General features: G+C 58.3%; 60 protein-coding genes (2 of these 60 running past the window's edge). 33 read left to right on the forward strand and 27 right to left on the reverse strand.

Annotated elements, in window-relative coordinates:
* On the forward strand, positions 1-547 hold the 3' portion of the coding sequence (locus tag DT594_RS00245; RefSeq protein ID WP_178091354.1) for a TetR/AcrR family transcriptional regulator. 50 nt of this gene lie to the left of the window's left edge; the window shows 547 of its 597 coding nt (coding positions 51-597); the start codon falls outside the window, past its left edge; its stop codon occupies positions 545-547.
* Positions 548-684: 137 nt separating this feature from the next.
* On the opposite strand, the gene DT594_RS00250 is transcribed toward DT594_RS00245, so the two are convergent.
* Both DT594_RS00250 and DT594_RS00255 read right to left on the reverse strand, forming a co-directional pair.
* The gene (locus DT594_RS00250) at positions 685-1,734 is read right to left on the reverse strand and encodes a DNA topoisomerase IB (protein WP_149330854.1); all 1,050 of its coding nucleotides are present in this window, start codon (positions 1,732-1,734) and stop codon (positions 685-687) included.
* Between the two features lie 149 nt (positions 1,735-1,883).
* Positions 1,884-2,771 (reverse strand): NAD(P)/FAD-dependent oxidoreductase, encoded by an 888-nt coding sequence (locus tag DT594_RS00255; RefSeq protein ID WP_149330855.1) that lies wholly within the window; start codon positions 2,769-2,771, stop codon positions 1,884-1,886.
* 142 nt (positions 2,772-2,913) lie between these two features.
* Between DT594_RS00255 and DT594_RS00260 the strand changes: the two genes are divergently transcribed.
* From DT594_RS00260 to DT594_RS00325, 14 genes are all read left to right on the forward strand, one after another.
* Complete coding sequence (locus DT594_RS00260; RefSeq protein ID WP_149330856.1) at positions 2,914-3,342, forward strand: Rrf2 family transcriptional regulator; 429 nt, start codon at positions 2,914-2,916, stop codon at positions 3,340-3,342.
* A 121-nt stretch (positions 3,343-3,463) separates the two neighbouring features.
* On the forward strand, positions 3,464-3,766 hold the full coding sequence (locus DT594_RS00265; RefSeq protein WP_149330857.1) for an ArsR/SmtB family transcription factor: 303 nt from the start codon (positions 3,464-3,466) through the stop codon (positions 3,764-3,766).
* A gap of 151 nt (positions 3,767-3,917) precedes the next feature.
* Positions 3,918-4,907: a zinc-dependent alcohol dehydrogenase family protein gene (locus DT594_RS00270; RefSeq protein WP_149330858.1), complete on the forward strand. Its 990-nt coding sequence runs from the start codon at positions 3,918-3,920 to the stop codon at positions 4,905-4,907.
* 30 nt (positions 4,908-4,937) lie between these two features.
* Positions 4,938-5,285, forward strand: coding sequence for an antibiotic biosynthesis monooxygenase family protein (locus DT594_RS00275; protein WP_149330859.1), 348 nt, complete (start codon positions 4,938-4,940; stop codon positions 5,283-5,285).
* Positions 5,286-5,297: 12 nt separating this feature from the next.
* Entirely contained in the window at positions 5,298-5,573 is a 276-nt protein-coding gene (locus DT594_RS00280) for a hypothetical protein (protein ID WP_149330860.1), read from the forward strand.
* Positions 5,574-5,927: 354 nt separating this feature from the next.
* Complete coding sequence (locus DT594_RS00285; RefSeq protein WP_149330861.1) at positions 5,928-7,889, forward strand: chemotaxis protein CheB; 1,962 nt, start codon at positions 5,928-5,930, stop codon at positions 7,887-7,889.
* A 6-nt stretch (positions 7,890-7,895) separates the two neighbouring features.
* Positions 7,896-9,446 (forward strand): sensor histidine kinase, encoded by a 1,551-nt coding sequence (locus tag DT594_RS00290; RefSeq protein WP_149330862.1) that lies wholly within the window; start codon positions 7,896-7,898, stop codon positions 9,444-9,446.
* Positions 9,446-9,826 (forward strand): response regulator, encoded by a 381-nt coding sequence (locus tag DT594_RS00295; RefSeq protein ID WP_149330863.1) that lies wholly within the window; start codon positions 9,446-9,448, stop codon positions 9,824-9,826. Before DT594_RS00290 ends, DT594_RS00295 begins: the two co-directional genes overlap by 1 nt.
* Positions 9,827-9,898: 72 nt before the next feature.
* Complete coding sequence (locus DT594_RS00300; protein WP_149330864.1) at positions 9,899-10,873, forward strand: chemotaxis protein CheB; 975 nt, start codon at positions 9,899-9,901, stop codon at positions 10,871-10,873.
* A 238-nt stretch (positions 10,874-11,111) separates the two neighbouring features.
* Complete coding sequence (locus DT594_RS00305; RefSeq protein WP_178091356.1) at positions 11,112-12,287, forward strand: S53 family peptidase; 1,176 nt, start codon at positions 11,112-11,114, stop codon at positions 12,285-12,287.
* Positions 12,288-12,416: 129 nt separating this feature from the next.
* Complete coding sequence (locus tag DT594_RS00310; protein ID WP_149330866.1) at positions 12,417-13,334, forward strand: LysR family transcriptional regulator; 918 nt, start codon at positions 12,417-12,419, stop codon at positions 13,332-13,334.
* Positions 13,335-13,410: 76 nt separating this feature from the next.
* Positions 13,411-13,767, forward strand: a complete 357-nt coding sequence (locus DT594_RS00315; protein ID WP_178091358.1) for a DUF7352 domain-containing protein — start codon at positions 13,411-13,413, stop codon at positions 13,765-13,767.
* An 87-nt stretch (positions 13,768-13,854) separates the two neighbouring features.
* A complete protein-coding gene (locus tag DT594_RS00320) occupies positions 13,855-14,805 on the forward strand; it encodes a sodium-dependent bicarbonate transport family permease (protein WP_149330867.1) in 951 nt (316 codons plus the stop codon).
* A 316-nt stretch (positions 14,806-15,121) separates the two neighbouring features.
* On the forward strand, positions 15,122-15,415 hold the full coding sequence (locus DT594_RS00325; protein ID WP_149330868.1) for a hypothetical protein: 294 nt from the start codon (positions 15,122-15,124) through the stop codon (positions 15,413-15,415).
* Between the two features lie 73 nt (positions 15,416-15,488).
* Here the strand turns inward: DT594_RS00325 and DT594_RS00330 are convergent, their stop codons facing one another.
* The 4 genes from DT594_RS00330 to DT594_RS00345 form a co-directional block, all read right to left on the reverse strand.
* On the reverse strand, positions 15,489-16,943 hold the full coding sequence (locus tag DT594_RS00330; RefSeq protein ID WP_149330869.1) for a spinster family MFS transporter: 1,455 nt from the start codon (positions 16,941-16,943) through the stop codon (positions 15,489-15,491).
* Between the two features lie 279 nt (positions 16,944-17,222).
* Positions 17,223-18,008, reverse strand: coding sequence for a MetQ/NlpA family ABC transporter substrate-binding protein (locus tag DT594_RS00335; protein ID WP_149330870.1), 786 nt, complete (start codon positions 18,006-18,008; stop codon positions 17,223-17,225).
* A 78-nt stretch (positions 18,009-18,086) separates the two neighbouring features.
* Positions 18,087-18,752 (reverse strand): methionine ABC transporter permease, encoded by a 666-nt coding sequence (locus DT594_RS00340; protein ID WP_096346279.1) that lies wholly within the window; start codon positions 18,750-18,752, stop codon positions 18,087-18,089.
* A complete protein-coding gene (locus DT594_RS00345; protein ID WP_149330871.1) occupies positions 18,752-19,759 on the reverse strand; it encodes a methionine ABC transporter ATP-binding protein in 1,008 nt (335 codons plus the stop codon). Before DT594_RS00345 ends, DT594_RS00340 begins: the two co-directional genes overlap by 1 nt.
* A gap of 284 nt (positions 19,760-20,043) precedes the next feature.
* Here DT594_RS00345 and DT594_RS00350 point away from each other — a divergent pair, with 284 nt between their 5' ends.
* Complete coding sequence (locus DT594_RS00350) at positions 20,044-20,817, forward strand: GntR family transcriptional regulator (RefSeq protein WP_149330872.1); 774 nt, start codon at positions 20,044-20,046, stop codon at positions 20,815-20,817.
* Positions 20,818-20,897: 80 nt separating this feature from the next.
* Here the strand turns inward: DT594_RS00350 and DT594_RS00355 are convergent, their stop codons facing one another.
* Complete coding sequence (locus DT594_RS00355) at positions 20,898-22,253, reverse strand: NCS1 family transporter (protein WP_149330873.1); 1,356 nt, start codon at positions 22,251-22,253, stop codon at positions 20,898-20,900.
* A 69-nt stretch (positions 22,254-22,322) separates the two neighbouring features.
* Positions 22,323-23,066, reverse strand: a complete 744-nt coding sequence (locus tag DT594_RS00360; RefSeq protein ID WP_149330874.1) for an aspartate/glutamate racemase family protein — start codon at positions 23,064-23,066, stop codon at positions 22,323-22,325.
* 123 nt (positions 23,067-23,189) lie between these two features.
* Here DT594_RS00360 and puuE point away from each other — a divergent pair, with 123 nt between their 5' ends.
* The 4 genes from puuE (at position 23,190) to DT594_RS00380 (ending at position 26,490) form a co-directional block, all read left to right on the forward strand.
* Positions 23,190-24,107, forward strand: coding sequence for an allantoinase PuuE (gene puuE / locus DT594_RS00365; RefSeq protein WP_246164557.1), 918 nt, complete (start codon positions 23,190-23,192; stop codon positions 24,105-24,107).
* Between the two features lie 39 nt (positions 24,108-24,146).
* On the forward strand, positions 24,147-24,995 hold the full coding sequence (locus DT594_RS00370; RefSeq protein WP_149330876.1) for a bifunctional allantoicase/(S)-ureidoglycine aminohydrolase: 849 nt from the start codon (positions 24,147-24,149) through the stop codon (positions 24,993-24,995).
* Positions 24,996-25,022: 27 nt separating this feature from the next.
* Complete coding sequence (locus tag DT594_RS00375; protein WP_149331893.1) at positions 25,023-25,511, forward strand: ureidoglycolate lyase; 489 nt, start codon at positions 25,023-25,025, stop codon at positions 25,509-25,511.
* Between the two features lie 121 nt (positions 25,512-25,632).
* Positions 25,633-26,490: an SDR family NAD(P)-dependent oxidoreductase gene (locus DT594_RS00380; protein WP_149330877.1), complete on the forward strand. Its 858-nt coding sequence runs from the start codon at positions 25,633-25,635 to the stop codon at positions 26,488-26,490.
* Positions 26,491-26,502: 12 nt separating this feature from the next.
* Here DT594_RS00380 and DT594_RS00385 read toward each other — a convergent pair whose 3' ends face one another.
* The 6 genes from DT594_RS00385 to dsbD form a co-directional block, all read right to left on the reverse strand.
* Complete coding sequence (locus DT594_RS00385; RefSeq protein WP_149330878.1) at positions 26,503-27,252, reverse strand: MBL fold metallo-hydrolase; 750 nt, start codon at positions 27,250-27,252, stop codon at positions 26,503-26,505.
* Between the two features lie 118 nt (positions 27,253-27,370).
* Positions 27,371-28,243: a c-type cytochrome gene (locus tag DT594_RS00390; RefSeq protein WP_425460512.1), complete on the reverse strand. Its 873-nt coding sequence runs from the start codon at positions 28,241-28,243 to the stop codon at positions 27,371-27,373.
* Positions 28,244-28,281: 38 nt separating this feature from the next.
* The gene (locus tag DT594_RS00395) at positions 28,282-28,929 is read right to left on the reverse strand and encodes a c-type cytochrome (protein WP_149330880.1); all 648 of its coding nucleotides are present in this window, start codon (positions 28,927-28,929) and stop codon (positions 28,282-28,284) included.
* A 95-nt stretch (positions 28,930-29,024) separates the two neighbouring features.
* On the reverse strand, positions 29,025-29,780 hold the full coding sequence (dsbG, locus tag DT594_RS00400; protein WP_149330881.1) for a thiol:disulfide interchange protein DsbG: 756 nt from the start codon (positions 29,778-29,780) through the stop codon (positions 29,025-29,027).
* Positions 29,777-30,592 (reverse strand): TlpA family protein disulfide reductase, encoded by an 816-nt coding sequence (locus DT594_RS00405; RefSeq protein WP_149330882.1) that lies wholly within the window; start codon positions 30,590-30,592, stop codon positions 29,777-29,779. The genes dsbG and DT594_RS00405 overlap by 4 nt, the downstream gene beginning before the upstream one ends.
* Entirely contained in the window at positions 30,592-32,358 is a 1,767-nt protein-coding gene (gene dsbD, locus DT594_RS00410; protein WP_149330883.1) for a protein-disulfide reductase DsbD, read from the reverse strand. The genes DT594_RS00405 and dsbD overlap by 1 nt, the downstream gene beginning before the upstream one ends.
* 151 nt (positions 32,359-32,509) lie before the next feature.
* Between dsbD and DT594_RS00415 the strand changes: the two genes are divergently transcribed.
* Positions 32,510-33,205 (forward strand): response regulator, encoded by a 696-nt coding sequence (locus tag DT594_RS00415; RefSeq protein WP_149330884.1) that lies wholly within the window; start codon positions 32,510-32,512, stop codon positions 33,203-33,205.
* Positions 33,202-34,518, forward strand: a complete 1,317-nt coding sequence (locus tag DT594_RS00420; RefSeq protein WP_149330885.1) for a sensor histidine kinase — start codon at positions 33,202-33,204, stop codon at positions 34,516-34,518. The genes DT594_RS00415 and DT594_RS00420 overlap by 4 nt, the downstream gene beginning before the upstream one ends.
* 33 nt (positions 34,519-34,551) lie before the next feature.
* Here DT594_RS00420 and DT594_RS00425 read toward each other — a convergent pair whose 3' ends face one another.
* Positions 34,552-34,935 carry a winged helix-turn-helix transcriptional regulator gene (locus DT594_RS00425; protein ID WP_149330886.1) on the reverse strand — a complete coding sequence of 128 codons (384 nt, stop codon included), beginning with the start codon at positions 34,933-34,935 and terminating at the stop codon, positions 34,552-34,554.
* 86 nt (positions 34,936-35,021) lie between these two features.
* Here DT594_RS00425 and DT594_RS00430 point away from each other — a divergent pair, with 86 nt between their 5' ends.
* On the forward strand, positions 35,022-36,083 hold the full coding sequence (locus tag DT594_RS00430) for an SDR family oxidoreductase (protein WP_149330887.1): 1,062 nt from the start codon (positions 35,022-35,024) through the stop codon (positions 36,081-36,083).
* A gap of 81 nt (positions 36,084-36,164) precedes the next feature.
* The gene (locus DT594_RS00435; protein WP_149330888.1) at positions 36,165-36,479 is read left to right on the forward strand and encodes an antibiotic biosynthesis monooxygenase family protein; all 315 of its coding nucleotides are present in this window, start codon (positions 36,165-36,167) and stop codon (positions 36,477-36,479) included.
* Here the strand turns inward: DT594_RS00435 and DT594_RS00440 are convergent.
* Positions 36,476-37,414 (reverse strand): LysR family transcriptional regulator, encoded by a 939-nt coding sequence (locus DT594_RS00440; RefSeq protein ID WP_149330889.1) that lies wholly within the window; start codon positions 37,412-37,414, stop codon positions 36,476-36,478. The genes DT594_RS00435 and DT594_RS00440 overlap by 4 nt on opposite strands.
* A 168-nt stretch (positions 37,415-37,582) precedes the next feature.
* On the opposite strand from DT594_RS00440, the gene DT594_RS00445 reads away from it, so the two are divergent.
* Complete coding sequence (locus DT594_RS00445; RefSeq protein WP_149330890.1) at positions 37,583-38,473, forward strand: bile acid:sodium symporter family protein; 891 nt, start codon at positions 37,583-37,585, stop codon at positions 38,471-38,473.
* Positions 38,474-38,489: 16 nt separating this feature from the next.
* On the opposite strand, the gene DT594_RS00450 is transcribed toward DT594_RS00445, so the two are convergent.
* Positions 38,490-39,074, reverse strand: coding sequence for a uracil-DNA glycosylase family protein (locus tag DT594_RS00450; protein WP_149330891.1), 585 nt, complete (start codon positions 39,072-39,074; stop codon positions 38,490-38,492).
* A 146-nt stretch (positions 39,075-39,220) separates the two neighbouring features.
* On the opposite strand from DT594_RS00450, the gene DT594_RS00455 reads away from it, so the two are divergent.
* A complete protein-coding gene (locus DT594_RS00455) occupies positions 39,221-39,730 on the forward strand; it encodes a hypothetical protein (protein ID WP_149330892.1) in 510 nt (169 codons plus the stop codon).
* Positions 39,731-39,980: 250 nt separating this feature from the next.
* Positions 39,981-41,204, forward strand: coding sequence for a 3-hydroxyacyl-CoA dehydrogenase (locus tag DT594_RS00460; protein WP_149330893.1), 1,224 nt, complete (start codon positions 39,981-39,983; stop codon positions 41,202-41,204).
* Positions 41,205-41,281: 77 nt separating this feature from the next.
* Here DT594_RS00460 and DT594_RS00465 read toward each other — a convergent pair whose 3' ends face one another.
* The 3 genes from DT594_RS00465 to purM are packed head-to-tail and all read right to left on the reverse strand — an operon-like array spanning position 41,282 to position 43,797.
* A complete protein-coding gene (locus DT594_RS00465; RefSeq protein ID WP_149330894.1) occupies positions 41,282-42,040 on the reverse strand; it encodes a DUF3108 domain-containing protein in 759 nt (252 codons plus the stop codon).
* Positions 42,033-42,725, reverse strand: coding sequence for a phosphoribosylglycinamide formyltransferase (gene purN / locus DT594_RS00470; protein ID WP_149330895.1), 693 nt, complete (start codon positions 42,723-42,725; stop codon positions 42,033-42,035). Before purN ends, DT594_RS00465 begins: the two co-directional genes overlap by 8 nt.
* Before the next feature lie 4 nt (positions 42,726-42,729).
* Positions 42,730-43,797, reverse strand: a complete 1,068-nt coding sequence (purM, locus tag DT594_RS00475) for a phosphoribosylformylglycinamidine cyclo-ligase (protein WP_149330896.1) — start codon at positions 43,795-43,797, stop codon at positions 42,730-42,732.
* Between the two features lie 234 nt (positions 43,798-44,031).
* Between purM and DT594_RS00480 the strand changes: the two genes are divergently transcribed.
* Together DT594_RS00480 and hda are read left to right on the forward strand one after the other, a co-directional pair.
* Positions 44,032-45,213, forward strand: a complete 1,182-nt coding sequence (locus DT594_RS00480; RefSeq protein WP_149330897.1) for a DUF2066 domain-containing protein — start codon at positions 44,032-44,034, stop codon at positions 45,211-45,213.
* Positions 45,214-45,310: 97 nt separating this feature from the next.
* Positions 45,311-46,024, forward strand: a complete 714-nt coding sequence (hda, locus tag DT594_RS00485; protein ID WP_149330898.1) for a DnaA regulatory inactivator Hda — start codon at positions 45,311-45,313, stop codon at positions 46,022-46,024.
* A gap of 5 nt (positions 46,025-46,029) precedes the next feature.
* On the opposite strand, the gene DT594_RS00490 is transcribed toward hda, so the two are convergent.
* The 3 genes from DT594_RS00490 to arsC are packed head-to-tail and all read right to left on the reverse strand — an operon-like array spanning position 46,030 to position 47,400.
* On the reverse strand, positions 46,030-46,440 hold the full coding sequence (locus DT594_RS00490; protein WP_096346251.1) for a DUF2069 domain-containing protein: 411 nt from the start codon (positions 46,438-46,440) through the stop codon (positions 46,030-46,032).
* The gene (gene wrbA / locus DT594_RS00495; protein ID WP_149330899.1) at positions 46,427-47,050 is read right to left on the reverse strand and encodes an NAD(P)H:quinone oxidoreductase; all 624 of its coding nucleotides are present in this window, start codon (positions 47,048-47,050) and stop codon (positions 46,427-46,429) included. Before wrbA ends, DT594_RS00490 begins: the two co-directional genes overlap by 14 nt.
* Positions 47,047-47,400 carry an arsenate reductase (glutaredoxin) gene (gene arsC, locus DT594_RS00500; protein WP_096346249.1) on the reverse strand — a complete coding sequence of 118 codons (354 nt, stop codon included), beginning with the start codon at positions 47,398-47,400 and terminating at the stop codon, positions 47,047-47,049. The genes wrbA and arsC overlap by 4 nt, the downstream gene beginning before the upstream one ends.
* Before the next feature lie 94 nt (positions 47,401-47,494).
* On the opposite strand from arsC, the gene DT594_RS00505 reads away from it, so the two are divergent.
* The 3 genes from DT594_RS00505 to DT594_RS00515 are packed head-to-tail and all read left to right on the forward strand — an operon-like array spanning position 47,495 to position 49,593.
* Positions 47,495-48,838 (forward strand): YihY family inner membrane protein, encoded by a 1,344-nt coding sequence (locus DT594_RS00505; protein ID WP_149330900.1) that lies wholly within the window; start codon positions 47,495-47,497, stop codon positions 48,836-48,838.
* Positions 48,835-49,302, forward strand: coding sequence for a TlpA family protein disulfide reductase (locus DT594_RS00510; protein WP_149330901.1), 468 nt, complete (start codon positions 48,835-48,837; stop codon positions 49,300-49,302). The genes DT594_RS00505 and DT594_RS00510 overlap by 4 nt, the downstream gene beginning before the upstream one ends.
* 18 nt (positions 49,303-49,320) lie before the next feature.
* Positions 49,321-49,593 carry an acylphosphatase gene (locus DT594_RS00515; RefSeq protein ID WP_096346246.1) on the forward strand — a complete coding sequence of 91 codons (273 nt, stop codon included), beginning with the start codon at positions 49,321-49,323 and terminating at the stop codon, positions 49,591-49,593.
* A gap of 13 nt (positions 49,594-49,606) precedes the next feature.
* On the opposite strand, the gene DT594_RS00520 is transcribed toward DT594_RS00515, so the two are convergent.
* The 4 genes from DT594_RS00520 to DT594_RS00535 all read right to left on the reverse strand — a co-directional run bounded on the left by DT594_RS00520 (position 49,607) and on the right by DT594_RS00535 (position 54,035).
* Positions 49,607-50,191, reverse strand: coding sequence for a lytic transglycosylase domain-containing protein (locus DT594_RS00520; protein WP_149330902.1), 585 nt, complete (start codon positions 50,189-50,191; stop codon positions 49,607-49,609).
* 1 nt (position 50,192) lies between these two features.
* The gene (locus DT594_RS00525; protein WP_149330903.1) at positions 50,193-50,846 is read right to left on the reverse strand and encodes a hypothetical protein; all 654 of its coding nucleotides are present in this window, start codon (positions 50,844-50,846) and stop codon (positions 50,193-50,195) included.
* 46 nt (positions 50,847-50,892) lie between these two features.
* A complete protein-coding gene (locus DT594_RS00530; protein WP_149330904.1) occupies positions 50,893-52,626 on the reverse strand; it encodes a proline--tRNA ligase in 1,734 nt (577 codons plus the stop codon).
* Between the two features lie 155 nt (positions 52,627-52,781).
* Positions 52,782-54,035: an OprD family outer membrane porin gene (locus DT594_RS00535; RefSeq protein ID WP_149330905.1), complete on the reverse strand. Its 1,254-nt coding sequence runs from the start codon at positions 54,033-54,035 to the stop codon at positions 52,782-52,784.
* A gap of 308 nt (positions 54,036-54,343) precedes the next feature.
* On the opposite strand from DT594_RS00535, the gene DT594_RS00540 reads away from it, so the two are divergent.
* Positions 54,344-54,720, forward strand: partial view of an HIT family protein gene (locus DT594_RS00540; protein WP_149330906.1) — the 5' portion only. It continues 55 nt past the right edge of the window; the window shows 377 of its 432 coding nt (coding positions 1-377); it begins with the start codon at positions 54,344-54,346; its stop codon lies beyond the right edge, outside the window.

The raw sequence follows: 54,720 nt of genomic DNA on the forward strand, positions 1-54,720 counted from the left end.
GCAGGGCGGCACCGCTGCCCTCAGCGTGCGCGCCATTGCAGCGCGGGCGGGTGTGTCGACCATCGGCATCTATAGCCACTTTCAAGGCAAGCAGGGCATTCTCGATGCCCTCTATATCGAAGGCTTCAGCGCGGTGATCGACGCCTTGGCAGTGGACGACCTGACAGCCGATCCGCGTGAGCGGGTGCTGCTGGCATCGCGGCGCTACCTGGATACGGCAGAAACCTTTGAGCCTCATTACGGGCTGATCTTCGGCAAGCTGGATGACAGTTACCAGCCCTCAGCCGAGGCGCGTACTTTGGCAGCCGCCGGGTTTGAACGCTTGACTGAAGTGGTCGGTGGTTTACTGACAGCGGATGCCCCAGCCAGCGCCAGGCGCAATGTTGCCCTGCAGGTGTGGGCCTTGATTCACGGCTTTGTTGGCCTGAAGAATCATGCGGTCGGTGAGCTGGTGGATATGCGTTGCTGGAAAGAGCGCGCCATGGAGGCGGTGGAAATTCTGGTAGATGGGATTATCAAGCGGGTAGAGGGGCAGGGCGCAGTATAGGGCGCCCTGCGCACCACTCAAACTATCCCTGCAACGGCAGCGCTGCACCTATGGCGATAGAGGCCGCCACCGGTTAGGTCATCCAGGTTTCACTGGCCATAGGCGGTAACCGCTCCGCGAGTATGTAGCGGCCGGTATTAACTTGCCTTGGCCTTCTCCGGTAGCTCTTCTGCCAGCCGTTCGAGAAACATCGCCAGCGCCACTTCCTCGGCTTTCAGGCCCTTGCGCACCCGCGGCTTGGGCAGCTTGGATAACTCCCCCAGGCTGAAGTGATCGAGCACGGCGGGGTGGATGTAGCATTTGCGGCACACCGCAGGGGTGTTGCCCAATTGCTTGGCGACGTCCTTGACCATCGCTACCACATGGCGTTTGGCATCGGATTCCGGCTGCCATTCCAGTTCTCTGAGTACCGCCAACGCCATCGCGGTACCGGCCCAGGTGCGGTAATCCTTGGCGGTGAAGTCAGCCCCGGTCAGATCGTGCAGGTAGGCGTTGACGTCTGCGGAGCTGACCGTATGGCGGTTACCGTCCTCATCCAGATACTGGAACAGGTTCTGCCCGGGCAGGTCCTGGCAGCGCTTGACCACCTTGGCCAGGCGCTTGTCTTTCACGCTGACCTGATGTTCGACACCACTCTTGCCGCGAAACTGAAACTGGATCTCGCTGCCCTTGATGTCTACATGGCGGTCGCGCAGGGTGGTCAGCCCGTAGGACTTGTTGTCCCGCGCGTACTGAGTATTGCCCACGCGAATCAGCGTGGCATCCAGCAACATGACTACTGTGGCCAACACCTTTTCGCGGCTAAAGCCGGGTTCGGCGATCTGTGCTTCCAGCTGCTTGCGCAGCTTGGGCAGAGCGGCGCCGAACTCCTGCAGGCGCGAGTATTTGTCGGCGTCGCGCACTTCGCGCCAGCGCGGGTGATAGCGGTACTGCTTGCGCCCACGCGCATCGCGTCCGGTGGCCTGCAGATGCCCGCTCGGGTCGGCGCAAATCCACACGTCGGTATACGCGGGTGGCACGGCCAAAGAGTTGAGTCGCTTGATTTCATCGGCATCGCTAATGCGCTCACCCTTGGCATCAAAATACTGGAACTTGCCCCGCGATTTTTTACGGCGGATGCCGGGCTGGGTGTCATCAACGTAATGCAGGTCGCGAGGCAGGTCGGCAGGCAACGCGGAGTCAGGCATGGGGCAATTTCCTTGGCAGCAATCAGTCGGGTCTAACTGATTGACCGCAACCTGATGCGGTGGTGCCAACAGGTTTCTAAAATAGGTGCTTGTCAGGCGCGCCGGTCAGAATGTCCCATGGCATGCTCGTTACCGGCCCCCACAAAGGATCAGCGAAAGATCAGCGACTGATGCGCTGCCGCACCGGCGCGTGCGCCGTCACCTACTGCGCTGGCAACATTGCCCGCGGCCACCGATGCATCCCCGCAGGCAAACACGCCAGGCACGGTGGTCTCGCGCAGTGCATTGACCCTGATGAAGTCACCCATTGGCCCGGCCTCGAATTCGCAGCCCAGTTGTGCTGCCAGAGGGCTGGCCATTCGCGTATTTGGTTGAGTGAACAGTCCCGCGAGCTTGATGACGCGACCGCTGGCTAGCGTGACGTCGAGCGAGGCGCCGCCAAGGGCAATGACGGGTTCGCGTTCAACTATAACGCCACGTTTGTCCAGGCTGGCAAGCTGCTCTGCATCAGGCTCGAATACCTGATTGAGAAACAGGGTAGTGGGTCCCCAGTCAGGTAGCATCAGCGCATGGTGAAGGGCAATCGGTGTGGCCGCCAGTACGCCAATTGGCCCGCCGTTCAGTTCATATCCGTGACAGTAAGGGCATTGGAATACTCCCTGGCCCCAGCGCTGCGACAGGCCAGGAATATCTGGTAGCTCGTCTACTACGCCAGCGGCGAGTATCAAGCGTAACGCGCTGTATTGCTGCCCGTTTGCGGCTGTCACCACATAGCCACTGCCGTCCTGATTGGCTGCCACCGCAGCCTGCGAAAGCCACTCCACCGTCGGGTAAGCCAACAGCTGCTCACGCGCCTCCTCGGCAATCGCGCCGGGGTCGCGACCGTCCTGGGCTAGAAAGCCGTGGGCGCTTTGCGCGAACCGGTTACGTCGCTGCCCGGTATCCAGCACCAGTACCTTGCGCCGCGCTCGGGCCAGCTGCAGGCCTGCAGACATGCCTGCATAGCTGCCGCCTACAATGATCACTTCATAATTCATGGCAGATTCTCGGTGAGCACTTCGACCAACTCGAAGATCAATAGAAACAACATAAGTTACAAGATATAAAGGTGTCAACACTCTCGTAACTTATGTTGTATCGAGCGATACTCAGGCATCGCTATCGACTAGAATCCTGCCCATGAGAAACGACACTCGCTTGTCCCGCATGCTGCACGTGCTGATCCACATGGCTCGGCATGAAAACCCGACCACCTCCGATGCCATTGCACAAATGCTGACCACCAACCCGGTGGTCGTCCGGCGCACGATGGCGCTGCTCAAGAAAGAGGGTTACGTGCGTTCGGAAAAGGGCCACCGTGGCGGCTGGACGCTAGCCAAGCCTCTGGCTGAGATTACGCTGCTGGATATCCACCAGGCCCTGGGCTCCTCCTCGCTGTTCGCCATCGGGCTGTCTACCGATCATCCCGAATGCCTGGTAGAGCAGGCAGTGAATGCGGCGTTGACCGACGCCTTCGATGCGGCCCAGGCTTTGCTGATCGAGCGGTTGGGGAGCGTAACCCTGGAAGAGTTGGCCAAGGATTTCGAGCGGCGATATCAGAGCTTGTAAGCCAGTGCAGCCGGGCATTAGCCTGACGGTTTAGTAATTACGCGGAGTGGCACAGGCTGCCTTTGGAAAAAACTTTTGATTCGTGCATTGACATATCGGTAAATCTCGATATTATTACCCCATGGAACTGATCGACGTATTCAAAGCACTCTCAAACCGTACTCGCCTTGATATTCTCAAGGGGCTGAAGGATCCGGTGAATAACTTTCCTCCTCAGGATGAGGGGGACGTGCATACCGTTGGTGTTTGTGTGAGTAGCATTCAAGAGGGCGTTGGACTGTCGCAGTCAACAGTGTCTGATTACCTTGCTACTTTGCAACGAGCGGGCCTGATCAGCGTCAGACGTATCGGGCAGTGGACGTACTACAAGCGCAATGAAGAAACCATCAGAGCTCTTGCCGAGCTCATAGAGAAAGAGCTGTAACTATTTATCTGTATGTATCGATAAATTGCGATATCCCTCTTTATCGAAGCGAATAATTGCTCTGAGCTGAGACCGGAGAGGACCGTTTAAATTGTTACCAACAGATATCGATAATTCCCGATATCCCTTTTTACCGAAGCGAGGATTTACCATGAAAGCAATGATACTTAACGCATTTGGCGGCCCGGAATCGTTCGAGCTCTCCGAGGTGCCCAAGCCAGTGCCCCAAGCCGGGCAAGTTCTGGTGCGGGTGCACGCCACCTCCATCAATCCGTTGGATTACCAGGTACGCCGTGGCGATTATGCCGACCTTGTGCCACTGCCGGCCATTACCGGGCATGACGTATCCGGTGTTGTCGAAGCTGTTGGCCCAGGTGTGACGAGCTTCGTGCCAGGTGACGAAGTCTGGTACACCCCACAAATTTTTGATGGCCCCGGCAGCTATGCCGAGTACCACGTGGCAGCCGAAAGCATTATCGGTAAGAAGCCGCCGGAGCTTAGCCATCTGGAAGCTGCAAGTTTGACCCTGGTTGGTGGCACGGTTTGGGAAGCATTGGTTGTCCGCGTGGGACTCAGGGTGGGAGAGAGCATCCTCGTGCACGGCGGTGCGGGCGGTGTCGGCCATGTGGCGATTCAGGTGGCAAAAGCCATGGGCGCCAGGGTGTTCACCACCGTGCGCGAAGCCAATTTCGAGTTCGCACGGAGCTTGGGTGCTGACGTGGTCATCGACTACGGGAAAGAGGATTACGTCGACGCCATTCTGCGGGAAACCGATGGCCACGGCGTCGATGTGGTGTTCGACACCATCGGCGGCAATACATTGGCGCGCAGCGCCGACGCGCTGGCCCAACTGGGCCGAGTGGTCTCGATTGTGGACATTGCCCAGCCCCAAAACCTCATTGAAGCCTGGGGCAAAAACGCCAGTTATCACTTCGTTTTCACCAGGCAGAACCGTGGCAAGCTGGATGAACTGAGCACGTTGATAGCGCGCGGTCAGCTGCGACCACATGTGGGTGCGGTCTACTCGCTGGCGGATATTGGCGCCGCCCACGCTCTGTTGGAGAGCCCCAACAATGGCCTGCGCGGAAAGATCGCGATTGCAGTCGAGCCCCAGGCTCATCTCGTCAGCGCGAATGCTTGATCGTTGAAATCACACTAAAGGAGTACCCCCATGATTTATGAAATTGCTGTGCTGCCCGTGCACAAAGAACAGATTGAACAGTTCCAGCGTGCTTTTGCCAACGTAGAGCCTTTGCTCCGCCGCGCAGAGGGTTACGGCGGCCATATGCTCGCGCAAGGTATCGAAACCCCTGAGCAATTCAATCTGATAGTGCGGTGGCGATCGCTCGAAGATCACACGCCGGGCTTCGAAGCGAGTGAAGACCATCGGATCTTCATGCTGGGTCTAGAGGAATATTTTTCCGAAGAACCGACGGTTTATCACATCGAGGGTGCCGCTTTTACTGCCGGAGATCATGAAGATCCGGACAGCACTCTGCATTCAAATACTGATTCTTGAGGAAGGCAAAAAATGAAAGCATTCAAATATCTGAGTTCAGGTCTGGTCATCGGTAGTCTCGCTGCTGCGTTAATAGGCTTCCCTCTGGCGGCCAACGCCGAAGGTGGGGCCGAACGTCTTCAGGCACTGCATGGCGACAGAAGCGTCCATAGAAAGAACATGGTTTCGCGCCCGGCCATTTCTGTAGATAAGGCGGTAAACCACAGCATAACCAAGGACGGCTCAGAACATTTCAGGAAGTTCCGGAAGGCCCGCAAGGCACCGTACCCTAAACCACGCGGGCGTTAAGGCTGAATGCTCGCGCTGGTATTAGTGTCACTTCGCGAAGTCACAGGGGGTCAGATAAGCATTGATTATTCTGACCCTTTTTTGACCGAGCGGCTTCGAGCCGTAACCCTGGAGGAGTTGGCCTGAAATTCTTAACGGCGATATCAGAACCTGTAATTCCGCCAAACTGAGCATTAGCCTGACGACTTGTTATCCCCGCCTATTGAATTCCCCACGATTGGTGCAAGCGCTTTGTGCCGGCTTAAGGTGCTCAATCGAAATGGTTTGGAACTTTTCACCGAGGGTTCCCAACTTATGTGAGAAGATCAAGGCGAAAAGAGGCTGAAAAAAGCCTATACAAGCGGGAGTGGTTACATGTTGGTCGGCGCAAAACAGGAAAGCTCGACAAGTGTCGGACTTATTGTCGGTATCGGGGCTTCCGCAGGCGGTCTCGAAGCTTTCACAAAGTTTTTCGCGCATTTACCGGCTGATAGTGGAATGGCGTTCGTACTGGTGCAGCATCTGTCTCCTGACCATGACAGCGCGCTAACGGAGATTATCGGACGGATCGCCCCCATCCCGGTGGTTGTGGCTCAGCATGGCATGCGCGTCGAACCCAACAAGGTGTACGTCATCCCGCCCGACGCTACCCTGACGATCAAGGACAGCTGCCTCTTCGTCGTCAAACCTGCGCCCGCGCGGGCGCACCGTCGACCAATCGATTCGTTCTTCACCTCATTGGCAGAGGACCAGGGCGACAACGCCGTCTCGATTGTTCTGTCAGGGGTGGGAAGCGACGGGTCGAGTGGCCTTGCCGCCGTTAAAGAAAGTGGAGGGCTAACGATCGCCCAGGCTGAGTTCGACCATCACGCCATGCTGGGCATGCCGGAAAGCGCGGCGGCCACGGGTTTGGTCGACTATGTCATGGAGGTCGAAGAGATGCCGGCCAAGCTGATCGAATACCGCGATCACCTGGCGCTGGTGGCCGACCGAAAAGATAGCGAGGGCACGCGGACCGATACCGCAGAACACCTGGCTAACGTCCTTGCTGTGTTGCGCGCGAAGACCGGGCACGATTTCACCCAATACAAGATCAAGACTGTCACCCGGCGTATCCAGCGCCGCATGCAGGTCTTGCAAGCCGACAGCGTCCCTGACTATATGAAGCATCTACGGGAGAATCCCGTTGAGCCGGAGTTGCTCTTCCGGGACATGCTCATTGGCGTCACCGAATTCTTCCGTGACCCGGAGGCCTTTCAAGGCTTGTCCGCGGCCATCGGCGCCATCCTTGACCGCAGCCCAGACACGCAAATCCTGCGAGTCTGGGCGCCGGCTTGTTCCACCGGCGAGGAGGTCTACAGCCTCGCTATCACCATTCAAGAACTGATCGAAGCGCGCAGCATAAGCCTCGATGTGCAAATTTTCGGTACGGACATCGACGATCAAGCCGTGGAGTTCGCCAGAGCAGGGCGCTACCAGCGTGTCAGCGGTATCTCACCGGAGCGCCTTCAGCGCTGGTTTTATGAAGAGAGCGGCGCGTTCTGCCCAATACGGCAGATTCGCACGATGTGTGTCTTCTCCGTCCATAACGTGACGAAAGACCCGCCGTTCTCCAGGCTGGATCTGATCTCTTGCCGCAATCTCATGATCTATATGGATAGCGAGCTGCAAGATCGCGTGTTGCGCACATTCCACTATGCCTTGAAGCCCGACGGCCTGCTTTTTCTTGGACAATCGGAGAGCGTGAGCAGGCACGCCACGCTCTTTGCGCTCCAGGACAAGGCCGCTCACCTGTTCGTACGTCGAGATGCTGATGCGCAGTTTCCAGCCATGCCGATGCCCGCTCAGACGCCTGCCCCAAACCGCCTTGCAGGTGACGCTGGTCGCGGACCGGGTGACCGGATCGATCGCGCCGTGCGCGCGGCCTTGGTCAAGCACTCCCCCGTGTTCCTCGTGGTTGATCGCCAGAGCAACATCATGCGCTATTCGGGCGGGGAGGTAGCCCGATATTTGGAACCGTCAGCTGGCGTGGCGAGCTTGAGTCTGCTTTCCAATCTGCGCAAAAGCCTACGCATCGCCGTCCGCACGGCATTGCAAGCGGTAGAAAAAAATGGAGAAGGCGTGGTCGTCGATAACGTCTCCGCTATCATCGAGGGTCAGCAACGGTTGTTGAGCGTTATCGTTGAGCCGGTGGAAGACACAGGCGGCGGCGAGGCTCTTTATGTTGTTGCGTTTCAGGAAGTTCGCGCGGCGGTGGCAAAGCCCTCGCAAGCCGTTGATGGAGTCGCCCAGAGCCCGGATGCCATGGCTACCGAGGAGGAGCTTCGCAGGATCTGAGCACAGTTGCAGGCGACGATCGATGATCTCGAAACCGCAAACGAGGAAATGACCTCATCGGCGGAAGAGTATCAGTCGGTCAACGAGGAGCTGCAGTCGACTAACGAGGAACTGCAAACCTCCAAGGAAGAAATGCAGTCGATCAATGAGGAGCTGCAGACGATAAATGCCGAGATGATGGCGAAGAACGATCTTCTCTCCAACCTGAATAGTGATTTACAGAACCTGCTGGACAGCACACAAATCGCAACGATCTTCCTCGATGAGGATCTTCGTATCAAAAACTTCACGCCAGGCATGGCGGACATCTTCAGCCTGCGAGACAGCGATCGGGGCCGGCCTTTGACGGAAATCGTCAGCCTGCTTGACTATGACGACCTCCAGCGTGACGTAGCCAAGGTATTGCGCGAACTCACCGTCATGGAGCACGAGCTTCAACTGCAGGACCGCGGTTCGACCTTCGTCATGCGGATCCGGCCGTACCGTAGCATCGATCGGGTAATCGGAGGCGTGGTCATTACCTTTGTGGATGTGACAGAGCGTAAAAACGCCGAGCGCGCCCGAAGCGTCAGCGAGCGCCGCTTCACCGCGATTGTCAGCCAAGCAGCCGTCGGTGTTACCGAAACAACCGCCACCGGGCGCTTCCTGCGGACTAACGCCGCGTTCGAAACGATGTCCGGCCGGTCCGCGCAGGAATTGCAGCGGCTAAGCCGGCGAGAGCTTATCCATCCCGACGACGCCGACGCTATCAACCAGTGCTTCGAACAAGCCAGCCGCGACAGGCAGCCGTTCGAGGCTGAATACCGTCTGGTGCGAGCAGATGGCAAAACGGTGTGGGTGCACGATAGCGTTTCCGTACTCGATGATAGCGACGGGCGCGCCCATAGCTTCATCTCGGTCACCTTGCCGATCGATGAACGCAAGCGTGCCGAAGAACAGACGGCATTGCTGTTAGGTGAGCTTGATCATCGCGTGAAGAACGTACTGGCGATCGTGTCCTCGATCGTCGCGCAGACCCTCAAGGCGGATCTTTCACCAGAAGCCTTTACCGAGGCGATTGCGGGGCGCATCACTGCGATCACCCGCGCCCACAATCTTCTGACCCATCACGGCGAAGCCGGGGCCGGAACCCTTCGCGATCTTATCGATACCGAGCTGGAGCCTTATCAAGGGCAGGATCTTCGTATCGACGGCCCCGCCATCGCGCTGACGCCAAAGGCTGGACTTTCTTTGGCGATGGCGATCCACGAACTGGCCAGCAACGCGGCAAAGTACGGCTCGTTGTCCGTCCCCAGAGGCCAACTGACGGTCTCCTGGGCAGTGACAGAAGGCCCCGATCGCCAGTTGTTGGTGAACTGGATGGAATTTGGCGGACCCCTCGTTCCCGGTCCGCCCTCGCGAAGGGGCTTTGGCACGACACTTATCGAGCGTTCCCTCAGCTTCGAGTTTGACGCCAAAGTGGACCGTAGCTTTGCTTCGAGCGGCGTGGTCTGCACCATCGCGCTTCCTTTCACCGCGGAGCTCGGTGAACTCCGGGCAATACAAGGGGGAGAATAATGGCTGTTCAGCGCATCGCAGAAGGCCGGCGGGTGCTCGTTGTTGAAGACGAGATGACCATCGCGCTGATGATTGAAGAGATGCTGCTTGACCTCGGCGCCCAGGTCATTGGTCCTGAGTCTCGTCTGGACGCGGCCTTGCGGCTGGCCGCCGAAGCGACTCTGGATGCCGCGATCCTGGACGTGAACATCCGGGGCGGGAACTCCTACCCAGTAGCGGATATCCTGGCCGAGCGTGGCATTCCGTTTGTCTTCTGCAGCGGCTATAACGACTGGGCGCTCGAAGAGAGGCATCGCGACCGCCCGCGGTTGAATAAGCCTTACAGCTTGATGGAGCTTGAAAACAAGGTGATCCAATTGTTGAGTGCGCTGTCTAACTGATAGGTCAGGCACCCGCGAAAGCGGGGGGCTGGCCTGCACAACGTTGCGGGAACGCGCTCACCTGGAGATCATATGGCCCATCGCGAGATCATAGCAATCGGTGGGTCGGCGGGTTCGATCACGGTGATCCGGCAAATCTGCCGGGCGTTGCCTGCGGACCTGCAAGCTTCTGTCCTCATTGCAGTCCATGTTGGCGCGGGCAACCAAAATCTGCTCGCCGGCATTCTGGATAGCGGCGGACCGCTTCCAGCAAGCACGGCAGTCGATGGCGAACCGCTCCAAAAATCACGCATCTATGTGGCTCCCGCAGACCATCATCTTCTGGTCGATGCACAGGTTGTGCGATTGGGTCGCGGGCCACGCGAGAACATGGCGCGGCCTGCGATTGATCCTTTGTTTCGGTCGGTCGGAATCAGCGCTGGACCCAAGGCGATTGGCGTTCTACTTTCGGGGATGCTCAATGATGGCGCTTCCGGCCTGGCCGACCTGAAGCGCTGCGGAGGTGTAACGGTGGTCCAGAGTCCCTTCGATGCGGTCGAAAGCGAAATGCCCCAAGCGGCCTTGCTCGCAGGCGACATTGATTATCGTGCGCCGGCCCACGATCTGGCCGGTCTCCTGAGCCGCCTCGTGGGAGAAGAGCCAGGCCCCACCCTAACTCCGCCTGACAGTATCGCGCTAGAAGTTGCAATCGCGATGGGACGGCCGTCAGACAGCAGCACCATCGCCGAAATTGCCTATCCGGTGCCGTTGAATTGCCCTGGCTGCGGAGGCACATTGTCGCAGATCAGCCGCTCGCCGCTGCGCTTTCGCTGTCAGGTAGGGCATGGCTACACCGCAGAGGCGTTGGCTCACCAGCAGGAAGGCTCCATCGACGAGGCCTTTCGCATTGCTCTGCGGGTTATCGTGGAGCGGGCTGTTCTCATGGAGAAGATGGCGCATGACGCTCTTCAGGCCGGAAGAACCGCCGCCGTAACGACCTTCCAGGATCGGGCTCAGGAGTATAGGCGCTCGGCAGCGGTTCTGATGGACGCTGCGCTCAAGGGATAACAGGCCCTGATGACTTGAGGTATCTGTTCGCATACCTTCAGGGGCCGCGATGGCTATTAAGTCAAAGTGCACCTATGATCTCTGCACTTCAGGCCTCTCTGCTCCAATAAGGATAATAATGAACCAATCTACAGCGTGGGTGCGGCGTAGTGTGTGCGTGGCTGTGTGTTTTGTAGCCACCGGGTTGTACGGATGCAAGACAGAGAACACCGACCAGCAGGAGCCTGCCTAGGAAGACGTGGAGTATGTGCCCACCGAGAACGATTTCCAGCATGCATACGTGCTGGCCTCTGATGACGCTCCCGTGGAGACTTCCAACTTTCGGCAGTCCATGAGCTTGCAAAGCTCGGCCAGCTCGACTTCGTCAGGCGGGTGGACCCCTCAGCAGTTTCTGACTGCCTATAACGTGAATACTGTTGTTGCCCCTAACAACAAGCCCCGGGGCTATGGGGTCAAAGTAGCCATCATCACGGCCTACCACTATTCGAACCTGCAGAACGACCTGAATAAGTGGGCATCGAAATATAGCCAAAAACCGATCACCCTGAACGTCATCAACCAGGCCGGGAACATTACTAATTCCAACTGGGCTTTGCAGAGCTGCCTCGCCGTTCAGATGCTTAACGCCGTGGCCCCAGGGGCTACTGTCTATGTCATTGAGGCCAAATCTGTAAGTCAGAAAGACATGCAAACGGCGATACAAACCGCCGCAAACATAGGGGTAAATATCATCTCGATGCCGTTTGGCGCCCCTGAGTTCTCCACGGAAGGCTCTTTGGCCCATTTGTTTGCCAATACTCAAATTGCGTGGATCGCCGCATCGGGCACAGGCGCTGGGCCGACCTTTCCGGGGACCTCTCCGGATGTTGTCGCGGTGGGTGGCACATCAGCCAGTTTGTCGGCCAGTTCGGTACTCCTGTTTGAGACCGCATGGGTTGACTCGGCTGCTGGCATGTCGGTGTATGAAAGAATGCCCAATTACCAGATGATTCCATCCGTCCAGAATGCCAACACCACGGCGTTCCGGTCCGTACCGGACGTCGCCTTCAATGCTAATCCTGGGTCCGGCGCCCAGGTTTATGTATCAATACTCGGAGGGTATTTAGTGGTCGGCGGTAACTCGGTATCGACGTCGTTATTCACGGGCGTGGTTGCCATAGCCAATCAGTTCAGGAAATCTCGGAGTAAACCGATGTTGTCTTCCATCAGCACCTCGTCCAACCCGCTTCAGCGCGACCTCTACGGGCTTATGTCCTCAAACGGAGGGCCCACCAATTCCACCGTGCTTAATGATGTTGTGGATGGCTACGCCGGCGAAGGATCTTACCTAGCGGAACCCGGCTACGATATCGCGACCGGACTGGGCTCCTTGGATGTGGCGGCGTTTGTTAACTACCTGGCTAACCAGCCGTAGTTTGAGTGAGGGTATAGCGCCTGCTACCTTGAGCTGATGATTGCCAAGCATGCTTTACGCTAGCGAGAGGCCGAACAAGGTGAAGGGTGACCCTATGAATCCCAGCACACACGCAAGTGAGGCATCGTATTGAACCGCCTTAATCTTCGACATCTGCATTACTTCTGGATGATCGCTCGGGCCGGTTCAATCGCGCGCGCGGCGGAGAGCCTAGCGCTGTCACCGCAAACCTTGAGTGGGCAACTGGCAACGCTTGAGGCGGAACTGGGCAGTGCGCTATTCAGGCGCGCTAACCGCTCCCTGCAGCTCACCGAGTTTGGGCAAACAGTCTTCTCCTATGCCGACGACATCTTTCAGACCGCACAGGCGCTGGACGAGATTATTCAGCAGCCGCCCGAGGATCGTCCTCTCAACCTCTCGGTGGGCGTGGCCGCCTCTATTCACAAACTGATTGCCTACCACCTGACCGCGCCTGCGTTAACACTCTCCAGAGAAGTCCATCTGCGTTGTCGAACAGGGGAAACCAATCAACTGCTCAAGGCGCTAGGCCAGCGTGAACTGGACGTACTCTTGACCGACCGACAGCCGGACTTCAAGGATACAGGCCAGTTTCGTGCGCATCGCCTGGCAAGCTCGTCAATCTCGCTATTTGCAGCGCCGAAGCTGGCCAGCAAGCTAATACCGGGCTTTCCTAACAGCCTGGATCGCCAGCCGTTTCTGACCACCTCCCTGAATGCCCCTTATATAAACGAGCTGATGAACTGGTTCGCGGCGCAGCGCATCCAGGTCAAGATCGTGGCTGAGGTCGATGACAGCGCGTTGATCAAGGTATTCGGCCGCGAGGGGATCGGCTACTTCGCAGCCCCTACGGTCATTCAGGATGAAGTGTGTCGCCAGTATGAGGTTGAGTGTATCGGCTCGATTGGGCAAGTGAGAGAGACGCTGTATGCCATCACGCGAGCCCGAACAGGCCACAATATCGCCATTCAGGCGCTGCTGACCGAACGTGCAGACCTGGACGATAGCATCGAAAAAAACGATCAATAAAACAGATTTAACCCTATTTATTACGACCCATCATTGCCCGACCATAGAGCCGTCTTCAACAGCAGGGAGAAGGGCGATGAAAACCATCCACCAGTATCACCTCGATGGCGAAAAACAGGTCACCACGCTAGCTTTGCGCGATGGCTATCGGATTGTGCGTTGCGAGTATCTGGTTGCGCAGAAACGGGTCTATCTCTGGGTCGAGGAGCCCTTGAGAATTGACCTGCCGGTGAGCGAGCGCCAGTTCATGGTCGTGGGCTCTGGCACTCCGGTTCCGGTCAGCTATCAGCATGTGGACACTGCCCTGGACCCCTTTGGTCCGCAGGCATTCCACGTCTATGAAGTCATTGCGCCTGCAGAGTTACCTACCAGTTGCCTGCGAAAACCTTTTAGCCCTGCCATCTTTGGCGTGGTTGAGCGACAGCATGCTTGAGACTAGTCAGATGTTGACCAGAGCCCCGTTCAGGGGCTCTTTTTTGTCTGCACGTTAACCTGCAATTCAGCGACCGGAACGCGACCCATGCCCGATATTATTGTGATGTTCTTCCTGCTTGGCCTGATTGCTGGATCACTGCGCTCAGACCTGGCCATTCCCAAAGCCGTCTACGACATCCTTTCGTTGTTGCTTATGCTCACGATTGGCCTGAAAGGCGGCATGGCACTGTACGGCAAGTTGGAATGGTCTTTATTGACAGAAGTGTTAGCGGTTACCGCGCTTGGTTTTCTGATTCCGCTGTTGCTCTATCCCATGCTGCGCTACCTGGTCAGGCTCAAAATCGCCGACGCTGCCAGTTTTTGCGCACACTACGGCTCAGTCAGCGCCGGTACCTTCGCCGTGGCATTAGCCTGGACCGAATCTCGGGGCCTGGCGACAAGCGGGCAGGTGACGCTTTACCTGGTGCTCCTGGAGCTGCCAGCCATCATCACCGGTTTATGGCTTTACCGCCGTTTCAGTTCACCGGCCGAACAACCCGGTGCAGCCAAAACCACACCGCTATGGCAAGAAACGCTGACCAACCGCAGCGTGATACTGCTGGTAGGCGGCGTGGTGATCGGGCTGCTGTATGGTAAGGAAAACGGCAGCCAGGTCACAGGAACGCTGACTAGTGCCTTCGCCCTGATCCTCGCACTCTTTTTGCTGGAAATGGGTCTGGTAGCGGCTGAAACCCTGCGCAAGGTTCAGCTCCGCCATTGGCGAGTGATCGCATTCGCCCTCTGCATTCCAACCCTGCTCTCATTGCCAGGTTTGCTGACGGGTATGGCATTGGGACTGGAGACCGGCACCATAGTGATCCTGGCCACGTTGACTGCCAGCGCCTCTTATATCGCGGCGCCGGTTGCCGTGCGACACGCGATAGCCGATGCAGACATCGGGTTGGTCATGCTGGCATCACTCGGCATTACCTTCCCATTCAACGTCTTGGTCGGGATTGAACTGTACGCTTGGATGCTCAGCGCACTGAGCGGTTGAAGAGGCGGAAACTGGGGTCAGGTGAACGCTTGAGTCAGTATTGATGTTTATCTGACCCTAATTACGCCAGGGTAACCAGAGGTAATTGGGGTCTTTCTTATTCGTCGCTGCTCAGCTAGCTTTCCTGCCCTAACGCTGCGCATGTGAACACGCGGTTTGCTGCTTATTGGGGCCAATGGACCTGATTGATCTTGCCGAGTGCTGAACGCCTGCGCATGGCATGGCAGCATGCTACCAATGATCTAATCTAATGAAACGCCTTGTGTAGCGGTCAGGCGGTTTGCTCGTGGGCATTGGTCGTGTGCGGAGAAGTGCGATGAAAAAATGTTGTGTGCTGGTCTCGGCGCTGGGTTTTTGCAGTGTGGCGAATGCGGGGATTCCGCTGTTCAATGCGACCTGTCCGGGCGAGATTGAGGTGCATGCCGATCAGGGCGGGGCGATTTATATCAATGGCAAGGAAGCGGAGTTGACGAGGTTCAGCGATACCTACTACGAGGCCAAGGGCGGTGCGGTGACGATTTCGCTGATGATCAATCCGGATGGTTCGCCTGACGTGTCTTACACCGGTCAGCATCGGGCCAATGGCGTGTGTGCGGTGAAGCAGGACTGAGCCGCCGGCTGATGCGTTGTTTCAGGCAAAAAAAGAGGGCGCAAAGCGCCCTCTGATTAGCCACTTATGAAGTTTATGGCTTGACCGGGTTTACAACCTGTCTGTCGACCATATCCTTGCCCATCCGGCCCCAGGTCAACAGGAAGCACAGAGAGCTGCCGAGGTACAAGCAAGCCATTATGATCATGGCGGTTTGCAGGCTTTGCGCGTAGACCTGGCCACAGACTTCCTGCAGGTTCTGACTTAGCTGGCCGAGTACGGCGGGGTGACACTGATTGCGCGCCAGTTCGCCAGCCGCGACCCCAAACTCGGCAACGCCAGATTTGAAGAAAATGTCAGAGACTGCGCCAATGAACAGCGGGCCGAAGCCGTAGCCGATCAGGTTGACGAGCAGCAGCATCACTGCCGTGGCCATGGCGCGTACACGCATGCTGACCACACCCTGGCCGATGGTGTACTGGGCGGCTAGATAGCCGTACTTCACGAAGCCGGCGATGATCAGGCCGATGGCAGCGTAGAGCAGATTGTCGGTGGTGAAGGCGAAGATATAAAACGGAACCGAGATTGCCAGGCCCATCGCCGGTATCCAGGCGATGGCGCCCGGGTGCTTCTTGTAAATCTTGGTCGCTAGCCAGCCGGTGGCGAAGGTGCCTATGGCCGCAGACAGGGCTACCGGCGTGTTGATCCAGATCGCTGCCTGACCGGCGGTGATTTCGTAGGTGCGGACCAGAAAGAGCGACTGGAACGAGGAGATACCGTAACCGCAGAAAGCGGCAATGGTGGCGCCGGCGGTCATCAACCAGAAAGCAGGCTTGCCCATCAGTTCGTGGATAGCCTCGCCCAGGCTGGCGCGTTCTTTTTTCTCGGTTACCTGCGGATCAGTGTAGCCGCGCGGTGGTTCCTTGACCGTCAATTTGAACACAAGGGCGACCAGCAGGCCCGGCAAACCGACGACGAAAAACGCGGTGCGCCAATCGAACATGTCGGTAACCCAGCCGCCAATCAGGTTGGCGAACATGGTGCCGAGTGTGACGCCCATGGCGTAGAAGCCCAGTGCCTGAGAGCGTTCACGCGGGATGAAATAGTCCGCGATCAGGGAGTTGGCCGGCGGCGTACAGCCCGCCTCGCCAATACCCACACCGACGCGGCACATCAGCAGAATCCAGAACGCGCCGATGGTCACCGAGCCGATGGTCACTTCCGTCGCAAGGCCGCAGAGCGCCGTCATCAGCGACCACAGCGCCACGCAGACGGTCATGATCCATACGCGATGGGCTACATCGGCAAAGCGCGCTAGCGGGATACCCACGGCTGTGTAGAGCAGGGCAAAGCCGAAGCCGGTGAGAAGCCCGAACTGGGTATCGGTAATCCCGAGGTCTGGCACCAGGTCGGGGCCGACGACCGCAAGTAAGGCGCGGTCGACGAAATTCAAGATGTAAATCAGTGTCAGCGCGAAGAGCACATAATTGCGGTATGCCTTGGAACCGTAGCCGACCAAGTGGCCTTGGCCCCCAGTGATGGTACTCATGGACAACCCCTTCTAAGTACGTTGTTATAGGTATCCGCGGGCTGTAATCGCACGTTGTGATCACTCGCTCCAGGCGGTGCCTTGCTGGCCTTGAGAACAGTCGAGAGTCCTTTGTGGCAAGTCAAGCTCGGCCAGTATAGTGACATAGTGGGTAGGGCGCCGCACAGAATCGTGGGATCTGTCGCGAGACATATTCAGGTGGTGAATATCGGAACTCAGGGGATAATGAGCGCCCCTGGTTTTCAAGCCCGGACGGGGGAGGTCCGGGCCTGGGCAGGTTTACTCGAACGTGGGCAGTACCTGACCTTCATACTTCTCTTCGATAAAGGCTTTCACTTCCGGGCTGTTCAGCGCCTTGGCCAGCTTCTGGATGGCATCGCTCTCGCTGTTGTCCGAGCGGGCAACCAGGATGTTGACGTAGGGCGACTCGGCACCTTCGATCACCAGAGCATCTTCAGTCGGGTTCAGGCCGGCTTCCAGCGCGTAGTTGGTATTGATCAGTGCCAGGTCTACCTGGTTGAGTACGCGCGGCAGGGTGGCAGCTTCCAGTTCGCGGATGCGGATGTCTTTAGGATTTTCGGCGATATCACGCGGGGTGGAGAGGATGTTGCCTTGGTCCTTCAGGGTGATCACGCCGGCTTTCTGCAGCAGCAGCAGGGCACGGCCGCCGTTGGTGGCGTCGTTGGGGATGACCACGTTGGCGCCTTCGGGCAGATCATCCAGGCTTTCGATCTTGCTTGAATAGGCGCCGAAGGGCTCGACGTGCACGCTGGCGACGCTGACCAGGTCAGTGCCACGGCTGCTGTTGAACTCTTCCAGGTAGGGCAGGTGCTGGAAGAAGTTGGCGTCCAGGCGCTTTTCCGCGACCTGTACGTTGGGCTGCACGTAATCGGTGAAAACGCGAATATCCAGCTCTACGCCATCTTCGGCCAGGGCCGGTTTGACGAATTCGAGAATCTCGGCGTGGGGTACGGCGGTGGCCGCAACGGAGATTTTCTCGGCAGCCAGGGCTGGCAGGGTGGTCAGAGCCGCAGCAGCGGCCAGGGCAGTGAGTAATTTCTTCATTTCAAGCTCCTTGTGGGATAACACGCAGGCTTGCGGCGGATAGCCGGTGGCCTGCCTTCTTTCTTACGAACAATGTCTTCACTTGCGTGAAAAATGCACAACCAACCGGTCGCCGATGCTTTGCAGCACCTGGACCAGTATCAACAACAACACAACGGTCACCACCATGACATCCGGCTGGTAACGCTGGTAGCCATAGCGCACGGCCAGGTCGCCGAGCCCGCCGCCGCCGATCAAGCCGGACATGGCGGTATAGGACACAAGCGTAATAGCGGTAACGGTCACGGCGGCGATGATGCCCGGCATTGCTTCGGGCAGCAGGGCGCTGGTAACTATCTGCCGGGGTGTGGCGCCAGCGGCCTGCGTAGCCTCGATAATGCCGCGGTCCACTTCACGCAGGGCAGTTTCCACCAGCCTTGCGAAGAACGGGGTAGCGCCAATCACCAGCGGTGGAATGGCGCCGGCGACGCCCAGCGAGGTACCGGCGATCACCACCGTGAAGGGAATCATCACGATCAACAGGATCACGAAGGGTACCGAGCGCAGAATATTCACCACCAGCGACATGGCCTGGTAGAACCATTTCTGCTCGAACATCTGCCGCGGGCCGGTCAGAAACAGCAGCACGCCCAGCGGCAAGCCGAGCACGATGGTAAAGAAGATGGAACCGCCGAGCATGCTCAAGGTGTCCAGAGTGGCCTGCCAGATCTCCGGCCATATGACGTTGGGGAACAGGGCCTCCATTAACGTACTACCTCCATATACACGTCGGCGCGGGTAAAGCAGGCCAGCGCGGCGTCTATGTCGCCGCCGGTCAGTGCCAGGGTCAACTGACCGTAGGGCGTGTCCTTGATGCGGTCGATACGGCCGGCGAGGATGCTGTAATCCACGCCGGTTTCCCGCGCGACGCTGCCGAGCAGCGGGGCATAGGTGGCGTCGCCGGTGAAGGTCAGACGCAGTATGCGGCCTTCAACGTGGGCGTAATCATCACGCTGTATGCCTTCATCAATCTGTTCGTCTTCCATCACAAAGCGCCGGGTGGTCGGGTGCTGGGGATGCAGGAACACTTCGGTCACCGCGCCCAGCTCGACAATCACCCCGGCATCCATCACCGCAACGCGATCACAGACGCGGCGCACCACGTCCATTTCGTGGGTGATCAGCACGATGGTCAGGTTCAGCTCGCGGTTGATCTGGGCCAGCAGCTGCAATACCGAAGCGGTGGTTTGCGGGTCCAGCGCGCTGGTGGCTTCATCACAGAGCAGCACCTTGGGGTTGGTCGACAGCGCACGGGCAATGCCGACACGCTGCTTCTGGCCGCCGGACAATTGCGCCGGGTACTTGTTGGCGTGCTCGGTCAGGCCAACGCGCACCAGCAACTCGGCTACGCGCGTGTTGATTTCGGCGCGGCTCAGTTCGCCGGCCAGCTTCAGTGGCAGGGCAACATTGTCGGCCACGGTCTTGGACGACAGCAGGTTGAAGTGCTGAAAGATCATGCCGACCTGGCGACGAAAGGCGCGCAGACCCTTGGCGTCCAGCTGGGTGACGTCTTCGCCGTCGATAACGATGCTGCCGCCGGAGGGTTCCTCCAGGCGGTTGATCAGGCGCAGCAGGGTGCTTTTGCCGGCGCCGGAGTGGCCGACGATACCGAACACCTCGCCCCGGGCGATCTGCAGATCGGTCGGCTGCAGCGCAGGCACTGACCGGCCTCCTACGCGATAGGCTTTGTGCACCTGCTTGAAATCAATCACGCATTTATCTTCCATCTGTAAAGCACGGCCCGGCATCCCGGGCCCGAGAGCCGGGTAGTCTACCTGCAGGGCTTCATGCGGTAAAAATCTTTATCGGCCTATGATTATAGCCAGATGGTATTACCTGTCCGCCCCAGGTCGTAAAAACCCTATTAGGGCAGTGTCGCCAGTTATCGCACGGCGGCACCAAACCAGTGCAATTGAACATCGTTGTCTCGCCGGCGCTTGTATACAATAGCCTCTGCCTTAAACTGATTCTGCCTTGTATAGAGAGACACCCACCCATGAAAGAAAGCCGATCACCGGCTGGCGCTGCACAGGCTGACCATGGTCCCGTTCCGCTTGGCCGCCAGAAGCCAGATGCGAAGGGCGCCAGTCACCACGAGACGATCTACCGCGCCATCAGCGATGCGGTAATCGAACATCGGCTCAAGCCCGGTGCGCGGTTGCGTGAAGACGCGTTGGCCGAAGTGTTTGGCATCAGCCGTACCGGCATTCGCAAGGTGTTGCAGCGCCTGGCGATGGAGCAATTGATCACCTTGACGCCGGGGAAGGGCGCCACCGTGGCACGGCCTTCGGCGGAAGAAGCGCGGGAGATTTTTGATGCGCGGCGGATGATCGAGTGTGCGCTGATGGCGCGCCTGGCTACGCGCATTTCCGCTGAAGAAGTGCAAGAGCTGCGCGCCGTCGCGCAGCATGAGCAGCAAGCGCTGCGCGGGCATGAGCAGAGTGCGGCGATCAAGGCATCGGCGACCTTTCATGCGCGCCTGGCGGAACTGGCGGGCAATCAGACGCTGGCACCCTTTGTTGCGCAGTTGTGTTCGCGCTCGTCATTGATTCTGGCGGTGTATGGTCATTCCGGTGATCTGGGGTGTGACTGCAATGATCACAACCGCTTGGTTGATCTGCTAGAGGCCGGGGATAGCGAAGGTGCGGCGGCCTTTATGCACAAGCACCTGCACGCGATCGAGTCATCGCTATCCATCGATGAAGCGGTGGATGAGACGCCGGATCTGCGCGATGTGTTTGCGGTTTATCAGGATGCGGGCGCGAGATAGGCCGGGCAGGGCAAGCCGTCTTGGAGTGCGGCGCGGTATGGCTGGCCTCGGGTTAATCAAGGCCAGCCAGCAAGCACGGTTTACTGACGGAACCGCTGGCAGGGCGCCCAGTGTTTCATCAGCAGGAAGTAAACCACACCCGCCGGTATCAGGCTGGCGTACCAGGACACGGACGAGAACGTCAGTGCCACCACCACACCCACTACCGTCGCGATCAGCGCCGCGTAGTTCAACCCGCTGTAAGGCCCCTGGGCATTATAAAGATGCTCCAGATTCAGCGTGCGCTTGCGGATCAGATAATAGTCGACCACCAGAATCGCGAAGATCGGACCCAGGAATGCCGAGTAGGTCTGCACGAATACCTGCAGGCCGGCGGCGGACTCTTCCGTTACCAGTTTCCACGGGAAGGTAGCAAAGGCCAGCAGACCGACGATGATGGTGGCCGGCCGGAACGACAGTTTGAACACATCCATCAGGATGTAGGTCGGCGGCACCACGTTGTTCAGCACGTTGGTGGTGACCTGGGCGAAGGCGATAAACAGCAGCGTGGTCATCAGCAGCGGGGTGTTATCTACCGCGTTGGCGAATACCTGGATCGGGTCGGCGACGCCGGTCGCTTCTGAGACCATGTAACCGATCAGGCCCATGAACAGCGTGCACGGTAGGATCGACATCGAGTAGATGATGGTCAGCAGCGACGGGCTTGAGCCGTGCTTGTGCTCCCGCGAGTAGTCACTGACGTTGAGGATCATGGTGCTGTAGATGCCGAGGAACAGCATGGTCGCGCTCCAGAACGGCAAGCCCCAGGAGCCTTCCATGGTCAGCAGGTTGGTCGAGAGTTCGTCACCGTAGCGCTGCACCGTGCTGTAGAACATGTACACCAGCGACGCGAGAATAAAGGCGCTGCCGATGTTTTCCAGCCACTTGATGCCCTGAAAGCCCATGACCGACAGGCCGATCTGCAGAAACTGGAAGGCAATGAAGTAGAACACCAGGTTGTCGAAGCCGAACAGCGTGGCCGAGACCATGTTTAATGCTCCGGCGCCGATCCAGCTCTGAAATCCGTACCAGACAATCGCCGGCACCGCGCGCACCAGGCCGGGTAGCCGCGTACCGGCAAAACCGAAGGCGGCGCGCGCCTGAACCATGAACGGAATGCCATATTTGTAGCCGGCTGCACCATTAAGGGCCAGCGCGATGCCGATCACGAAACAGCCGATGGCAATCGCCAGGGTCGCCTGGATCAGGTTGAGGCTGCCGACAACGCTGGAGCCCATGGTAAAGGTACCGATGGACACGCAACCGCCGAACCACGCCAGCAGATAAGACACACGCCCCATAATGCGGGTTTGCTGGGGCGCCAGTGATTCTTCCCCGGGTGCCTTGGTCGCTGCCTGGCTGACCGGTCCGGTGTGTGTGCTGGATTCGATGCTCATGAGGCGACCTCGCTGATTTTATTGTTCATTGTTCTCTCCATGGCTTTGTTTTTATGAGTGGTGCAATGTTTATTCCAGCTTCAGGTTGGAATAGCTCTCGAAGCGCCCGATAAAGGGCTTTGGCCGGGGGAAGGCCAGATCGCCGAATTTGCTGGTGCCCAGCCCCAGCCCAACCACGGCTTCGGCCAGTTTGATCGCGGCGGTCACACCTTCCACCACCGGCAAGCCAACGGCCTCGCTGATTGTCGGCGTCAAGTCGGCCATGCCGCCGCAACCCAGCACGATGGCGCCGATGTTGTCCTCGCGCTTGGCGCGCAGACATTCTTCGATAATCAGCTCCAGTGCCCGGTCGGGATTGTCTTCCAGGTCCAGCACCGGTATGTCTGCCGCGCGGATACGCCGGCAGTTATGGCTGAAACCGTAACTTTCCAGCAGGTGTTCGGCGATGATCATGGTGCGGGGCAGGGTGGTGACGATGGAAAAGCGCGTGCTGATCAGGCTGGCCATATGAAAGGCCGCCTCGGCAATGCCGATCACTGGTGCGCGGGTCAGCTCGCGGGCAGCGTAGATGCCCGGGTCGCCAAAGCAGGCGATGATATAGGCGTCAGTTCCTTCGCGTTCGCCGGCCAGCACTTCCTCGATTACGCCCATGACGCTGACGGCTTCATCAAAATGGCTTTCAATAGAGACCGGGCCGCTGTCAGGTTGGCAGGCAGTAATGCGCGTGCCGGGTGAGGCTACGGCCCTGGCCGCTTCTCCAATGGTGTCCGTCATGGCTTGCGTGGTGTTCGGATTGATGACGCGGATATGCATGGCTTTGGCCTGTTTTAGATTTGTACACAAAGATCCAGTTTAATTGTATACAATTGCTTTGGTCAAAAACTAAAAATACAGTGGGTTTCTCAACTGGTTCAAAAAGGTTACGCAGACATGAGCATTCACGCCAATTACCCGCGGGATCTGGTCGGCTACGGTCGTAACCCGCCGCATGCCAACTGGCCGGGCAAGGCCCGCATCGCCGTGCAGTTTGTGCTCAACTATGAAGAGGGTGGCGAGAATTGCGTGCTGCATGGCGACAGCCACTCGGAAAAATTCCTCTCGGAAATTGTCGGTGCCGAGGCTTTCCCGGCGCGGCATCTGAGCATGGAGTCGATCTACGAATACGGCTCCCGCGCTGGCGTCTGGCGCATTCTCAATGAGTTCGAAAAGCGCGGCTTGCCGCTGACGGTGTTTGGCGTGGCTATGGCGCTGGAGCGTCACCCGGAAGTGGCCATGGCGTTCAAGGAACTGGGGCATGAAATTGCCTGCCACGGCTGGCGCTGGATCCATTATCAGGATATGCCCGAAGCTACCGAGCGCGAGCATCTGCTGCGGGCCATGGAAACATTTCAGCGCCTGTATGGCGAGAAACCGCAGGGCTGGTACACCGGCCGCGACAGCCCCAATACCCGGCGTCTGCTTCTGGATGAGGGCAGCTTTCTGTATGACAGCGACTATTACGGCGACGACCTGCCGTTCTGGACCCGCGCGGCCGACAGCCAGGGCGAGCTGCACAATCACCTGGTGGTGCCTTACACCCTGGACACCAACGATATGCGCTTTGCCTCGCCCCAGGGTTTCAATACCGGCGACCATTTCTTCAGCTATCTGAAGGATGCCTTCGATGTGCTGTACGAAGAGGGTAGTGAGCAGCCGAAGATGCTGTCCGTCGGCCTGCACTGCCGCCTGATTGGCCGCCCCGGGCGCTTCCGCGCGCTGCAGCGATTCCTGGATTACATCGAGGCGCATGATCGGGTATGGGTCACACGCCGTATCGACATTGCCCGCCATTGGGCCGAACATCATCCTGTTTAACTAGTCCGTTTTCAGCCGTTTCAAGTCAAGGAGTCACCGATGACCCAGCGTTCGAACGAACCCAGAAGCTATTTCGCGCCGACTGGCGGGCACCCGCCGCAGACGCAGCTGTTGACGGACCGCGCGGTATTTACCGAGGCCTACGCCGTTATTCCCAAGGGCGTGATGCGCGATATCGTCACCAGCCACCTGCCATTCTGGACCGGTACCCGTCTGTGGGTGTTGTCGCGGCCCCTAACCGGTTTCGCCGAGACCTTTTCCCAGTACATTATGGAAGTGCAGCCCGGCGGTGGCAGCGACAAGCCGGAAACCGACCCGCGCGCCGAGGCCGTGTTGTTTATCGTCGAGGGCGAATTGGCCCTGACCCTGAACGGTCAGATACACAACATGCAGCCGGGTGGCTATGCCTTTATTCCGCCGGGCAGCGACTGGACGGCGCGCAATAGCTCGGATGCCACGGTGCGCTTCCACTGGATCCGCAAGGCTTACGAAAAGGTTGAAGGCATTGATATGCCGGAGGCCTTTGTCACCAACGAAGATGATGTTGAGCCGCTGGTGATGCCCGACACCAATGGTTGCTGGAGCACCACGCGGTTTGTCGATACCCAGGACATGCGCCACGACATGCATGTGAATATCGTCAACTTCCTGCCCGGCGGCGTGATTCCCTTCGCCGAAACCCACGTCATGGAGCACGGCCTCTATGTGCTCGAAGGCAAAGCGGTGTACCTGCTGAACAAGGATTGGGTAGAAGTCGAAGCCGGTGACTATATGTGGCTGCGTGCTTTCTGTCCGCAGGCCTGCTATGCCGGCGGCCCCGGCCCGTTCCGCTATTTGCTGTACAAGGACGTCAACCGTCACATGAAACTGCCGACTTACGGCAGCTGAGCGGAGATGCTGATGAGCACTGACACTGTGTTGCAACTGACCGCTGAACCGCTGACGCCCGAGGCCTTTGCTGCCTTTGGCGATGTGATCGACCACCGTGGGGCCGAGTACTTCATGATCAACAGCGGCCGCACTCGTCGTTATCATGATCTGGCCAAGGTCGAGACCCTGGGCGAGGAAGCCCGAACCCTGATCAGCCTGTTTGTCAGCCAGCCGGTCGAGATGCCGCTGGAACTGACCTTTCTAGAGCGTCACCCGCTGGGCAGCCAGGCCTTTGTGCCGCTGCACGGCGAGCGCTTCGTGGTGGTGGTCGCGCCGGCGGGTGATGCGATTGATCCGGCTCAGGTGCGCGCCTTTGTCACCGATGGCCGCCAGGGTGTGAATTATCACGCCGGCACCTGGCATGCGATCCAGTCAGTGCTTGAGAGCGAAGGTGAGTTCCTGGTGGTTGATCGTGGCGGTGCCGGGCACAACTGCGACGAGTACCCGCTGCCGATACGGGTCACCCTGGCCTGATCGGGAGGCCACTTTTCGCGGCGCGACTGTCAAAACCGAGACAGACTCGCGCCGCGGTTACAGGCTACTTTCCATGGTTTTGCGGGACGCTCGTTGCCCGCTGGCCATGGAGATTTTCGTTATGTCATTTGCATCCAAGGTAGTCTGGATCACCGGCGCGTCATCAGGTATTGGCGAGGCGCTGGTCAATGCATTCCTGGCACAGGGCGCGGAGGTGATTCTCTCCGGACGCCGGGCCGACGCACTGGAAGCCGTGGCTGCACAGGCCCCGGAACGCACGCTGGTCCTGCCGTTTGAAACCACCGAATATGATCGCCTGCCTGAGCTGGTTGAACAGGCCTGGAACTGGCGCGGGCGCATCGACGTGCTGATCAACAACGCCGGCATCAGCCAGCGCAGTCTGGCGCTGGATACCTCCTTTGACGTTTACCGCAAACTGATTGAGGTCGATTACCTTGCGCCGCTGGCGCTGACCCAGGCGTTGCTGCCGCGCATGGTCGAGCAAGGTGGCGGGCAACTGGCGATTGTCAGTTCGGTTGCCGGCAAGGTCGGTACTGCACTGCGCACCGGTTACTGCGGTGCCAAGCACGCGGTGGTCGGCTATTTCGAGGCACTGCGGGCCGAAGTCGAAGACGCCTACGGGATTGGCGTCAGCGTGATTCTGCCGGGCTCGGTGCGTACGGCGATTGCGCAGAACGCCCTGGAAGGGTCAGGCGCTGCACGCGGGCGTTCGGATACCAACATCGACAACGGTATCGACCCGGTTGATGCGGCGAAAACCATTCTGGATGGCCTGAGCGCCCGCCAGCATGACATCGTCGTGGCCGAAGGCATGGAGCTGGGTGCGCTGCAACTGCGTGTCGCCGATCCAGCCAAACTGTTCGCGATTACCTCCAAGGAAGGCGCACGCCTGGCCAAGGTACGCGCCGAGCTGGGCGCCGGCGCATCGGTCGATCCGTTAGCAGTGAATAAGCAGTAGAGCGCGGTCGCGTTAGCCCTGCGGTGTCAGGGCAATCTGCTCGCAATACTGCATCAGATTGTCCGGCAGGTCCGCAGGGCAGACGCCGCATTGCTTGTTGCCGGGCACGGCGTGGTCGATGAACTTGGGGTAGGGCAGGTTCAGATTGGCCATGATGGTCTTGAACTCGTCCAGGGTCTTGTCCATGCCGAGCCGCGGGTTGCGCTTTTTTTCCTGGGCGATGGTGGTGACGCGGCGGTCCTGATAGTCATGGGCTGGGTACACCAGATAATCGTCGGGCAGGACAAACAGCTTTTCTCTGACGCTCTTGTACAGCGCCTCGGCATCGCCGTTCTGAAAATCTGTGCGCCCGCAGCCATCGATCAACAGCGCATCGCCGGTAAACAAGCGATCACCCAGCAGGTAGGCGAAGTGGCCGTCGGTATGCCCGGGGGTATGCAGCGGAGTGATATCCAGGCTGCCGACCCTGAAGGGCCGACCTTCTTCAATACCGATATCGGCGCAAGGTAGGTGATCGAATGCCGGCGCGGCGATACGACTGCCCACGCGTTTTTTCAGCTCCAGCGCAGCAGTGATGTGGTCGGCATGAATATGTGTATCCAGGCTGTAGGCCAGTTTGAGCCCAAGCTTGCTGATCTCGCTCAGGTCGCGGTCGATGGTGGCGATGACCGGATCGATAAGCACCGCTTCACCGGTTGTTTCGCAGCCCAGCAGGTAGGTATAGGTGCTGGAGACGGGTTCGAACAGTTGCCTGAATATCATAAGGTCTTCCGCGTAAAGGACTGTGTGGATGGTGTGAGTGTAACGAGCGGTGCAGGGCTGATACTTGTCCTGGAGCAGGATTCTGGAAGGTCATGCATTCTCACCACGCATTGGCAAGTTAAAGCCCTTCGCCCAGAACTCGCCCATTGATTGTCTTGCCGTATAGGTTCACCCCATCATTGGCATGGTATTTAACCCGCGTTTTCTCCACCGAGCCATCGACCAAGCGGGGGTCCTGAGGTCGTTCTTTACTGTTCATGAACGCGGCTACGTGCCAGGCATCTTCATTGGTCAAGGTGCCGCCCTGGCCTAGCGGCATGTTTTCTTTGATAAATGCAGCTGCGGTGTTGATTCGGTGCATCCCCGCGCCCCAGTTGAACGAGTCAGCTCCCCACAGGGGAGGGAAAACATAGTCCTTTCCTGCCTTCTGTCCTTGGCCATTTTCGCCATGGCATACCACACACTGCGCTGTATAGATTTGCTCGCCTTTGGCAAGATCATAGCCACCCTTGGGCTCAGGTACTTCGGGATAAGCACGTCCTGGCAGCGCCTGGCCGGTCGGTGCGCTGGTGGATAGCCAGTATGAATACGCAGAAAGGGCAGCAATCACTGGACTGTCTGCCTCCGGTGCCGTGCCGTTCATGCTGTACTGAAAACAACCCTGAAGGCGTTCGGTATAGCTGTTCACCTTGTCATTTTTCGACCGATAGGCTGGGTACATGGTGTAGGCAGCCCACAGCGGTGCCGAGTTGGCTTTGCGTCCCTGCTCCAGGTGGCAGTTGGCGCACGCGAGACCGTTGCCAACATACTCCGGAGCTCGATTTTTGGTATCGACGAATATGGCGCGGCCTTCCTGTACCAGCTTGCCAAAGGCGTTATCCGGCAGCTCACTCTCCGATGGGGGTTGGAAATACTGGTCGCTGCCGGCGGTCGCATCAGTGTGAATCTGCGACTGATCCTCGGTCCTGCTGTTGTCAGCATGGGCTGGCATGACCAGGGCGATGAACAACAGAGCGCTTGTGGAAGTTTTCATTGTGCTGCCCCTGCTTCGTTCAAGCTGGCGAAATACGCCGAGACCGCCTTGATCTCGTCGTCGGTTAGCTTGCGGGCTATGTGGCCCATGAGGTCATTCGGGTCGTTTTTGCGCGTTCCCTGTCGCCAGGCATTCAGCTGCGAGGACAGGTACTGAGCTGATTGCCCTGCGAGTGGCGGAAAGGCATCGCCGACCCCAACCCCGCTCGGACCATGACAGGCCACGCATTCAGGAATATTGCGCTCCCACGCGCCCCGCAGTGCCAGGATTGCGCCAAGGGTTTGGGCCTCAGCTGCACGTCCGATTTTTTTAACTTTTGGGGCCGGTTTACTGGCCAGCATCGTGGTAACGGCTTCCACTTCTTCAGGCGTTAGTGCGGCAGCGATAGGTTGCATGATCGGGTTCGCGCGATCACCTGACAGGTAATCGCCGAGCTGTTTTTTCATGTAATCAGCAGACAAGCCGGCGAGTCGCGGAAATCCGGCCGCCGCCATTCCTTCGCCCTCGGCGCCATGGCAGGTGATGCACGCCATCGCAGCGGGGTTGCCGCCCCCCTTCGTGTACACGGCAGTTGCGTCTGTGGCGAAGGCTTGCAGGCTTGACGCCAGAAGAAGACCGGTGAGCGACCAGAAAGCGACTTTCATATAAGCCTCTATTTATTGGGGGTGATACCCGGCGGGCTACTGGGTAGGTTCTGCGTAGATACTGTGAGTGTAGCCTGCGCCGCGCAGCGCATCGCTTATTCCGGCCCCATGATCTCTGCCAGACGTTCCGGCCGTGGCGCACCTTGCTGCTGTTGCATTTTGCCCTTGTCATCCAGAAAGAAGATTGCCGGTGTTGCCTGGGCGCCCAGCTGAGTCATCAGTTCGTGATTGGTTTTCAGCTGCTGGGCTATCGCTGCGGGGATGGTGTCCAGCGCTTTAGCATCATCACCTGCTTCGTGCTGGTGCAGCGCAGCTGCCGGGTCTTTGGCGGCGAGAATGGCAGCTGATTTGCCGGGGCTGTCCTCCCTTAATATGCCGACCATGATGTGTCGTAGTTGAACCTTGCCTGATTCGACCCAGGGACGTGCCTGTTTCCAGAACATGCTGCAGAACGGGCAGTTGGGGTCGGTGAAGGTATAGACCACACGCCTGGCATCATCCGCGCCGTCACCGATCCAGTTACTGGCTTCCAGTTGCGCCCACATTTCTTCGCCCATGGGGCCATAAACCAACTTATCGAGAGCCGCGCGGCTTACGTCTGTACCGGTAGCATCCAGCATGGTGCCGACGATCACGTGTTCTTGGTCTTCTGTAAGGAATAACGCCATGCGCTGGCCGTTGAATTTGCCGGCATAGCCCTGCAGACCCGAGGGCGCGTCAAACTGACCGACGATCTCGACACCACGCTCTATAGTCGCGGCGATGGGTGCGGGCCAGTCTTCGGCATGGGTCAATGGGCTCAGGCTTAACAGCAGGGCGGGGAGCGTATTCTTGGTTTGCAGTCGGATCATGGTGTTGGTTCCTCTTTGAGTTTGGCAATCTGGCGGGACAGGCTCGCAGCGGACAACTCGCCGAGGTGGCTGGCGACCTGCTGGCCTTGGGCGTTGTAAAAAAGCGTGGTAGGCAGCGCCTGTGAGCCAACCTGCTGGCCGAACTGCCCACCGGTATCCAGCAGCACGTTGTTCAGCGTTAGTTCGGTGTCGTCCATAAATCGAATGATTTCGCCCTGACCTTCGCCTTGATTGACGAAGGCAAAGACGATATCGGCGTGCTGTCGCTGGGCGTCGGCCAGTACCGGCATTTCCCGCCGGCAGGGCGGGCACCAGGTAGCCCACAGATTGACCACCAGTGGCCGGTCATTGAGTTCATGCAGCGAGACTTGTTCCCCTTCCATGTCCAGCAGAGTCATCTCGGGCAACTGTGTACCCTGTTGCATGGCGTGGAGCATGTAACTGCTGACTCCCCAGAAAATCAGCCCCACTGCGAGAGCGCCACCCAACGGCATGCGCAAGGTAATATCACGCCAGGCGAGCCCCAGGCCCGCTCCTAGCGCAGCGACGATCCCCGGCCAGATGATAAATCCGCCATCGCGAATATCGATAATTCGCCAAAAGCTCTCGGTGAAGTGCTCGAAATACATAACCACAAATGCCAGCCGGGCGACGACCAAGCCGAGCAGCAGAAGGTTGAACAGGTGCTTTTCAGGGTTACGTTCGCGGTGGCGACCTAACCACCAGCCGGTCAGGGTTGCCACGACAAGGCTGACCAGCAAGATGAAATGTGAGCTGGCCATGGCCAGCGGGCCTATATTGACCGTAAGCATTACCCGTCCTCTTTAGTGGTTTGCCATTTTTGCAGGAATTCTTCAGCGTTCACTTCGCCGGTGATACGGTTCGCCCGGCGCTCTCGGCCATCGGGGCCGATCCACAACAGTGTGGGTGGGCCGTGTATCTCGTATCTTGAGAGGAGTTGGCGGCTTTCTGAACTATTGCTGGTAACGTCCGGGCGCAACAGCCGGACACCTTCCAGGCTGGCCATTACGTCAGTTCGGCCAAAGACCTGCTGCTCCATGACCTTGCAGGACACGCACCAGTCGGCGTAATAGTCCACCAGTACCCACTCGCCCGCAGCGCTGGCATCAGCCAGTTGCTGGTCTAGCTCAGCTGGCGTGTCCAGCGTAGTAAAGGCATCCATGTGGCTTTCGGCAGGCGCGCCGATGGCTGAGGCTGTATAGATCGTCAGAGGCTGCCAGGGATTGGTAGCGCCACCGGCGGCGCCCAGCAGCAGCGTCAGACTCCATACGCCTGCGAGTGCGGCAAGAGTATGCAGTATTGCACTGTGGGTGCTGTGGCGTGCGGTCTGCATAATCGTGGCGGTGGCGCCGAGCAGTAACACGGCGAACAGGCCTAGCCATAAGGATTCGTCCAGTGCCGGGCGGACGATCAAGAGCGCAGCTGCCAGAAATACAAAGCCGAAAACTACTTTGATCCGATTCATCCAGGCGCCTGGGCGCGGTAAAAACCGCGTCCCCAGAGTAACCACCAGCAACAGCGGAATGCCCATGCCGATGCCCAGCGCAAAGAGCGCCAGGCCGCCTTGCAGGATGTCCCCCGTCTGGCTGATATACAGCAGCGCACCGGCCAACGGCGCGGTCATACACGGGCCAACCAGCAGGCCGGACAATAACCCGAGCATGGCAGCACCACCCAGATGACCGCCGGTTTGCTTGCGTCCGGCTCGATCGAGTTTGTCCCTGACAAAGGCGGGTAGTTGCAGCTCGAAGACCCCGAACATGGGCAGGGCAAGTAGAACGAAAAGCCCCGCGAAAGCACCTAGTAACCAAGGCTGCTGCAGTATTGCCTGAAAATTGCCACCGAGCATTGCGGCAAGCATGCCCAATGTGGCGTAGACCATGGCCATGCTGATGACATACACCGAAGCGAGCATCAGTCCGCGGCGCGGAGTCGCGCCGCTGCCGACCACCAGCCCAGCCAGAATCGGCAACATGGGTAGCGAGCACGGGGTAAAAGCCAGCAGCAGCCCGAGGCCAAAGAACAGCGTCAGTGCCAATGGTAATGTCCACTCCTGGAGCTGGCTGGCCATGCGCTGGTCTTCCGCTTGGGCTAGTGAGCTCTGTGCCTCTGGCGCATCAGCCGCTGCGTCGTCTGCTGTACCGATATCAAGGCTCTGCGGCGGATAACATAGACCGGCATCGGCGCAGCCTTGCCAGGCAACTGTGAACTGGCCGGAATGCCCTGGTGGAACTGTCAGTTTTAGCGAGTCACGGTAAATCTCGGAATCGCCAAAGAACTCGTCGCTGTGAGGAAGACCAGCAGGCAGGGCAGGTTGAAAATCCTGATCCAGGCCGGAGAACGTCAGGCGTTGCTGATACAGGTAGTAGCCGGGGGCAATGCGCCAGGTCAGTTGGGTTTTACCATCGGTACTCTCGCCGACCACCAGCTCGAAAGCCTGCTCCACTGGCAGAAACTCGCTGTCATTACTGTCCACCCCACTCAAACTCGCGATAGCGAATGCCAGGCTCGACCACACCAGTAGACAGGGTAAAACCAGAACATAGCGCCATCTCATGCTGTAATTGCTCCAACCGCGATTCGATGGAGCGCAGTATGGGACAGCAGGATTAACGTCGAATTAACCCAACACCCTGCGGCCGTTGTGACTGTTAATCCGCCGTTAATCATTACAATGGATACTGATGCCACGCAGCAGCGGATGAACTATGCATATTCTCCTTGTCGAAGACGACCCACTGATTGCAAGTGGTATAGCCGCTGGGTTGGCAGCTCAGGGCATGACTGTTGATTCGGTTGGCACTGCTGCTCATGCTGAAGCCATGCTCGGCACCATCACCTTTGATGTGATGATTCTTGATCTGGGCTTGCCGGACGAGGATGGATTATTGCTGCTGCGCCGGTTGCGCGCTCGAGAAGTACCGATACCAGTGCTGGTGTTGACCGCCCGTGATGCGATCAGTGATCGCGTTGCCGGGTTGCAATCGGGCGCTGATGATTATCTGGTAAAACCCTTTGATCTGCGCGAATTGAGCGCCCGCTTGCATGCCATGGTGCGACGCTCCAGCGGCCGCAGCACCAATCTGATCAAGCACGGAACGCTGGTTTATGATCCCGATGCTGCACTGGTTTGGCTGAACGATGCTCCGGTGGATCTTTCACGTCGTGAGCGAGCCTTACTCAACACTTTGCTGCTTCATAAGGGCCGTGTGCTGAGCGCAGGGCAATTGAAGGACAGCATCTACGGCATGAGTGATGAGCTGGAAAGTAACGCGCTCAACGTCCATATCCATCATTTACGCCGCAAGCTGGGCAATCACATTGTCGAGACTGTGCGCGGGTCAGGTTATCGTCTAGGTCCTGCGGCATCTGCTACGTCCCCTGCAAGAGGTTCGGGAGAATGAGTTTACGCTTGCGCCTGACCCTGACGCTGGGGTCCACTTTCATCATTTTATGGTCATTAGCGGCAGCTTGGATGCTCTATGACCTGCGTGCCGAGATGATGCGTTCGCTGGATCAGCGGCTTGCCGCGTCGGCGCAGATGGTTGCGGGTCTGCTGGTACAAATACCGCAGTCATCGCAGCCAGAGACTGCGGAGCGCATAACTGCTCAACGGCTGGGTATGCCCGACGGGCTCACATGCCAGGTCAGTTCTTTACGTGGCGAAGTAATCGCGCGCAGCAACCCGGAACTCGCGGAGCCGCTCGACGCACAGCAGATCGGCTTTCGCGACCAGCAGATAGACGGCGTCCATTGGCGCAGCTACACCGTCGAACAGCACGGCATGCGCATTACCACTGCCGATCGACTGGACGAGCGCCAGACACTGCAATCTTCAGTACTGTTGGCGGCGGCTCTGCCGGTGGGCGTGGCGTTGCTAGGCACACTGCTGTTGCTCTGGTTGGGCGTGCGCAAAGGTCTGGAGCCGCTGCGGCGCATGGCGGATGCTGTGCTCCAGCGTGGTCCGGATTCGCTTGAGCCATTGCAGCTTTCGCCGCTGCCGAGTGAATTGCAGCCCCTCCAGAACAGCCAGAATCAGCTATTTGAACGGATCGCCCATGCCATCGAGCGAGAACGGCGCTTTACCGGCGACGCAGCCCATGAATTGCGCAGCCCACTCACTGCCATCAAAGTGCATTTGCAGGTGGCGGGAATGACTACGGGTGCAGAGTCTGCTCATGCACTAGTGCAGGCCGAAAAGGGCGCCGATCGTTTGCAGAGCACGCTTGAACAATTGTTGCTACTGGCGCGGGTCGAGGGGCGGCAATCTTTTGAGGAGGGGGCTCAAGCCACCGCGTTAGAGGTAGCCCGATTGGCGATTCAGGATGTGCCTGACGCCAAAGAGCGCGTAGAACTGTGTTCTACCGGGGAATTGTCGCCTCGAGTTCTGAATATCCCACCCGCGCTGGCGACTATGGCATTACGTAACCTGCTGGATAACGCATTGCGGCACACCCTTGAAGGCACAAAGGTGGAACTCGAGGTGAACTGCCAAGGCGACTGGGCGAGTTTCAAGGTACGTGACCATGGCCCTGGATTAGCCGACGAGAGCATGATGATGTTAACGCGGCGATTCTGGCGCCAGGGTGCGGGTAGCGGCAGTGGGCTAGGGCTGGCGATTGTTGATGCGATCGTTCAGCGCTCCGGCGGTCAGCTGCGCTTTAGCAATTGCAGTGATGGCATGCTGGTGACGCTAGAACTGCCGTTGCGGCCCTGAGTCCAGCCCCCCTGTAGGCGACCTACTTATATTTCACGGCCGTCTTCGCGAAGTAGCTCGCGGCTGCAGTTGGTCCAGGGCACCTGAGTTGGTTCTCGCCCAGTCGTAGATCATCTCGATGGGTTGAACCATCAGCTTGCCCAGCGGCGACAACGCATAACTTACCGCTGGCGGCACAGTGTCCTGGGCGTGTCGCTCGATCAGACCGCTGGCTTGCAGTTCACGCAGCGTTTGAATCAGCATCTTTTTCGAGATGCCTGGCAGGGATCGGTGCAATGCGCCGGTGCGGGCAATGCCGTCATGCCGGGCATGCAGCGTGTGAAGAATCATGCTGGTCCACTTTGTCGAGAAGAGTTCCAGTACGCGTCTTGGCGCGCAATCCTCCTCCCATTTTTCTTCGTCTGATCCGGTCTGCATAAGGGGTAGGTACCATTTGGTGCCGACTAGGATCGGCGTGTACGAGCGGTTAAGGTGGTTGCCTATTCTGTTTTGGAGGTTTGCGCATGAAAAATCAAGCGCTGGTTGTAGGATCAAGCGGCATCATCGGCAGTGCCATGACGCAATTGCTAGCGAATGAAGGCTGGAGTGTCGCGGGTCTGGCTCGACGCCCTAATGAAGAAGCGAATGTTACCGCGGTCAGTGCAGATTTGCTCGATCCTGAAAAGCTGAAAGCGGCATTGAAGGGTATGCAGCCGACTCACGTCTTTCTGACTACCTGGGCACGCCAGGCGACCGAAGCGGAAAACATTCGTGTCAACGCAGAAATGGTCCGTAACGTGCTGGAGGCAGTACGTCCATCCGGGTCGGTTAAGCACGTGGCGTTGTCCACCGGCCTTAAGCATTATCTGGGGCCATTTGAGGCCTACGGCAAGGGCGCACTGCCGCAGACTCCGTTCCGCGAGGAGCAGGGGCGGCTGGATGTACCTAACTTCTATTACGCCCAGGAAGATGAGCTGTTTGCCGCCTCCGAGCGCGATGGTTTCACCTGGAGCGTGCACCGGCCGCACACTATCACTGGTGTTGCGGTGGGTAACGCGATGAACATGGCGACTACATTGGCGGTTTATGCGTCGGTGTGCCGCGTCACGGGTCGGCCGTTTCGTTTCCCAGGTTCAGAGGTGCAATGGAACAGCCTGACCGATATGACCGACGCGGCGCAGCTTGCCCGGCATATGCTCTGGGCCTCGACAACACCTGACGCCGCTAACGAAGCTTTCAACGTGGTCAACGGTGATGTGTTCCGCTGGAAATGGATGTGGGCGCGCATCGCGGAATGGTTCGAGATCGAGCCCGCAGAGTTTGACGGCACGCTTGCACCGCTGGAGCAGCAGATGGCCGGTGATGCGGATGTATGGCAATCCATGGCCAAACAGTTCGGCCTGGCCGAGGCAGATATCCACAAGCTGATTTCTCCCTGGCATACCGACGCCGATCTGGGGCGGCCGATTGAAGTGGTGACGGATATGTCGAAAAGCCGAAAGTTTGGCTTTCTGGATTATCAGCCGAGCGATGAGGCGTTTTTTGATGTGTTCGACCGTCTGCGCGCGGGCAAGCTGATTCCCTAGGCGATCATCTGTGTTGACCTGGTGAACGGATGAAACCCCTTGCTCTCTGCGCGTTCCAACCAGAGAGCAAGGGAGATCAATATGAAATTCATTTTTGAAGTGCGCATGAAGCCCGGTTACACCGTGGATGAATATGCCGAAGCCTGGATCCGCGCCAGTGAAGTCATTCAACGCACGCCTGGTGCGCTGGGCACACGGTTGCATCGCAAAATTGGCGAGCCGGATACCTTGCTGGCGATTGCCAGTTGGGAATCGAAGGCGGCGCGGGATGCCAAGGACGACAATCGCGATCAGATGGTCAAGGCCATTCTGGAAAAGCATGCACGCAATTGCGAGATTACCCTGCTCGGTGAGTTCGAGGAGCCGGAATGGGTTGTGCTGCCGGAGCAGGGTTAAAGTGGATGGGCCTGGCTTTGCATGGACCGTAACAGCGACTCCAGCTCGTTCATTAGCCAGATCATATAGGGCTCTTCGCTGAGCGATTTACGCCAATACAGGCGTATCGGAACGGTGCGGCACGCGAAGGGGACGGTGAGCAGACGATTGCCATTGAGCTGCGCCAGGCTGCGTGCGTAGGTTCGCGGCATGGTCAGCAGCAGATCGGTTTCGGCGACCACCTGCGCCGCAGCGTGGTAGTGCTCACAATGCAGGGCAATATGGCGTTGGTTGCCACCAAAGCCAACCAGATCCTGGTCCACCAGCCCGCGTTCGCGTTCGTTGAGCGTGACCAGTACGTGGGCGCTGTTGACGTAATCCTCAAGGCTGAGCTTGCCGCTGGCGTAAGCCGGATGCGAGGGGCCGACCATCACGCTGAGTTCTTCCCGCAGCAGCTCACGACTGGCGATTTGTTCGCCGGCTGGATATTCCAGGCTGACCGCCATATCCAGCGCACCGGAGAGTATGCGCGCTTCTATATCTTCGCCGGACACCCGCTGACTGTGAAAGCGCACCTGCCAGTGTTCCTGCCGGGCGCGATGCATCAGTGCGGGCATGATCAGGTACTCCAGCGCATCGCGCAGCCCGCACTGAAAGGTCATGGCTGAGCGGGTGGGATCAAAGGGCGTATTGCGCAGAGTGGCACTGGACAAGTCCTCCAGTGCACTGCGGACTTTCGGCAGAATGCTCCGGGTGTGCGCGGTCATGACCAGTTGCCGGCCATTCTTGACGAACAGTGGGTCGCCCAACATATCGCGCAGGCGGCGCAATGCGTGGGAAACGGCTGACTGGGAGAGGTTCAACTGCACGCCTGCCTCGATGGTGCTGCCGGTATCGGCCACCGCGAGCAACACGCGAAACAGATTGAGGTCGCCTCTGGAATGAATTTCGTTCATTGTTTGACCTGCAAAAACATCATTATACACATAGGATGCGCTGCGCTAGTGTGCCCAGATTGCGCCAGGCTAGAAGGCAGAGACCGATCCATACCTGCGGCTGCAATCCCCGAATATCACAATAATGATGGGTGGCATGGCTTGGCCGTGGCCCGCTAAGGATAGGTCATGACCGGCGGTCTGTTATCTCAGCTAGTACTCCCACTGTGTCTGTTTATCATCATGTTTGGCATGGGCCTGACCCTGGTGCTGGGCGATTTTACCCGTATCTTTCGTTTCCCGCGCCCGGCGTTGGCTGGTCTGGGCGGGCAGATGCTGTTGTTGCCGCTGGTGGGGTTTGCCCTGGCTGCGTGGCTGATGCCTACACCGGCGCTGGCCATCGGGCTGGTGTTGCTGGCGGCCTGCCCGGGTGGCGTGACATCCAATATGGTGACTTACATGGCGCGCGGAGATCTGGCCCTGTCAGTCACGCTGACCGCGGTCAGTAGCCTGCTGGCCGTGATCAGCATTCCGTTGCTGGTAGGGCTGGCCTTTCAGGTGTTTGGTGGTGGCTACCAGAGTGTTCGCGTGCCGGCTGCGCAGATGATGATCAGCCTGATGCTGATGACCTTGCTGCCGATCGCACTGGGTATGTGGGTGCGCACCCGCAGCGAAAAACTGGCTCGCTGGCTGGAGCCGAAGATCAGCCTGTTTGGCATGCTGTTTCTCGGCGCCTTGATCCTGGGTGTGTTGGTGCGCGAAGGTGATCAGGTGGTCACCGGCCTGATGGACAGCGGGGTGGCGATCATTCTGTTGAACGTGATCATGATGGCGCTAGGCCTGGGGTCGGCATTGCTGCTGCGCCTGGATAGCGCTCAGTCCACTTCCATCATGCTGGAAACGGGGATTCAGAACAGCACGCTGGCCATGCTGATCGCTAGCAGCTTTTTGCAGGACGATGAGCTGGCGGTGCCTGCGGCGCTGTATTCGCTGGTGATGTATGTGACGGCAACAGTAGTTGTGCTCATGCGGCGTCGTAGTGCGCGCCTGAACCGCATCGCGGCCGAGCAGGGCGCCTAGGCGCTGCTTGTGCTTGTTATGGCTGTGCGAGCACCTCGGCCACGCGCTGGCGTAGTAAGGGTATTACCTGTTCCTCGAACCACGGGTGCCGGCGTAGCCAGATATTATTGCGTGGGCTGGGGTGTGGCAGAGCCAACAGGTTGGGCCAGTGGCTTTGCCAATCTGCTACGCGGTCGGTGACCGGCAAGCGCTTGCCATCGAAGTGAAAAGCCTGCGCATATTGCCCCAGCGCAAGCGTCAGCTGGATATTCGGCAGTGCGGCCATCAGTGGCTGCCGCCACGTAGGTGCGCATTCAGGGCGTGGCGGCAGGTCACCTGAACTTCCGGTACCCGGATAGCAGAACCCCATCGGCAGAATGGCAATACAACGCTCATCATAAAATATCTCTGGAGTAACACCCATCCACTCGCGGAGCCGCTCGCCGCTGGCGTCGCTAAAAGGGATCCCGCTCTCATGTACCTTGCGCCCAGGCGCTTGTCCGGCAATCAATATGCGCGCTGACGGGTGGGCTTGTACTACCGGACGGGCGCCAAGAGGCAGATGGTTCTCGCAGAGGGTGCAGGCTTTCACCTGAGAGATCAGTGTTGTGAAGGCGTTCATAGCCAGAAGGTCGCTGTCGCGCACACAGCAATCGCTCTGCGAAAGCGGACGCTGCGTAAAAGTTTGCGGGGGGAATTTTCCATGAGCCTGGCCGTCAACTGATTATGGGTAAAGCATAAAGGCTACCCGATCAGGAGGACAGGCACATGAGCAAAGATGACAATTTCCAGCCAGAGGTTGATGCAGATGGCCGTCGGGATTCGGTACCTGCGCAAATATGGTCGGATGACGAACGAGAGAAGGAGCGTGGCCCCGCAGGGCCGATCAATGGCGATCCGGGAAGGCGTCTGAATGAAGCGGCCGATGAGATCGACGACGCTGGGTTGACCGGTGCTTCCCAGCCTGGTCAGGGCCCTACCGATGATGATCTGACGCCGGAAACACTGATACATGAAGATGGCGCACGAGGCCCCTTGGAACCGGGGAGTGGCGGCGCGGCTGACCGTGAGCTGGATGTGGTCGGCGCTGGCGATATTGGTGCCGGAGGGGGGTTGGATGAAGCTGAGGAAGGGCGGGTGCATCCCCTGGATGGACAGCCCTGGGATGGCGATCCGGAGGAACCGCTACGGCCGTTGCCCGGCGTACAGGATGAGTTGGACTCAGAGGATCCGGCAGATATCACCGAACGTGCCGAGAGCCGCCAGCGTAACAGGTAGTAACTCGCGCAGGGCCACGCTTGCTGGTCCACTCGGACTGGTAGGCGTAATTCCCGCTCTGCCGACGCAGGTGTCATGCGGGTATTTATTCATGCCGTGAATACAGCCTATCTAGGTTATTCGTTTCAAATCTGCGGTGATTTTGCGTAATGTACGCTCCTGTTTTTTCAACTTCTGGTTTTACGATTCCCGGCCTAGTATTGCTGTGGCCGGAGTCGGATTATGTCAATTGATCTGGAGGTAGGCTGCAATGGCTTCATTTGAAAGTATCAAGAAGGTCGGCGTCATTGGTGCGGGCACCATGGGCCGTGGCATCGTGATGAATTTCGTCAACGCCGGCTACCCGGTGACCTGGCTGGATGTGAACGGCGAGATGCTGGAAAAGGGCCTGGTTGATATCGCCAGCGTCTACAAGCGCTCGGTCGCGCAGGAACGTTTTGACGACGCTGAAGCACAGGCGCGTTTGGGCCGCATCACTACCACTCAGGATTATGCCGATCTTCAGGATATGGATCTGGTGGTTGAAGCTGTTTACGAAAACATGGATCTGAAGAAGAAGATCTTTGCCGAGCTGGATAAAGCGGTCAAAGCCTCCTCGATCCTGGCGACCAATACTTCTTACCTGGATATCGACGAGATCGCCTCGGCCACGGGCCGTCCGACTCAGGTTCTGGGCCTGCACTTCTTCAGCCCGGCGCACATCATGAAGCTGCTGGAAGTGGTACGTGGCAAGGCGACGGCGCAGGACGTGATGGATGCGTGTCTGGCGGTAGGCAAGAAGATTGGCAAGCAGGCCGTTCTGGCCGGTAACTGCCATGGCTTTATCGGCAACCGCATGCTCGAGAAGTACTCGCGCCAATCGCGCGAAGTGGTGCTGGAAGGTTCTACACCCTGGGAAGTAGACCAGGCGCTGCAGGGCTTCGGTATGGCGATGGGCCCATACCGCATGTATGACGTGGTCGGCATCGATCTGGGCTGGCGTTCACGCCAACTGGCCGGTATTGGCCGTGGTGAGCCGATTGTATGGCTGGACAACAAGCTGTGCGAAATGGAGCGCTTTGGCCAGAAGAATGGCCACGGTTTCTACAAGTACGAGCCTGGCAGCCGTCAGGCCATTCATGACCCCGAAACCGATATGCTGGCCCGTGAAGTAGCTGAAGAAGCCGGTTACACCCAGCGTGATGTCGGGGCCGAAGAAATCGTACGCCGTTGCATTCTGGCGCTGGTCAACGAAGGCGCGCGTATTCTGGATGAAGGCTTTGCCGAGTCTGCCGAGGATATCGATCGCGTTTACCTGTACGGCTACGGCTTCCCTGCAGAGCGCGGTGGCCCGATGAGCTACGCTGATAGCCTCGGACTGGACGTGGTGCTGGAGCAGATCCGTGAGCTGGAAGCCAGCCAGGGTGAGTTCTGGAAGCCGGCAGCTGGTCTGGTCAAGCGTGCTGAAGCAGGTGAGCGTTTCACCAAGGGCTGATTCAGCCTGCTAATAAAAAACCGCATTCAAGGCAGTTTGAATGCGGTTTTTTTATGCCGGAAGGTCAGACGCCGGCTTTACTCGCCGCCACCAACTGGAGTGCCTACTACCGGCTCACCGTTGAGCGTGGCTTCCTTGAGCATGATGCGGTATTCCTGGCCATCGGTTTCAGTCTGCATCAGGCGCACCAGCAGATAGTTGAAATCCTTGGCGAACCACAGGGTGGTCTGGCGCTTGGAGTCGGGCTCGCGTACGCGATCTACTTCCACGGCATCGAACTGGCCTACCCGGGTGGTGACTCGCTTGTTGCCGGTGACGCGGAAGTGGTAATCATCAATGCTGTCACCATCCACTACGCGGTAATACATGTCGGTCTTGCCGGCCATCAGATCGCGCTGTAGCGCCAGCTGGTAGGTGGTTTTATCCAGCAGGCCTGGTTCGGTTGGCAGGCTGAAGGGATCTTCCTTGTGCACGCCAGTGACTTGTTCATTGGTCCAGTCAAAGGTTTGCGTGGTCTCGCGGCCACGCCCGAGCCCGCGGCGTTCGTATTTATAGGTCAGAGGGATAACCCGATCTTCCTCAAGCCTTAGCGTGCTTTGCTCGGTCAGACGTGCCACAAACATGCCGGCGTTGAAGTTCAGCGTCCAGGTGCCGTCTTCATTGCTGACCAGTGAGTGGTTGGCTTCGCCATTTACCGGGATACTTTTCATATCAGCGGCGTAGCTGGCAGAGAAGGGGATCAGTTCGGCAGCCATCAGACTGCTGGCGCCCAGAGTCAGGGCAAGGGCCGCCAGCCAGCGGCTGGTGCGGCGGGGATAAGACGTGCTTTCAGGCATCTGGTTGTACTCGCATGTCGGTCTCGAAATCATCCAACCTTAGCCCGCCAGCAGGAATAGGTTCTCCGTCCAGACAGGCTTGGTTGTCTACCAACCGCAGGCGACCCTGGATGAACCAGTTCATCGCCAACGGGTATATAAGATGTTCCTCTTGCTGTACGCGCGCTGCCAGACTGGCAACGGTGTCCTCAGACAATACCGGAATACTGGCCTGAATGACTACCGGCCCGCCGTCCAATTCTGCTGTAACGAAGTGCACGGTGGTGCCATGTTCGCTGTCGCCTGCTTCCAGCGCCCGCTGGTGGGTGTGCAAACCCTTGTGCTTGGGCAACAACGAGGGATGAATGTTCAACAGCCGGCCGTGAAAATGCGTAACAAAGGCGGGTGTGAGAATGCGCATGAATCCGGCGAGCACAACCAGGTCAGGTTGGTAGCTGTCGATGCACGCTATCAGCGCGGCATCGAAGCTGTCGCGATCAGAAAAGTCCTGATGGTTGACCACCGCAGTAGCGATGCCTGCCCGGGCCGCGCGCTCCAATCCGCCCACATCAGGGCGGTTGGATATGGCGGCGACAATCTGACCGGACGTGGTCTTGCCTGCCAGTTCATCGATCAAGGCTTGCAGGTTGGTGCCGGAGCCAGAGATCAGTACAACAATACGGCAGGTCTGCTGTGTGCCCGGCACCGGCTCAGTTACCCTTGCGGTTGAGAACGACCGCTTCGCCGCCTTCAGTGCCTTGGGCTATATGCCCGATGATCCAGGGCGCTTCGCCGGCTTTTTCCAGCACGCTGATGGCGTTGGCGGCCTGCTCTTCGGCGACACAGATCACCATGCCGACGCCGCAATTAAGCACGCGGTGCATTTCCGTTTCATCCACATTGCCCTGTTCCTGCAACCAGTTGAACACGGCGGGGCGCTGCCAGCTGTTCAGGTCAACATGTGCGCAGGCATCGGCCGGCAGTACGCGGGGGATGTTTTCCAACAGGCCACCGCCGGTGATGTGAGCCATGGCCTTGACCGCCCCGGTTTCCTTGATCAGCTGCAGCAGTGCTTTCACGTAGATACGCGTGGGCGCCATCAGCAGTTCGCTGAGTGATTTGCCGTCGAGCATGGTGGTGTTGATGTCCATGCCACTGACTTCGATGATCTTGCGCACCAGCGAGTAGCCGTTGGAGTGCGGGCCGGAGGAGGGCAGGGCCAGTAGTACGTCGCCAGCCTGCACGCGGCTGCCGTCAATAATCTCGGCTTTTTCCACCACACCGACGCAGAAGCCGGCCAGGTCGTAGTCTCCGCCTTCATACATACCGGGCATTTCTGCCGTTTCGCCGCCTACCAGGGCGCAACCTGCGAGCTCACAACCGGCGCCAATGCCGCTGACGACTTGCGCTGCGACATCGATGTCCAACTTGCCGGTAGCATAGTAGTCGAGGAAGAACAGCGGTTCGGCGCCACATACCACCAGGTCGTTGACGCACATGGCGACCAGGTCGATACCGATACTGTCATGCTTGCCCAGGTCCATCGCCAGACGCAGCTTGGTGCCGACGCCGTCGGTGCCGGAGACCAGCACCGGCTGCTTGTAGCCTTCAGGAATTTCGCACAGGGCGCCAAAACCACCCAGGCCACCCATTACTTCGGGCCGGCTGGTACGTTTGGCGACGTGCTTGATCCGGTCGATCAGGGCATTGCCGGCGTCGATGTCAACTCCGGCGTCCTTGTAGCTGATGGAAGGCTTGGGTGGCGTTTGGCTGCTCATGCGCGAATCTCGGTGATGAAAGGAATAACAGCCAGCCAATGCAAGCCGCTGCGATAAAGCGCATTAGTTTAACAATATGCAGGGCCAAGAACCATGCCGGTTGGACGATCGATCTGCGATGCCTCGCAGGCTTGGTTGCCGCCACCGCGACGGTTGTTTAATGTATGCGCTTTATCTCTGTTCACGCCAGCCATCCGTCCGGGTTGCCGTTGACATGTCCAAGCGGAACCATTCATGTACTCAATGCGAAAAATCTTGCTGTTGTTGGCGCTGACACTGGCCCCCGTTACCTTGCAGGCTGCGGTCGTGCAGAGCTTCTACCAGGTGCAATTACCGGTAGCGGAGGATCAGCCACGGGATGAAGTCATGCGCCAGGCGTTGGAGGTCATGCTGACGCGCTTGGGCGGATCTGAGGCGTTGAGCAAGCCTGACCGTTTCGACAAAGCGCTGGCAGATCCGAGCACGATGATGCGGCGTATGGGCTCGACCGACGACGGCGGAGTCGATGTGGAGTTCGAGCCGGCGCAGTTGCGTGAACTGATGAGCGCGGCTCGGCAACCGATGTTAGGGCCGACTCGGCCAGGGGTTATGCTCTGGGCTGTGGAAGAACGCGCACTGGGTAGCGAGTTTTTGAATCCGGGTGGCGAGTGGGCTGAGGTCTTGAGTGCAGCAGCCCAGCATCGCGCAGTGGCACTGAGCTTTCCGCTTATCGATTTGCAGGATCGGGCGGAGGTCAGCGAAGAGACGATAGTTGAGGCTGACAAAGCTACCCTGGTCAAAGCGACCGAGCGTTATGAAGCCAGCGCAGCATTGGCCGTGCATATTATCCAGGAGAGCGCTGGTTGGAAGTTGGACTGGAATATGTGGCTGGATGACGAGGCGGGTAAGGGGAGTATTAGTGCCGAGACCCCTGAACAGGCCGCAGATGAGTTGATGCTGCGGGTAGCGAACCAGGTATTTTCCCAATATGCCGTTTCGTCCGCGTCAGCGGGAGAACTGGGTAGCTGGATTATCGTTGTCGATGACGTGAAGGGGCTGGACGCATTTGCCAGCTTGCAGCGCATATTGCAGCAGTTGGGCAGCCAGGTAATGCCGCAATTACAGGCTATCAACGGTAGCCAGGTGCGTTTGAAATTCGATTTCCCAGGCAGCGAAGCGCAGTTGCAGCGGTTGCTGGCGCTTGATCAGCGGCTGATCAAGACCCAAGCCCCGGCACCCGAGCCTGCCCCTGCTATGCCAGTTAGCCCAGCGGTCTCTGATCCTGCAGTGGAAGGCGAGACAGTGGGTGAGGGGGCTGGCACCGAGACGCAAGTAGACGGATCCGGCGGCTCCGCGAGCCCCGAGCCTGAGCTGGTGCCGCCCCCGGCCCCAACCCCTGAGCCTGCGGCGAATACCCTGTATTACCGTTGGCGCTGAGGGCTGTGAGCCTGAGCATGTGGAAGTCTGAAATGTGGGTTGATGCGCTTTGGCCCTCAATTACCTGTGGCGTCATTTGCGAGGACGCGAGAGCCTGATGCCGATAGGTCAACCCATGCAGCTGCCACTGAGCATCAAGCTCAATGACGAAGCTACGTTCACCAACTTCTACGCCGGCCCGAATGCGGCCGCGGCCAGTGCCGTGGAAGCGCTTTCCAGTGCCCAGCCGACTTTACCCGATACATGCCTGTATCTGTGGGGGCCAGCGCAGAGCGGCCGTTCACATCTGCTGCAGGCCGCCTGTCACCGCATGGCGGAAGCCGACGGACTGGCCATGTATCTGCCGCTAGCCGAGGTACAGGATCTCGGTCCGGATGTACTTGAGGGCATGGAGCAGTTTGATCTGCTGTGCCTGGATCAGCTGGATGTGCTGGTGGGGCATGCGGACTGGGAGGAGGCGCTGTTTCATTTATACAATCGCCTGCGTGAGCAGGGCAGCCGGCTGCTGATGGCGGCGTCTGCTGCACCCAGAGCCATGGCTTTCAGTTTGCCGGATCTGGCTTCGCGCCTGGGCTGGGGGCTAGTGTTTCAGCTGCACCCGTTAAGCGATGAAGATAAGCAGCGCATGTTGATGTTACGCGCCGAATTACGCGGGTTGCAGCTTGGTGAAGATGTGGCGCGTTACCTGCTCAATCGCGGGGCCCGCGGTATGGGCGAGTTGTTCCAGGTGCTGGAACAGCTCGATCAGGCGTCTCTCCAGGCCCAGCATCGTCTGACGATTCCTTTCGTCAAGCGGGTTATGGGCTGGTAAGGCCTTCAGCTCTCGCCGTTATTTACCCGCTGGGCTTGAAAGCCCCAGCGCACGTAACCCATCGCCGGAATAAAAAACAGCGTGCTGAAACCGGTTAACAGCGAGCCGTAGAGCATGCGCTCGGGTTGAAAACAGGTCAGTACGCCGTAGATAAAATACAGGTTCACAGCGAAGCACAGCCAGGCATGCGTACGGATATTGCCTTTGAGCATCCCCGGCATAAAGATCAACAGCGGCACGGTCAGTGTGCCAATGATGATCCAGGGGTTGGCACCGTGCAGGTCGGCAATCAATGCGTTGTAGATCAGCAATGTGCCAATTAAACCCAGATACCCGATCAGCGAGACCACGCGGCACAGGCGCACGCGTGGATTCAGATAGTCGATGCTGGGCAGTGGCTTGTCAGCTCGGGACATGGGCGGCTCCGGCGTGCAGTTGCTGAGTCAGCAGGGCGACTCTTTCGCCCAGCGCGCGGCATAACGCGGCTTCGTGTTTGTCCAGTCCGCGCGCGCCATCTGCGCCGGCATGATGGCTGGCGCCATAGGGCGTGCCTCCGCCGCGGGTTTCGGTCAGCTCAGGATTGGTATAGGGCAGGCCGGCCAAGAGCATGCCGTGATGCATGAGCGGTAGTTGCATGGACAGCAGCGTGCTTTCCTGGCCGCCATGCAGGCTGGCGGTAGAGGTGAACACGGCAGCGGGTTTGTTTGCCAGGCTGCCGGCCAGCCACAGGCTGCTGGTACCGTCGATAAAGTACTTCAGCGGCGCGGCCATGTTGCCAAACCGCGTCGGGCTGCCCAGTACCAGTGCGCTGCAGTTGCGCAGGTCGTCTTCGCTGCAATACACCGCACCTTGCTCAGGTACTGCGGGTTGGCTGGCCTGGGTGTCAGCTGACACACTGGGGACAGTGCGCAGCCTTGCAGGCATGCCGGTTTTTTCTATGCCTTCGGCAATCAGGCGGGCCATCTTGGCAGTGGCACCATGACGGCTGTAGTACAGGACCAAAACATAGCGTTCCGCATTACTCATGAAAACAGCTCCAGCAACTTCTCTGGCGGCCGGGCGATGATGGCGCGGTTGTCCTTGATCACGATCGGGCGTTCGATAAGTCTGGGGTAGTCGGCCAGGGCTTGTACCAACTGCGCTTCGCTGAGCTCCTCATTACCGAGATTGAGTTCCTTGTAGGTGTCTTCGCCTTTGCGCATCAGTTCGCGCGCGCTGAGCCCCAGATTGACCAACAGGTCGCTGATGGTGGCGTTATCCATTGGGTTTTCGATGTAGTTGATGACTTCGAAGGCCTCACCTTGCTCTTCGAGCAGGGCCAGTGCCTGGCGGGATTTGGAGCAGCGTGGGTTGTGGTAGATTCGCACCGCGGACATGTGACTCTCCGTTGCAGATAGGGTAAGCGGGTGGCTTATGCCGAGTATGGGGTTTATTCTAAGCCTTAATCCATCTGGCTGTCAGGGAACTTGGATGCCGCGCCGACTCAACCTGTTACTGCATTTTTTCCGTTATCTGTTCAGACGATTCGGCGAAGACAACTGTGCCAAGAATGCTGCGGCACTAACCTACACCACGCTGTTTGCCGTCGTGCCGGTCATGACGGTGACCTATGCGATGCTCGCTGCGATACCGGCCTTCAGCCAGGTGGGCGGGCAGATAGAGGATTTCATTTTCAATAATTTCGTGCCAGCGACGGGTGATACGCTGCGCGAATACCTGCGGGATTTTTCCGATCAGGCGCGGCAGTTGACTGGCGTGGGCATCGCCCTGCTGATCATCACCGCGTTCATGATGCTGGTGAATATTGAACGCGCCTTCAATGCCATCTGGCGCATCCGGCAGCGCCGCAGGGGCATATCCAGCTTCCTGCTGTATTGGGCGGTACTCAGTCTCGGGCCTTTGTTGCTGGGCGCCGGTTTTGTGGTCAGCACCTATCTCGCGTCACTGAATTTTCTTTCTGGTGATGCGGCAATAGGTTCGGCGTATCGCTGGGCGCTGGGCTGGGTGCCAATACTGCTAAGCGTAGCGGCCTTTACCCTGGTGTTTGTCGCGGTACCCAATACACGTGTACCTTTCCGCCATGGTTTGGTCGGCGGTGTGTTGGTTGCGCTGTTGTTTGAAGGCGCCAAGGCCAGCTTTGCTCTCTATGTTGCACTCTTTCCCGGTTACCAGCTGATCTACGGCGCGTTCGCCGCCTTTCCGCTGTTTTTGATCTGGGTCTATATCAGTTGGCTGATCATCCTTTTTGGCGCCGAGTTGGTGGCCAATCTGGATAGCAGTTCCGCCTGGCAGCGGCCTCTGTTGCCGCGACTGGTAACACTGATGGCGCTGCTGCGTGTATTGATTCAGGCCCAGCAGAAGGGCCAGGTAGTTGACCTGGGGCGGATGAATGCCGCTGGCTGGGTCATCCACGAAGAGTTGTGGCTGCAACTGACCGAGTTCCTCGAAGGTGAACAGATCATCACCCGCGCGCAACAGGGCGGCTATGTGCTCAGCCGCGACCTCGGCGAGCTGGACATGGCTGACTTGCTCTCGCGCTTGCCTGAGCCGCTACCGGCAGTGGAGAAATTGCCGGATCGGGTCGAAGGCGATGGGGCTTGGTATCCACCTTTTTTGCAGGCGTTGGGTCGCCTGGAAGAACAGCGCAAGCTGGCTCTACAGGGCAGCGTCAAGAGTTGGTTGGGGCCGGATGCCGGAGTGCCGGCTATCACGCTACCGCCCAGTAATCCGCTGGCTGACAGCTCGGAGCCCGGCACTCCACTGGCTGATACGCAAGCATCAAGCAATCCGGAGCAGGAGCAGTTGAAAGCATGATCTTCTCGCATGTTGGTTCGCACATAAGACACTGGCGTATGCCGTTGGTATTGATCGGCTGTATGGTTTTGGCTGCCTGTGGTGGAGAGCGCTGGAGCGATCAGGATGGCAATGCTTATTCGGCTGCGGATCTTGAGGGACGCTGGCTGGTCGTGAACTACTGGGCCGAATGGTGCGCCCCGTGCCGTGATGAGCTGCCCGAGCTGAATGCGCTGAACAAGGTGGCCGAGGATATTCAAGTGGTAGGCATTCACTTCGACGCCTACGAGGGCGCCGAATTGCTGGAGCTAAGCGAGCGTATGGATATTCGCTTCCCGGTACTGGGGCATGATTTCGCCGCAGCATACGCGTTGCCGCTGCCCCAGGTTCTGCCCACCACCTACATCATCAACCCTGCGGGCGAGCTGGCGCATACGCTGCAAGGGCCGCAGGACGAGGCAGGGCTATTGGCCCTGATTCAGTAGCCGAAAAACGGAGCGATTATGAGTAGTCTGAGTCTTCAGGGGTACGTGCGTGGCCAGGTACAGGGCGTGGGGTTTCGCCAGGCTACCGTGCGCCAGGCAAACAAGCTCGGTATCAGTGGCTGGGTGCGTAATCTGCCGGACGGGTCGGTCGAGGTCATGCTTTGCGGTGAGGAACCTGCGTTGGAGGCCATGACAGCGTGGCTGCGCACGGGGCCTGATGCAGCCAGTGTCGATGCGGTAGAACTCACAGGCTGCGCCTGGCAGGAGATTGCCGGGTTTGTGCAGCTGTAGCTCGCGGACCTGCTTATTCGTTGACGTACCAGAAGGTGTACCAGTAGTCGAGAACACGGTCGGGGTACTTCTGGCTACCCAGACTACCGTTATAGCGTGCCAGCGCCCGGCGCAGATTGCCTTTTTCCTTGTCCAGATAGAACTTGAGGATGGTGCAGCCATAGCGAAGATTGGTGGCCAGATCGATCAGGTTGTCGTCCGGGCGCCCCAGCTCGGCTTTCCAGAATGGCATGACCTGCATCACGCCCTGGGCGCCGACGCTTGAGAGCGCGTAGCGATCAAACAGACTTTCCGAGTGAATAACGGCAATAACCAGATCCGGCTTCAGCCCGGCGATACGCGCTTCACGGTGCACCAGTCGCAGAAATTCCAGACGCTGCTGCTCATTGGGGAGAAAATGTCTCAGCCGGGTGGACATGTCCAGCAGCCAGACCTCCGCATCAAAACGGTCATGAAAGCTGTCCGCCTGGGACACGGTCTGCATCAGCAAGGCTTTGAGTTGCGGGTCCACTTCTTCAGTGGAAGTGCTCTGTGCCGCACACAGGGTGCTGGCGCAGAGCAGGATCAGACCGGTCACTATCCTTGTGAGTAGGGTCATGTCAGGGTCGCTGATTGACTTCCAGGGCGTTCACGAACTCACCCTGCAACTGCGGGTCGCCGGTCGTCAGCAGGATAAGCATGTTTTCCAGCTGATTGGATTCCTCGGCAAGCCCCAGCTCGGAGAGACGGTGAACGCGATAGGCCCACTGGTCTACGTCATCGTTTTCCAGATTGTCGTAGATGAGTCTGACCGCTTCATGCAGCTTGCTGCGAAGCTCGCGGTCGATCAGCAAGTTCACCTCGTCGCGGGCTTTCGGCCCGGCACTGGCAGCCAGCTGAATCACACGCAGGTTGTCATAGTCCAGATTGAGAAAGCCGTCGTTCAGCAGGTTCAGGCGCAGTACCCCATCAACGTCGGTATCAAGGCTGGTGCGAAAGCTTCCGGCAATGATGTCGACCGGCTTGTTGGCCCAGGGCAGCGTCTGGTGTTCTTCACGCCGATCAATAATGCGGCCGCGTGCATTGAGCTCGGTAACATCGTAATGCAGCTGTTGCTGCACACGCAGGGTGCGCTGGGGCAATGACAATACCGACACTTCGCCCGCATCAATCTGAATGCTGTGGTTAAGCAGGGTACGCTCAACACGAGCGGGCGAGCTTTCGCTATGCGGCATATTCATGCCGCAGGCCGTTAACATCAGGCTGGCGGGCATCCACAGCCACCAGTTTGCCGCATGCGCTTGCATTGTCTCTCTGCCCTCAGGCCTTGCCGAATTGTTCGAGCAGGAAGCCAAGCATATCCGCACTGGGGATGTTGCGTGCTTCGCTGTCGCGCCGGTATTTGTACTCCAGGTGACCTTCGGCCAGCCCGCGGTCACTGATCACCACCCGATGGGGGATACCGATCAGGTCCATATCAGCGAATTTGACGCCGGGGCTGACTTTTTTGTCACGGTCATCCAGTAATACTTCAATGCCCGCCTTCTGCAGCCCCTGATAGAGCTGGTCGGTAACTTCCCGTACGTCTTCCGAGCTTTCCATTTTCATCGGCACCAGTACCACCTGGAAGGGCGCCAGGGCGTCAGGCCAGATAATGCCGCGTTGGTCGTAATTCTGCTCGATGGCGGCAGCGACCACGCGTGACACACCAATGCCGTAGCAACCCATGATCAGCGTGCTGGCTTTGCCCTGCTCGTTCAGCACATTGCAGTTCATGGCCTCACTGTACTTGCGGCCCAGCTGGAAAATATGCCCGACCTCGATGCCGCGGCGGATGACCAGCGTGCCGTCACCGTCCGGGCTGATATCGCCTTCCACGACGTTACGCAGGTCAGCAACCAGATCGTACTTGGCGTCGCGGTCCCAGTTGACGCCAGTGAAGTGGCGACCGTCCTGATTGGCACCGCAGACAAAATCAGCCAGGTGCGCAGCACTATGATCGGCGATCACGGTGATATCCAGGCCCACCGGGCCAATCGATCCAGGCTTGCAGCCGATGGCTTGTTGAATCTGGGATTCGGTGGCGAAGGTCAGCGGCGCGTGAACTGCAGGATGGTTTTCCGCCTTGATGGTGTTCATCTCGTGATCGCCACGCAGTATCAGTGCGACCAGCGGGTTGTGTTTACCATCCTGTGATTGGCCGAGCACAATCAGCGTTTTAACCGACTGTTCTGCTGGCAGTTGCAGGAACTGGCTGACGGCTTCAATCGTGAGTTGGTCAGGGGTATCCACCAGCGTTTTCGATTGCATAGCGGCAGGGCGATCACCCTGGGGTAGCTGCGCCGTGGCCTTTTCCATATTGGCGGCGTAGGTGCCGGTATCCGAGAACACGATAGCGTCCTCACCGGAATCAGCCAGTACATGGAATTCGTGCGAGCCTTCACCGCCGATGGAGCCGTTGTCTGCCACTACTGGGCGGTAGTTCAGGCCCAGTCGGCTGAAGACGTTGCAATAGGCCTGGTACATGCCGTCGTAAGTCTGTTGCAGAGAATCCTGGTCAAGGTGGAAGGAGTAGGCATCCTTCATGACAAATTCACGGGCGCGCATGAGGCCGAAGCGCGGACGAATTTCGTCGCGAAACTTGTTTTGAATCTGGTACAGATTCAATGGCAATTGCTTGTAGCTGGTGATCTCGGTACGCGCCAGATCGGTAATCACTTCTTCGTGGGTCGGGCCGACGCAAAATTCGCGATCGTGACGATCCTTCAGGCGCAGTAACTCTGGGCCGTACTGCTCCCAGCGTCCTGATTCCTGCCATAGTTCGGCGGGCTGAATGGCTGGCATCAGTACTTCCATGGCACCGGCATTGTTCATCTCGTCACGCACCACTGCTTCGACCTTCCGCAATACCCGCAAACCCATAGGCAGCCAGGTGTACAGGCCCGAGGCTATCTTGCGGATCATCCCTGCGCGCAGCATCAGCTGATGGCTGATCACTGTGGCGTCAGCAGGGGTTTCCTTCAGGGTCGATATCAGATATTGGCTGGTACGCATGGGGCTGGATAATCCTGGGGCAGAGTCATGTATTGGGCGTATTGTACGGTTGTCATCATGTGACGTATAGCCCATGAAGCGGGGCGGAGAGGCTTAATGCGAGCATAAAAAAACCCGGCCGAAGCCGGGTTTTCTGTTTCTTACCTCAGGTCTGCTTAGAGCAGGTCCCAGGTGTAGGAAACGATCAGGCGGTTTTCATCAACATCACCACCGTCAAGCTCTGCGTCCTGACGAATGGTAGCGTTACGCCACAAAACGTTGACGCCTTCCAGCATGCCAGCTTGCATGGTGTAGCTGATGTTGGTGTCACGCTCCCAACGAGTGTCGCGAGTGCCACCGGCAAAATCGGTGTCAATGTCGCTACCGCGGATGTAACGAGTCATGAACGTCAGACCAGGAATGCCAAGGCCTTCGAAGTCATAGTCATAACGAGCCTGATAGGATTTTTCATCCTTGGCGTTGAAATCCAGGTATTGAACCGAGTTGGCGATGAAGATCGCGCCGTCCAGGTAAGCAAAGCCTGCATCGCCACCCATACGCTGTGCTGCCAGGGTAAAGCCATGGTTGCCGGCGCCCAGAGTCACACCAATGGAAGAAGCTTTGTTGTCATATTCGTCAACGGAGCTTTCGTTGGAAGTCTCGTAGTGAGCCAGATCAGTGCTCAGCGACAGGCCTTCGGCCAGGTCGAAGGTGTAGGACAGGCCAGCGAAGTGACGCTTCCACAGCTCATCGGCTTTGGAGGTGTACAGAGTCGCGCCTAATGCGTCGCTGAACTCATAAGTACCGCCGAGGTAAACAACTTTCTCGTCTTCGAGGCCGAAAGCGCCGTCGTTTTCAGAAGAGAATGCCATTTCGCCACGGTCATCCATGCGGCCAGCTTCAACAAACAGGCCGTCGATGGTGCTGTTGGTAACGCTGTAGCCGGAGTAGTGGTTCGGCAGCAGACGGGCGTCATCGTATGCGATAACGGGGTTTTCTGGCAGGTGTACGCCATAACGCAGAACGGTGTCGTTCAGGATGTTGGCTTTTACAGCGCCACGAATTTCGGAATAGTTGCTTGGGCCAGTGTCGCCCTGGCTGCTTGGCAGAATGCCAGTGCCAGCGGAGTCGCTAGTGCTGTCAAGCTTGATGCCGAGCATGGAGATAGTGTCGAAACCCAGGCCGATCGGACCGCGGGAGTAACCGGATTCGAAGTTCAGCACGAAGCCAGTAGCAGTTTCGTCACGCTTGCTTTGACCGGCGCCGCTGCTGCGGAAGTCACGGTTAAAGTTCATGGTACGGTTGCTGAGGGTAGCGGAAGAACCTTCGATGAAGCCTTCGCTTTCCTGAGCAGTTACGTTGGAAACCAGCAGGCCGTTGCCTACAGCAACTGCCAGCGCGATGGAACTCCACTTAATAGCATTTTTCATTCGTTCGTTGCTCCTTCAATTTTTTAAACTTCTTAGAAATCGCGGTATCAGGGAACCAGGTATCTTTTTTATTGTCGCCTTAGATTAAAGCATCAAAACATTATTTGCGAAACCAATCACTGGAAAAACAGCACCTTGTCGCTATTTTTCTATAATCTGTCGCATCAATGCTAGCCTTTTTCCTAAGGAAAATCGAACAGCGTCGCGGTAAAACGCGCTATTTGGGTGTTTTTTATAGCCAAACCGTCTCGAAATGAGACTGGGTTCGCAAAAAAGCTATAATGTAACTTTATTTGCGGGATTCTGACATGTTCAAGCTGGATGAGCAATTAGCTTCTGATTGCGTTGTATTGGGCGATTTCAAGCTGTGTACCCTGCTGCTAATGAATGATGCTCAGTATCCGTGGTTCATTCTGGTGCCTCGCCGGGAAGACATAACTGAGATATTCCAGCTGTCTGCGGCTGATCGCGGTCAGCTAATGGCGGAATCCTGCCTGCTGGCTGAAACCCTCAAGGACGCATTTGCCGCTGACAAGATGAATATAGCGGCGCTGGGTAACGTGGTCAGTCAGTTGCATGTGCATCATGTGGTGAGATATCGCGCCGATGCAGCCTGGCCTGCTCCTGTATGGGGCAAGATGCCGGTGGTGAAGTGTCCGCCAGAGCTCATAGTTGAACGTATAAA

The sequence above is a fragment of the Halopseudomonas laoshanensis genome (assembly GCF_008365385.1).
Taxonomy (GTDB): domain Bacteria; phylum Pseudomonadota; class Gammaproteobacteria; order Pseudomonadales; family Pseudomonadaceae; genus Halopseudomonas; species Halopseudomonas laoshanensis.

What these genes read in the sequence shown, in the direction of transcription:
- purM (WP_149330896.1), bottom strand. Translation starts at nt 43,797, where the DNA reads ATGAGCAGCCAAACGCCACCCAAGCCTTCCATCAGCTACAAGGACGCC.
- wrbA (WP_149330899.1), bottom strand. Translation starts at nt 47,050, where the DNA reads ATGAGTAATGCGGAACGCTATGTTTTGGTCCTGTACTACAGCCGTCAT.
- DT594_RS00510 (WP_149330901.1), top strand. Translation starts at nt 48,835, where the DNA reads ATGATCTTCTCGCATGTTGGTTCGCACATAAGACACTGGCGTATGCCG.
- DT594_RS00280 (WP_149330860.1), top strand. Translation starts at nt 5,298, where the DNA reads ATGAAAGCATTCAAATATCTGAGTTCAGGTCTGGTCATCGGTAGTCTC.
- DT594_RS00415 (WP_149330884.1), top strand. Translation starts at nt 32,510, where the DNA reads ATGCATATTCTCCTTGTCGAAGACGACCCACTGATTGCAAGTGGTATA.
- DT594_RS00530 (WP_149330904.1), bottom strand. Translation starts at nt 52,626, where the DNA reads ATGCGTACCAGCCAATATCTGATATCGACCCTGAAGGAAACCCCTGCT.
- DT594_RS00300 (WP_149330864.1), top strand. Translation starts at nt 9,899, where the DNA reads ATGGCCCATCGCGAGATCATAGCAATCGGTGGGTCGGCGGGTTCGATC.
- DT594_RS00260 (WP_149330856.1), top strand. Translation starts at nt 2,914, where the DNA reads ATGAGAAACGACACTCGCTTGTCCCGCATGCTGCACGTGCTGATCCAC.
- DT594_RS00340 (WP_096346279.1), bottom strand. Translation starts at nt 18,752, where the DNA reads ATGGAGGCCCTGTTCCCCAACGTCATATGGCCGGAGATCTGGCAGGCC.
- DT594_RS00535 (WP_149330905.1), bottom strand. Translation starts at nt 54,035, where the DNA reads ATGAAAAATGCTATTAAGTGGAGTTCCATCGCGCTGGCAGTTGCTGTA.
- DT594_RS00255 (WP_149330855.1), bottom strand. Translation starts at nt 2,771, where the DNA reads ATGAATTATGAAGTGATCATTGTAGGCGGCAGCTATGCAGGCATGTCT.
- DT594_RS00370 (WP_149330876.1), top strand. Translation starts at nt 24,147, where the DNA reads ATGACCCAGCGTTCGAACGAACCCAGAAGCTATTTCGCGCCGACTGGC.
- DT594_RS00425 (WP_149330886.1), bottom strand. Translation starts at nt 34,935, where the DNA reads ATGCAGACCGGATCAGACGAAGAAAAATGGGAGGAGGATTGCGCGCCA.
- DT594_RS00330 (WP_149330869.1), bottom strand. Translation starts at nt 16,943, where the DNA reads ATGAGTACCATCACTGGGGGCCAAGGCCACTTGGTCGGCTACGGTTCC.
- DT594_RS00355 (WP_149330873.1), bottom strand. Translation starts at nt 22,253, where the DNA reads ATGAGCATCGAATCCAGCACACACACCGGACCGGTCAGCCAGGCAGCG.
- DT594_RS00450 (WP_149330891.1), bottom strand. Translation starts at nt 39,074, where the DNA reads ATGAACGCCTTCACAACACTGATCTCTCAGGTGAAAGCCTGCACCCTC.
- DT594_RS00435 (WP_149330888.1), top strand. Translation starts at nt 36,165, where the DNA reads ATGAAATTCATTTTTGAAGTGCGCATGAAGCCCGGTTACACCGTGGAT.
- DT594_RS00270 (WP_149330858.1), top strand. Translation starts at nt 3,918, where the DNA reads ATGAAAGCAATGATACTTAACGCATTTGGCGGCCCGGAATCGTTCGAG.
- DT594_RS00405 (WP_149330882.1), bottom strand. Translation starts at nt 30,592, where the DNA reads ATGCTTACGGTCAATATAGGCCCGCTGGCCATGGCCAGCTCACATTTC.
- DT594_RS00285 (WP_149330861.1), top strand. Translation starts at nt 5,928, where the DNA reads ATGTTGGTCGGCGCAAAACAGGAAAGCTCGACAAGTGTCGGACTTATT.
- DT594_RS00325 (WP_149330868.1), top strand. Translation starts at nt 15,122, where the DNA reads ATGAAAAAATGTTGTGTGCTGGTCTCGGCGCTGGGTTTTTGCAGTGTG.
- DT594_RS00380 (WP_149330877.1), top strand. Translation starts at nt 25,633, where the DNA reads ATGTCATTTGCATCCAAGGTAGTCTGGATCACCGGCGCGTCATCAGGT.
- DT594_RS00525 (WP_149330903.1), bottom strand. Translation starts at nt 50,846, where the DNA reads ATGCCCGCCAGCCTGATGTTAACGGCCTGCGGCATGAATATGCCGCAT.
- DT594_RS00320 (WP_149330867.1), top strand. Translation starts at nt 13,855, where the DNA reads ATGCCCGATATTATTGTGATGTTCTTCCTGCTTGGCCTGATTGCTGGA.
- DT594_RS00430 (WP_149330887.1), top strand. Translation starts at nt 35,022, where the DNA reads ATGAAAAATCAAGCGCTGGTTGTAGGATCAAGCGGCATCATCGGCAGT.
- DT594_RS00350 (WP_149330872.1), top strand. Translation starts at nt 20,044, where the DNA reads ATGAAAGAAAGCCGATCACCGGCTGGCGCTGCACAGGCTGACCATGGT.
- DT594_RS00395 (WP_149330880.1), bottom strand. Translation starts at nt 28,929, where the DNA reads ATGAAAGTCGCTTTCTGGTCGCTCACCGGTCTTCTTCTGGCGTCAAGC.
- DT594_RS00315 (WP_178091358.1), top strand. Translation starts at nt 13,411, where the DNA reads ATGAAAACCATCCACCAGTATCACCTCGATGGCGAAAAACAGGTCACC.
- DT594_RS00440 (WP_149330889.1), bottom strand. Translation starts at nt 37,414, where the DNA reads ATGAACGAAATTCATTCCAGAGGCGACCTCAATCTGTTTCGCGTGTTG.
- DT594_RS00360 (WP_149330874.1), bottom strand. Translation starts at nt 23,066, where the DNA reads ATGCATATCCGCGTCATCAATCCGAACACCACGCAAGCCATGACGGAC.
- dsbD (WP_149330883.1), bottom strand. Translation starts at nt 32,358, where the DNA reads ATGAGATGGCGCTATGTTCTGGTTTTACCCTGTCTACTGGTGTGGTCG.
- hda (WP_149330898.1), top strand. Translation starts at nt 45,311, where the DNA reads ATGCCGATAGGTCAACCCATGCAGCTGCCACTGAGCATCAAGCTCAAT.
- DT594_RS00520 (WP_149330902.1), bottom strand. Translation starts at nt 50,191, where the DNA reads ATGACCCTACTCACAAGGATAGTGACCGGTCTGATCCTGCTCTGCGCC.
- DT594_RS00465 (WP_149330894.1), bottom strand. Translation starts at nt 42,040, where the DNA reads ATGCCTGAAAGCACGTCTTATCCCCGCCGCACCAGCCGCTGGCTGGCG.
- DT594_RS00505 (WP_149330900.1), top strand. Translation starts at nt 47,495, where the DNA reads ATGCCGCGCCGACTCAACCTGTTACTGCATTTTTTCCGTTATCTGTTC.
- DT594_RS00480 (WP_149330897.1), top strand. Translation starts at nt 44,032, where the DNA reads ATGTACTCAATGCGAAAAATCTTGCTGTTGTTGGCGCTGACACTGGCC.
- DT594_RS00275 (WP_149330859.1), top strand. Translation starts at nt 4,938, where the DNA reads ATGATTTATGAAATTGCTGTGCTGCCCGTGCACAAAGAACAGATTGAA.
- DT594_RS00335 (WP_149330870.1), bottom strand. Translation starts at nt 18,008, where the DNA reads ATGAAGAAATTACTCACTGCCCTGGCCGCTGCTGCGGCTCTGACCACC.
- DT594_RS00420 (WP_149330885.1), top strand. Translation starts at nt 33,202, where the DNA reads ATGAGTTTACGCTTGCGCCTGACCCTGACGCTGGGGTCCACTTTCATC.
- DT594_RS00295 (WP_149330863.1), top strand. Translation starts at nt 9,446, where the DNA reads ATGGCTGTTCAGCGCATCGCAGAAGGCCGGCGGGTGCTCGTTGTTGAA.
- DT594_RS00460 (WP_149330893.1), top strand. Translation starts at nt 39,981, where the DNA reads ATGGCTTCATTTGAAAGTATCAAGAAGGTCGGCGTCATTGGTGCGGGC.
- DT594_RS00265 (WP_149330857.1), top strand. Translation starts at nt 3,464, where the DNA reads ATGGAACTGATCGACGTATTCAAAGCACTCTCAAACCGTACTCGCCTT.
- DT594_RS00390 (WP_425460512.1), bottom strand. Translation starts at nt 28,243, where the DNA reads ATGCCAGCCCATGCTGACAACAGCAGGACCGAGGATCAGTCGCAGATT.
- DT594_RS00250 (WP_149330854.1), bottom strand. Translation starts at nt 1,734, where the DNA reads ATGCCTGACTCCGCGTTGCCTGCCGACCTGCCTCGCGACCTGCATTAC.
- DT594_RS00385 (WP_149330878.1), bottom strand. Translation starts at nt 27,252, where the DNA reads ATGATATTCAGGCAACTGTTCGAACCCGTCTCCAGCACCTATACCTAC.
- arsC (WP_096346249.1), bottom strand. Translation starts at nt 47,400, where the DNA reads ATGTCCGCGGTGCGAATCTACCACAACCCACGCTGCTCCAAATCCCGC.
- DT594_RS00515 (WP_096346246.1), top strand. Translation starts at nt 49,321, where the DNA reads ATGAGTAGTCTGAGTCTTCAGGGGTACGTGCGTGGCCAGGTACAGGGC.
- dsbG (WP_149330881.1), bottom strand. Translation starts at nt 29,780, where the DNA reads ATGATCCGACTGCAAACCAAGAATACGCTCCCCGCCCTGCTGTTAAGC.
- DT594_RS00490 (WP_096346251.1), bottom strand. Translation starts at nt 46,440, where the DNA reads ATGTCCCGAGCTGACAAGCCACTGCCCAGCATCGACTATCTGAATCCA.
- DT594_RS00445 (WP_149330890.1), top strand. Translation starts at nt 37,583, where the DNA reads ATGACCGGCGGTCTGTTATCTCAGCTAGTACTCCCACTGTGTCTGTTT.
- DT594_RS00455 (WP_149330892.1), top strand. Translation starts at nt 39,221, where the DNA reads ATGAGCAAAGATGACAATTTCCAGCCAGAGGTTGATGCAGATGGCCGT.